The sequence below is a fragment of the Streptomyces atratus genome (assembly GCF_900119365.1).
Taxonomy (GTDB): Bacteria; Actinomycetota; Actinomycetes; order Streptomycetales; family Streptomycetaceae; genus Streptomyces; species Streptomyces atratus_B.
In genome coordinates, this window is record NZ_FPJO01000003.1 from 115,034 (window position 1) to 171,897 (window position 56,864).

At 70.3% G+C, this 56,864-nt stretch carries 51 protein-coding genes and 1 pseudogene (2 of these 52 running past the window's edge); 22 read left to right on the plus strand and 30 right to left on the minus strand.

The genetic code is table 11. The features are described 5' to 3' along the window. Positions 1-4,121, plus strand: partial view of a HEAT repeat domain-containing protein gene (locus tag BT364_RS07390; RefSeq protein ID WP_072484310.1) — the 3' portion only. Its footprint begins 469 nt before the window's first position; the window shows 4,121 of its 4,590 coding nt (coding positions 470-4,590); its start codon lies off the left edge, out of view; it ends in the stop codon at positions 4,119-4,121. A gap of 27 nt (positions 4,122-4,148) precedes the next feature. Here the strand turns inward: BT364_RS07390 and BT364_RS07395 are convergent, their stop codons facing one another. Together BT364_RS07395 and BT364_RS07400 are read right to left on the minus strand one after the other, a co-directional pair. Beyond that, positions 4,149-5,363, minus strand: a complete 1,215-nt coding sequence (locus BT364_RS07395) for an acyl-CoA dehydrogenase family protein (protein WP_072484311.1) — start codon at positions 5,361-5,363, stop codon at positions 4,149-4,151. Positions 5,364-5,369: 6 nt separating this feature from the next. Further along, the gene (locus BT364_RS07400) at positions 5,370-6,392 is read right to left on the minus strand and encodes a phosphotransferase family protein (RefSeq protein WP_072484576.1); all 1,023 of its coding nucleotides are present in this window, start codon (positions 6,390-6,392) and stop codon (positions 5,370-5,372) included. A 178-nt stretch (positions 6,393-6,570) separates the two neighbouring features. Here BT364_RS07400 and BT364_RS07405 point away from each other — a divergent pair, with 178 nt between their 5' ends. Further along, positions 6,571-7,860, plus strand: a complete 1,290-nt coding sequence (locus tag BT364_RS07405) for an enolase C-terminal domain-like protein (protein ID WP_072484312.1) — start codon at positions 6,571-6,573, stop codon at positions 7,858-7,860. A 67-nt stretch (positions 7,861-7,927) separates the two neighbouring features. After that, the gene (locus tag BT364_RS07410; RefSeq protein WP_072484313.1) at positions 7,928-8,872 is read left to right on the plus strand and encodes an NADP-dependent oxidoreductase; all 945 of its coding nucleotides are present in this window, start codon (positions 7,928-7,930) and stop codon (positions 8,870-8,872) included. 18 nt (positions 8,873-8,890) lie between these two features. On the opposite strand, the gene BT364_RS07415 is transcribed toward BT364_RS07410, so the two are convergent. From BT364_RS07415 to BT364_RS07440, 6 genes are all read right to left on the minus strand, one after another. Next, positions 8,891-9,202: a DUF202 domain-containing protein gene (locus BT364_RS07415; protein WP_072484314.1), complete on the minus strand. Its 312-nt coding sequence runs from the start codon at positions 9,200-9,202 to the stop codon at positions 8,891-8,893. Then, positions 9,199-9,594: a YidH family protein gene (locus BT364_RS07420; protein WP_072484315.1), complete on the minus strand. Its 396-nt coding sequence runs from the start codon at positions 9,592-9,594 to the stop codon at positions 9,199-9,201. The genes BT364_RS07415 and BT364_RS07420 overlap by 4 nt, the downstream gene beginning before the upstream one ends. Positions 9,595-9,629: 35 nt before the next feature. After that, entirely contained in the window at positions 9,630-10,151 is a 522-nt protein-coding gene (locus BT364_RS07425; protein WP_072484316.1) for an NUDIX hydrolase, read from the minus strand. Positions 10,152-10,186: 35 nt separating this feature from the next. Then, positions 10,187-10,960: a glucose 1-dehydrogenase gene (locus BT364_RS07430; protein ID WP_072484317.1), complete on the minus strand. Its 774-nt coding sequence runs from the start codon at positions 10,958-10,960 to the stop codon at positions 10,187-10,189. Between the two features lie 57 nt (positions 10,961-11,017). After that, complete coding sequence (locus BT364_RS07435) at positions 11,018-11,647, minus strand: TetR/AcrR family transcriptional regulator (protein WP_072484318.1); 630 nt, start codon at positions 11,645-11,647, stop codon at positions 11,018-11,020. 66 nt (positions 11,648-11,713) lie between these two features. After that, a complete protein-coding gene (locus BT364_RS07440; RefSeq protein WP_072484319.1) occupies positions 11,714-12,607 on the minus strand; it encodes a DMT family transporter in 894 nt (297 codons plus the stop codon). Positions 12,608-12,844: 237 nt separating this feature from the next. Here BT364_RS07440 and BT364_RS07445 point away from each other — a divergent pair, with 237 nt between their 5' ends. The 3 genes from BT364_RS07445 to BT364_RS07455 all read left to right on the plus strand — a co-directional run bounded on the left by BT364_RS07445 (position 12,845) and on the right by BT364_RS07455 (position 17,994). Beyond that, positions 12,845-14,500: an FAD-binding dehydrogenase gene (locus BT364_RS07445; RefSeq protein WP_072484320.1), complete on the plus strand. Its 1,656-nt coding sequence runs from the start codon at positions 12,845-12,847 to the stop codon at positions 14,498-14,500. A 327-nt stretch (positions 14,501-14,827) separates the two neighbouring features. Further along, on the plus strand, positions 14,828-15,784 hold the full coding sequence (locus tag BT364_RS07450) for a LysR substrate-binding domain-containing protein (RefSeq protein ID WP_072484321.1): 957 nt from the start codon (positions 14,828-14,830) through the stop codon (positions 15,782-15,784). A gap of 389 nt (positions 15,785-16,173) precedes the next feature. Beyond that, the gene (locus tag BT364_RS07455) at positions 16,174-17,994 is read left to right on the plus strand and encodes an acyl-CoA dehydrogenase family protein (protein ID WP_072484577.1); all 1,821 of its coding nucleotides are present in this window, start codon (positions 16,174-16,176) and stop codon (positions 17,992-17,994) included. A gap of 194 nt (positions 17,995-18,188) precedes the next feature. On the opposite strand, the gene BT364_RS07460 is transcribed toward BT364_RS07455, so the two are convergent. Genes BT364_RS07460 through BT364_RS07495 form a run of 8 tightly spaced genes read right to left on the minus strand, consistent with a single transcriptional unit; the run spans position 18,189 to position 25,204 of the window. Next, a complete protein-coding gene (locus BT364_RS07460) occupies positions 18,189-19,199 on the minus strand; it encodes an amidohydrolase family protein (RefSeq protein ID WP_072484322.1) in 1,011 nt (336 codons plus the stop codon). A gap of 2 nt (positions 19,200-19,201) precedes the next feature. Next, the gene (locus BT364_RS07465) at positions 19,202-19,723 is read right to left on the minus strand and encodes a 3-hydroxyanthranilate 3,4-dioxygenase (protein ID WP_072484323.1); all 522 of its coding nucleotides are present in this window, start codon (positions 19,721-19,723) and stop codon (positions 19,202-19,204) included. After that, positions 19,720-20,175: a RidA family protein gene (locus tag BT364_RS07470; RefSeq protein WP_072484324.1), complete on the minus strand. Its 456-nt coding sequence runs from the start codon at positions 20,173-20,175 to the stop codon at positions 19,720-19,722. Before BT364_RS07470 ends, BT364_RS07465 begins: the two co-directional genes overlap by 4 nt. Then, positions 20,175-20,939 carry a 2-keto-4-pentenoate hydratase gene (locus BT364_RS07475; RefSeq protein WP_072484325.1) on the minus strand — a complete coding sequence of 255 codons (765 nt, stop codon included), beginning with the start codon at positions 20,937-20,939 and terminating at the stop codon, positions 20,175-20,177. The genes BT364_RS07470 and BT364_RS07475 overlap by 1 nt, the downstream gene beginning before the upstream one ends. Continuing rightward, positions 20,936-21,967, minus strand: coding sequence for a 4-hydroxy-2-oxovalerate aldolase (gene dmpG / locus BT364_RS07480; protein ID WP_072484326.1), 1,032 nt, complete (start codon positions 21,965-21,967; stop codon positions 20,936-20,938). The genes BT364_RS07475 and dmpG overlap by 4 nt, the downstream gene beginning before the upstream one ends. Then, positions 21,964-22,920 carry an acetaldehyde dehydrogenase (acetylating) gene (locus BT364_RS07485; RefSeq protein ID WP_072484327.1) on the minus strand — a complete coding sequence of 319 codons (957 nt, stop codon included), beginning with the start codon at positions 22,918-22,920 and terminating at the stop codon, positions 21,964-21,966. The genes dmpG and BT364_RS07485 overlap by 4 nt, the downstream gene beginning before the upstream one ends. Next, entirely contained in the window at positions 22,917-23,732 is an 816-nt protein-coding gene (locus tag BT364_RS07490) for a 2-keto-4-pentenoate hydratase (protein ID WP_256259621.1), read from the minus strand. Before BT364_RS07490 ends, BT364_RS07485 begins: the two co-directional genes overlap by 4 nt. Beyond that, positions 23,729-25,204 carry a 2-hydroxymuconic semialdehyde dehydrogenase gene (locus BT364_RS07495; RefSeq protein ID WP_072484578.1) on the minus strand — a complete coding sequence of 492 codons (1,476 nt, stop codon included), beginning with the start codon at positions 25,202-25,204 and terminating at the stop codon, positions 23,729-23,731. Before BT364_RS07495 ends, BT364_RS07490 begins: the two co-directional genes overlap by 4 nt. Before the next feature lie 390 nt (positions 25,205-25,594). Between BT364_RS07495 and BT364_RS07500 the strand changes: the two genes are divergently transcribed. Together BT364_RS07500 and BT364_RS07505 are read left to right on the plus strand one after the other, a co-directional pair. Beyond that, on the plus strand, positions 25,595-26,860 hold the full coding sequence (locus tag BT364_RS07500) for an MFS transporter (RefSeq protein ID WP_371268417.1): 1,266 nt from the start codon (positions 25,595-25,597) through the stop codon (positions 26,858-26,860). After that, positions 26,857-28,086 carry a carboxylesterase family protein gene (locus tag BT364_RS07505; protein ID WP_072484330.1) on the plus strand — a complete coding sequence of 410 codons (1,230 nt, stop codon included), beginning with the start codon at positions 26,857-26,859 and terminating at the stop codon, positions 28,084-28,086. The genes BT364_RS07500 and BT364_RS07505 overlap by 4 nt, the downstream gene beginning before the upstream one ends. A gap of 22 nt (positions 28,087-28,108) precedes the next feature. Here BT364_RS07505 and BT364_RS07510 read toward each other — a convergent pair whose 3' ends face one another. Then, entirely contained in the window at positions 28,109-28,558 is a 450-nt protein-coding gene (locus BT364_RS07510) for an ASCH domain-containing protein (RefSeq protein WP_072484331.1), read from the minus strand. 82 nt (positions 28,559-28,640) lie between these two features. On the opposite strand from BT364_RS07510, the pseudogene BT364_RS42605 reads away from it, so the two are divergent. Then, a pseudogene (locus BT364_RS42605) lies at positions 28,641-28,934 on the plus strand (cytochrome b/b6 domain-containing protein); the annotation flags it as partial. Between the two features lie 21 nt (positions 28,935-28,955). On the opposite strand, the gene BT364_RS07520 reads toward BT364_RS42605, so the two are convergent. Together BT364_RS07520 and BT364_RS07525 are read right to left on the minus strand one after the other, a co-directional pair. Then, positions 28,956-30,353: a GntP family permease gene (locus tag BT364_RS07520; protein WP_072484332.1), complete on the minus strand. Its 1,398-nt coding sequence runs from the start codon at positions 30,351-30,353 to the stop codon at positions 28,956-28,958. A gap of 11 nt (positions 30,354-30,364) precedes the next feature. After that, positions 30,365-30,874, minus strand: a complete 510-nt coding sequence (locus tag BT364_RS07525; RefSeq protein ID WP_072484333.1) for a gluconokinase — start codon at positions 30,872-30,874, stop codon at positions 30,365-30,367. A gap of 144 nt (positions 30,875-31,018) precedes the next feature. On the opposite strand from BT364_RS07525, the gene BT364_RS07530 reads away from it, so the two are divergent. After that, positions 31,019-31,720 (plus strand): FadR/GntR family transcriptional regulator, encoded by a 702-nt coding sequence (locus BT364_RS07530; protein ID WP_072484579.1) that lies wholly within the window; start codon positions 31,019-31,021, stop codon positions 31,718-31,720. A gap of 68 nt (positions 31,721-31,788) precedes the next feature. Here the strand turns inward: BT364_RS07530 and phsA are convergent, their stop codons facing one another. Continuing rightward, positions 31,789-33,684, minus strand: a complete 1,896-nt coding sequence (gene phsA, locus BT364_RS07535) for an O-aminophenol oxidase PhsA (protein ID WP_072484580.1) — start codon at positions 33,682-33,684, stop codon at positions 31,789-31,791. A 280-nt stretch (positions 33,685-33,964) separates the two neighbouring features. Between phsA and BT364_RS07540 the strand changes: the two genes are divergently transcribed. Both BT364_RS07540 and BT364_RS07545 read left to right on the plus strand, forming a co-directional pair. Continuing rightward, on the plus strand, positions 33,965-35,050 hold the full coding sequence (locus BT364_RS07540) for an S-(hydroxymethyl)mycothiol dehydrogenase (protein WP_072484334.1): 1,086 nt from the start codon (positions 33,965-33,967) through the stop codon (positions 35,048-35,050). Next, positions 35,050-35,679 (plus strand): MBL fold metallo-hydrolase, encoded by a 630-nt coding sequence (locus BT364_RS07545; RefSeq protein ID WP_072484335.1) that lies wholly within the window; start codon positions 35,050-35,052, stop codon positions 35,677-35,679. The genes BT364_RS07540 and BT364_RS07545 overlap by 1 nt, the downstream gene beginning before the upstream one ends. 13 nt (positions 35,680-35,692) lie before the next feature. On the opposite strand, the gene BT364_RS07550 is transcribed toward BT364_RS07545, so the two are convergent. Next, on the minus strand, positions 35,693-36,628 hold the full coding sequence (locus BT364_RS07550) for a pseudouridine synthase (RefSeq protein WP_072484336.1): 936 nt from the start codon (positions 36,626-36,628) through the stop codon (positions 35,693-35,695). Between the two features lie 99 nt (positions 36,629-36,727). Beyond that, entirely contained in the window at positions 36,728-37,441 is a 714-nt protein-coding gene (locus BT364_RS07555) for a hypothetical protein (RefSeq protein WP_072484337.1), read from the minus strand. 435 nt (positions 37,442-37,876) lie between these two features. On the opposite strand from BT364_RS07555, the gene BT364_RS07560 reads away from it, so the two are divergent. Both BT364_RS07560 and BT364_RS07565 read left to right on the plus strand, forming a co-directional pair. Continuing rightward, positions 37,877-38,347: a MerR family transcriptional regulator gene (locus tag BT364_RS07560; RefSeq protein ID WP_072484581.1), complete on the plus strand. Its 471-nt coding sequence runs from the start codon at positions 37,877-37,879 to the stop codon at positions 38,345-38,347. A gap of 734 nt (positions 38,348-39,081) precedes the next feature. After that, positions 39,082-39,933, plus strand: coding sequence for an AfsR/SARP family transcriptional regulator (locus BT364_RS07565; protein WP_072484338.1), 852 nt, complete (start codon positions 39,082-39,084; stop codon positions 39,931-39,933). A 67-nt stretch (positions 39,934-40,000) separates the two neighbouring features. Here BT364_RS07565 and BT364_RS07570 read toward each other — a convergent pair whose 3' ends face one another. Then, complete coding sequence (locus BT364_RS07570) at positions 40,001-40,456, minus strand: nuclear transport factor 2 family protein (protein WP_072484339.1); 456 nt, start codon at positions 40,454-40,456, stop codon at positions 40,001-40,003. Positions 40,457-40,672: 216 nt separating this feature from the next. Here BT364_RS07570 and BT364_RS07575 point away from each other — a divergent pair, with 216 nt between their 5' ends. After that, positions 40,673-42,280, plus strand: coding sequence for a class I adenylate-forming enzyme family protein (locus tag BT364_RS07575; protein ID WP_072484340.1), 1,608 nt, complete (start codon positions 40,673-40,675; stop codon positions 42,278-42,280). Further along, a complete protein-coding gene (locus BT364_RS07580; RefSeq protein ID WP_072484341.1) occupies positions 42,277-43,053 on the plus strand; it encodes an enoyl-CoA hydratase/isomerase family protein in 777 nt (258 codons plus the stop codon). The genes BT364_RS07575 and BT364_RS07580 overlap by 4 nt, the downstream gene beginning before the upstream one ends. A gap of 154 nt (positions 43,054-43,207) precedes the next feature. Here the strand turns inward: BT364_RS07580 and BT364_RS07585 are convergent, their stop codons facing one another. The 3 genes from BT364_RS07585 to BT364_RS07595 are packed head-to-tail and all read right to left on the minus strand — an operon-like array spanning position 43,208 to position 45,977. Beyond that, positions 43,208-44,410 (minus strand): thiolase family protein, encoded by a 1,203-nt coding sequence (locus BT364_RS07585; RefSeq protein ID WP_072484342.1) that lies wholly within the window; start codon positions 44,408-44,410, stop codon positions 43,208-43,210. Between the two features lie 10 nt (positions 44,411-44,420). Beyond that, on the minus strand, positions 44,421-45,149 hold the full coding sequence (locus BT364_RS07590) for a class I SAM-dependent methyltransferase (RefSeq protein WP_072484343.1): 729 nt from the start codon (positions 45,147-45,149) through the stop codon (positions 44,421-44,423). A 27-nt stretch (positions 45,150-45,176) separates the two neighbouring features. Beyond that, the gene (locus BT364_RS07595; protein ID WP_072484344.1) at positions 45,177-45,977 is read right to left on the minus strand and encodes an SDR family NAD(P)-dependent oxidoreductase; all 801 of its coding nucleotides are present in this window, start codon (positions 45,975-45,977) and stop codon (positions 45,177-45,179) included. A gap of 188 nt (positions 45,978-46,165) precedes the next feature. Here BT364_RS07595 and BT364_RS07600 point away from each other — a divergent pair, with 188 nt between their 5' ends. The 6 genes from BT364_RS07600 (at position 46,166) to BT364_RS07625 (ending at position 53,164) form a co-directional block, all read left to right on the plus strand. Next, on the plus strand, positions 46,166-47,437 hold the full coding sequence (locus BT364_RS07600; RefSeq protein WP_072484345.1) for a beta-ketoacyl-[acyl-carrier-protein] synthase family protein: 1,272 nt from the start codon (positions 46,166-46,168) through the stop codon (positions 47,435-47,437). Continuing rightward, positions 47,434-48,657 (plus strand): ketosynthase chain-length factor, encoded by a 1,224-nt coding sequence (locus tag BT364_RS07605; RefSeq protein ID WP_072484346.1) that lies wholly within the window; start codon positions 47,434-47,436, stop codon positions 48,655-48,657. Before BT364_RS07600 ends, BT364_RS07605 begins: the two co-directional genes overlap by 4 nt. 47 nt (positions 48,658-48,704) lie before the next feature. Then, entirely contained in the window at positions 48,705-48,953 is a 249-nt protein-coding gene (locus BT364_RS07610) for an acyl carrier protein (RefSeq protein ID WP_072484347.1), read from the plus strand. A gap of 55 nt (positions 48,954-49,008) precedes the next feature. Next, positions 49,009-50,031 (plus strand): acyltransferase domain-containing protein, encoded by a 1,023-nt coding sequence (locus tag BT364_RS07615; protein WP_072484348.1) that lies wholly within the window; start codon positions 49,009-49,011, stop codon positions 50,029-50,031. Between the two features lie 59 nt (positions 50,032-50,090). Beyond that, a complete protein-coding gene (locus tag BT364_RS07620; protein ID WP_072484349.1) occupies positions 50,091-51,485 on the plus strand; it encodes an FAD-binding oxidoreductase in 1,395 nt (464 codons plus the stop codon). A 110-nt stretch (positions 51,486-51,595) separates the two neighbouring features. Beyond that, complete coding sequence (locus BT364_RS07625) at positions 51,596-53,164, plus strand: benzoate-CoA ligase family protein (RefSeq protein ID WP_072484350.1); 1,569 nt, start codon at positions 51,596-51,598, stop codon at positions 53,162-53,164. A 42-nt stretch (positions 53,165-53,206) separates the two neighbouring features. Here the strand turns inward: BT364_RS07625 and BT364_RS07630 are convergent, their stop codons facing one another. The 4 genes from BT364_RS07630 to BT364_RS07645 all read right to left on the minus strand — a co-directional run. Next, positions 53,207-53,599 (minus strand): nuclear transport factor 2 family protein, encoded by a 393-nt coding sequence (locus BT364_RS07630; protein ID WP_072484351.1) that lies wholly within the window; start codon positions 53,597-53,599, stop codon positions 53,207-53,209. A 26-nt stretch (positions 53,600-53,625) separates the two neighbouring features. Continuing rightward, positions 53,626-55,197 (minus strand): phenylalanine aminomutase (D-beta-phenylalanine forming), encoded by a 1,572-nt coding sequence (locus tag BT364_RS07635; RefSeq protein WP_072484352.1) that lies wholly within the window; start codon positions 55,195-55,197, stop codon positions 53,626-53,628. A 311-nt stretch (positions 55,198-55,508) separates the two neighbouring features. After that, on the minus strand, positions 55,509-55,649 hold the full coding sequence (locus tag BT364_RS42610) for a hypothetical protein (protein ID WP_256259626.1): 141 nt from the start codon (positions 55,647-55,649) through the stop codon (positions 55,509-55,511). 98 nt (positions 55,650-55,747) lie between these two features. Beyond that, on the minus strand, positions 55,748-56,864 hold the 3' portion of the coding sequence (locus BT364_RS07645) for a cytochrome P450 (protein ID WP_256259627.1). 89 nt of this gene lie beyond the right edge of the window; only the last 1,117 of its 1,206 coding nucleotides appear in the window; the start codon falls outside the window, past its right edge; its stop codon occupies positions 55,748-55,750.

The window sequence follows — 56,864 nt, forward strand, 5'->3', positions numbered from 1 at the left end:
GGCTGGCCCGGGAGGGGCTGCACGCCGGACTGCTGGCCCCGGCACTGGTCCGGGAGGACCTGATCGGTCTGCTGGGAGCCGGCAGCGCCCCGGTCGTCGCCGGTGCGCTGGGCGAGCTCGCCGAACCGTGGGCGGCGACCGATCCGCTGCCGCCCGGCCTTCTCGCTCCGTTCCTCTCGGCCGATCCGGTACGGGAACACGCCGGTCAACCGGATCGGGTACCGGTGCGGGAGTGGCCCGCGGTGGCCGATGCCGCCCTCCAGGCCGCCGCGCGCCACGGCCACCGGGACCTGCTGCGCCGGGCCGTCGAGAACCCCGGCCTTCCGCCGGGCCTTCGCCGACGCGCGATGGAGCTCCTCGGCGATCTGGCGGACCGCGCCGGCATCGGCGAGCTGACGGCCGTGGCCGCACGCGATCCGCTGCTGTTCGGCGGGCCGGCCGTGACCTGTCTGCGCGGACTCCACCGGCGAGGCCACTTCCCGGACGGGCCGGACGTCCCCGCCGTCATCGGACTCGCCCTGTCCGACCGTTCCATTCCGGCCCGCGACGTGGCCACGATCCTCTTCACCGCCCGGAAGGAGGCGCTCCGCGTACTGACGGACGCACCGGCCGACGATCCCGGCTGGCCGCGACGGCTCGCCCTGCTGGTCGCCCTGGCCGGGCAGGGCGCCGGTGACCTCCCGATCGGGGACGCCGTCGCCCGCGTACTGCCCTCCGCACCCGCACCCGGGCCGTTCCTCGACGCGATCCGTGAACTGCGCCACGAGGACGCCGAGGAGGCCGTGATCGCCCTGCTGCCCTCGGCACCGGGCGCAGCCCTGGACACGCTGGAGGCGATCGGCGGGGACCGGACGGTACTGGCCCTGCGCCAGGGGCTGGGCCTCACCACCGACGAGGGGGCGGCACCCCATCTGCGCGCCGTACGCGACCGCGCCCTCGAACTGCTGTGGCAGCTGAACCGCGATCCGGAGCAGCGCCGCGCCCTCCTCGTACGGCTCGATCCCGTCGGCCTGCCGCCGCGTATCGCGGCCGACCTCGGCGGCCCGGACGAGCGGGAACTGGCTCTGCTGCGCTCCCACCTGGACCCGGACGAGCCGGTGGCGGCGCTGTGCCGGCTGGCGGCCCACGGCAACGCCGCCACCCTCCCGGTCATCGCCGACCTGCTGCTGCGCGTCGTGGCCGAGCAGGCCGCGTCGAGGAGCCCGGAAGCGGTGCCCAGGACCGGGGAGCACGGAGAGCCGGCCGGTGAGCCCGCGGTGCCGCAGGAGGTCCTGGACGCGGTGAGCGCCCTGGGCCGCCGGCTCCACGCGCGGCGCGCGATCCGGCCGGTCTGTCTGCTCGGCACCGCGGACGCCCAGGAGGCCGGGCACGCACTGGTCGCGACTCTGGCGCTGGACCTGCTGGACCGCCCCGGGCTCTGCGACGACGAGCAGGTGGTCCTGCTCGAACTGCTGCTGCGCGCCCCGTGGAAGGGCACCCGTGCACGGGTGCACCGGCTGCTGCGCCACCGGGACCGGCACGTACGCAAGCACGTCATCGCCCTGCTCGCCCGCGACGCCACGGGCGAGGACGCCCAGGCGCTCTCGGCGACGCTGATCGCGCTGACGCGGGCCCAGGACATCCAGACCGTCCGGCAGGCGCTGCTCGCGCTGGGCCACGCCCGCGCCCACTGGGCGAGCGCCGCGATCGCCGCCTGCCTCGACCGTCCGAACATGAACATCAGGAAGACGGCGGCCGAGGCGCTGGTCCGCGCGGGCACACCGCAGGCGCTCCCGAAGCTCCTCTTCCGGCTCGGGCACCACGACAACCCCGGCCTGCGCGACACACTCGTCGCGGCCCTGCGCGCCGTCCTCGGCGACGCCTACGCGGCCACCCTCGTCGCCGCCGCCGAGCAGAGCCGGGACGACTGCGCCCGCCGCCTGCTGCTGGAGGGCCTGCACGGCGTCCTCGCCGCACGCTCGGTCCTGGCACTGGACGACCAGGAGTCACCGGTGGCCGGCCCGCTGCTCTCCCTGGTGGCGTCCGGCCGGGTCGGGCTGGCCTCCGGCACCGTGCAGGACCTGGCGATACCGATGGCCCGGCACGGGATCACCGCACCGGCCACCGGGGAGCCGTCGTCGGCGGCCGGTCGGGCGGACCGCGACATCGAGGCCCTGGTGGCCGGGGGCTGGGACCCCGAGGTCGCGCTGCGCGTCGCCGAGCGGGACGAGCCGCTCCGCCCCGACCGGACGGAGCAGCTGCGGCCGATGCTGGCCGACTGGCTCCGGCTGGCCGACTCCCGGCCGGCACTTCGGAACAAGGCACGCCGGAACAAGGTGGCGCGGTTCGCGCTGCGGCTCTGCGCCGAGCCCCGGGACGGTGCGGAGCTCACGGCACTCGCCCGGTCCGCCCCGCTCCTGCTGGACGCGCTCACCGAGGCCCGGGACGGGGACCGGCACGACCTGATCGCCGTGCTCGAAGCGGTCGCGCCGATGCTGACGGCCACCGCGAAACCGGCCGCCGTCGCCGCGGTACGGGCCCTGCGGCCCGCCCCGGCGGCCCCCAGCCGGTCCACGCTGACCCTGCTGCGCCGCCTCGGCGCGGTGCCGGTCCGCGCCGACCTCGACCGGGAGCTCGCGGGCGCGCGGCTCGGCGCCGACCCCTGGCGGGCCGGGACCGCCGTGCTCCGGGAGGCCTTCGCCGTACCGGAGACCGCCGACGGGCCCCTGCCCGCCGGGACCCGGGCCTGGCGGGCCGCGCTGGACGACGCGGTCCGCACACCGGGCGCACTGGAGGAGTTCCGCCGACGGGACGACGGCACTGTCCCCTCGCGGGACCGGCTGACCGCGCTGATCGAGGCCCACCCGAGCGCCGGCCCCGGGGTCCGGGCCGCGCTCATCGACTGGATGACGCTGCTCCAGCCCATCGACGCACCGCCCTGGACCATCGCCGAGACCGCCCACGCACCGGAGCCGCCACCGCGCCGGGTCCACGTCGACGACCTGGACCAGCCGCGCTCGGCGGCGCTGCGGGAGCGGCTGCTGGCCATGCTGAGGTCGGCCGAGGCGGACCGCAGACAGGCCGCCGCCCAGGCGCTGGCGCGATGGCCCGAGCCGGAGGCCCGGCTGCCGGTGCTGCGCGCGTACCTCCGCGGCCGGGTCGACCTGCCCGCCGGCGCCGGCCCGGCCCGCGAACTGGGCGCCGTCGGCGGGACGGAACTCAGGGGCGACGGCATCCTGCGCGACAGGGTGGCGCGCGCGGCCGCCGCACTCGACCCGTGGGAGAGGGAACGGCTGGTCCCGCTGCTGCTGGAGTGGTGGGAACACGCGCCGCCCGCCGTCGGCCGGACAGTGGGCGACGCACTGCGCGCCCACCCCGCCGACGCGCTGGCCGGGGCCCTGAGCGACCGGCTCGACGCCGGGGCCTGGGGCTTCCTGGACCTGCTCGCCGGCCGCCCGCTGCTGCGCACCCCCGCGCTGACCCGGACCCGCCGACGGCTGCGCGCCGAAGGACGCGACGAACTCGCGGACCGGCTCCTGCTCGTCGAGGGCCCCTTGCGCGGCCCGGACGCCGAGCGGCAGGACGCGGCGGCACTGGCGGCGCTCCGCGACCGGGACGCGGTCGCACCCGCCGGAACCCGGCGCCGCCCCACCCGGCAGGAACTGCTGGACCTGGCCGGCACCGGCACCGCGGAGCAGATCTGCCGGGCGCTCACGGAACTCGCCGGGGCACACACCGGCCCGGAGCCCGATCAGGACCAGCAACTCCTCGATCTACTGGGCGCGTTGCTCGCCCACCCCCGGTCCAGGGTCCGGCTCCGCGCCCACCGGGCCTCACGGGCGATGCTCGCCCCGCAGGCCCATCTGCGTCACACCGAACTCCTGCTGGACGACCCCCGGCCGGACGTGGTGCGCATGGCGATCGGCACGCTCTGCCGGGCGCGCTGGGAACCCGCGATCCCCGCGGTGACCGGGCTGCTCGCACACCCGCAGGCCGCGGTGCGCGAGACGGCGGCCGAGGGGCTCGCCGCAATGGGCGGGGCGGCGGTCCCGGCCCTGCGCAACGCCGCCGCCCACGCCCGCCCCGACCGGCGCACCCTGTACACGGACGTACTGGACCGGATCAGGGCCGGTGAAGGCTGAGAGCAACCCTCCGGGCCGGGTCGCCGCCTACACGTACCGCTTGATCTCCCGCCGGGCCAGCGACCGCTGATGCACCTCGTCCGGACCGTCCGCCAGCCGCAACGTCCGGGCCGCCGCCCACAGTTCGGCCAGCGGGAAGTCCTGGGAGACCCCGCCCGCTCCGTGCAACTGCACCGCCTGGTCGAGGATCCCGACCACCGCGCGCGGGGTGGCGATCTTGATGGCCTGGATCTCCGTGTGCGCGCCCCGGTTGCCCACCGTGTCCATCAGCCACGCCGTCTTCAACACCAGCAGCCGCAGCTGCTCCACCGTGACCCGCGCGTCCGCGATCCAGTTCTGCGCGACGCCCTGCTCGGCCAGCGGCTTGCCGAAGGCCGTACGGGAAACCGCCCGCCTGCACATCAGCTCGATGGCCCGCTCGGCCATGCCGATCAGCCGCATGCAGTGGTGGATCCGGCCCGGCCCCAGCCGCGCCTGGGCGATGGCGAAGCCGCCGCCCTCCTCGCCGATCAGATTCCCGGCCGGCACCCGCACATCGGTGAGGACGACCTCCGCGTGACCGCCGTGGTAGTGGTCCTCGTACCCGTACACCTGCATGGCGCGGCGCACTTCGAGGCCCGGGGTGTCGCGGGGGACCAGGATCATCGACTGCCGGCGGCGGATGTCGGGACCGTCCGGGTCGGTCTTGCCCATCACGATGAAGATCTCGCAGTCCGGGTTCATCGCCCCGGAGATGTACCACTTGCGGCCGTTGATGACGTAGTCGTCGCCGTCGCGCACGATCCGGGTCTCGATGTTCGTCGCGTCCGACGAGGCCACCTCGGGTTCCGTCATCGCGAACGCCGAGCGGATCTCACCGGCGAGCAGCGGCTCCAGCCACTGCTTCTTCTGCTCGTTTGTGGCGAACTGGAAGAGCACCTCCATGTTCCCGGTGTCCGGGGCCGCGCAGTTGAGCGCGATCGGCGCCAACTGCGGGGAACGGCCGGTGATCTCGGCGAGCGGGGCGTACTGGAGGTTGGTCAGCCCGGCCCCGTACTCGGCGTCCGGCAGGAAGAGGTTCCACAGGCCCTGCCTGCGCGCCTCGGCCTTCAGGTCCTCGACGATCCGCGGGGTGTCCCACGGGGAGGCCAGCAGTGCGCGCTGCTCGTCCGCGATCTTCTCGGCCGGGTACACGTGCTCGTCCATGAAGGCGAGCAGCCCGGTGCGCAGCTCTTCGGTGCGGGCGTCGAATGCGAAGTCCATGGGGGGTCAGCCTTCCTGGAGGGTGGTGAGGCCGTGCTCGATGAAGACGGGGACGAGGTCGCCGATGCGATCGAAGCCGGCGCCCACGGTCCGGCCCAGGGTGTAGCGGTAGTGGATGCCCTCAAGGATCACGGCGAGCTTGAACCAGGCGAACGCCGTGTACCAGGAGATGGCGGAGGGGTCCCGGCCGGAGCGGGCGGCATAGTGCTCGATCAGCTCGGCGGGGGAGGGGTGGCCCGCCGCGCCGCTGGTGGTGGAGACCGGTGATTCGGCCAGACCGGGATCGGAGCTGTACATCACCAGCAGGCCGAGGTCGGTCAGCGGGTCGCCGAGCGTCGACATCTCCCAGTCGAGGACGGCCTTGATCCGGTCGTCGGAGCCGATCAGGACGTTGTCCAGCCGGTAGTCGCCGTGCACGACGGTGGGCGCGGGCGAGACGGGCAGCGCACGCCCGAGCGCGGCGTGCAGTTCGTCGATGCCGGCCAGCTCGCGGTCGCGCGACGCGTCCAGCTGCTTGCCCCAGCGGCGCAGCTGCCGGCCGAGGAAGCCCTCGGGCCGTCCGAAGTCGCCGAGCCCGACGGACTCCGGGTCCACGGCGTGCAGCGCGACGAGGGTGTCGACGAGCCCGAGGACCGCCTCCCGGGTGCGCTCGGCGCCCAGCGGCGCGAGCTGCTCGGCGGTGCGGTACGGGGTGCCCTCGACGTACTCCATGACGTAGAAGGGCGACCCGATCACCGAGTCGTCCTCGCAGAGCAGCACCGGCCCGGGCACCGGGACGGCCGTCGGGTGCAGGGCGCTGATCACCCGGTGCTCGCGCTTCATGTCGTGCGCGGTGGCCAGCACATGGCCCAGCGGGGGCCTGCGGACGACCCAGCGGCCGGTGCCATCGGTGACGACGTACGTCAGATTCGACCGGCCGCCCTCGATCAGCCGGGCTTCGAGCGGTCCGCTCACCAGCCCCGGCCGCTCGCGGTCGAGGTGTCCGCGCAGCCGGTCGAGGTCGAGACCTGGCGGGTGGACTGAGCTCATCGTGCACACCTCCGGGGGTGAAAGACGGTCGGCGACCATCATGCCGACCAGTCGGTATGTCGTCCAGTACATGCCCGGGATCCATCGGCCGGGCCCGCGGCGCGATCCGGCGGCCGGACTCGTCCCCGACTTGGCCCGGAGTCTGGCGTTCAGTCGCATCCCTGAATAGGGTTCACGTATGAATACAGAGCTGCTGATCGACGAAGTCCGGCTGACCCCGATCCTGATAGCCGACCCGCCCCTGCTCAACACCCAGGGCGTCCACCAGCCCTACACCCCTCGGCTCATCGTGGAGGTCGTCACGCGCGGTGGGGTCACCGGGATCGGGGAGACGTACGGGGACGGCAAGTACCTCGAACTCGCCCGGCCGCTCGCCGCCGCACTCGCCGGACGCCCGGTCAGCGATCTGAACGGCCTGTTCGCTCTGGCCGATGAGGTGTGCGGTGATTCATGGGCGGCCGACGAACGGGTCGACGCGGGCGGACTGCGCGGCGTGCAGACCGCCGACAAGCTCCGGCTCTCCGTCGTCTCCGGCTTCGAGGTCGCCTGCCTGGACGCGCTGGGCAAGTCCCTCGGCCTGCCCGTGCACGCCCTGCTCGGCGGGAAGGTCCGCGACAGCGTCGAGTACAGCGCGTACCTCTTCTACCGCTGGGCCGCCCACCCCGAGGGCGGCGAGAAGGACGACTGGGGCGCCGCCCTCGACCCGGCCGGTGTCGTCGCCCAGGCCCGGCGCTTCGCCCGCGAACACGGCTTCTCCTCCTTCAAGCTGAAGGGCGGCGTCTTCGAACCCGACCGGGAGATCGCCGCGATCCGCGCCCTGGCCGAGGAGTTCCCCGGACAGCCGCTGCGGCTCGACCCCAACGGCGCCTGGTCCGTCGAGACCTCGCTGTACGTCGCCGAGCAGCTGAAGGACGTACTCGAATACCTGGAGGACCCGGCGAGCGGCACGGACCTGATGGCCGCGGTCGCCGCCGGCACCGACGTACCGCTCGCCACCAACATGTGTGTGACCACCCTCGCAGAGGTGCCGGAGGCCTTCGCCCGGGGCGCCGTGCAGGTGGTCCTCTCCGACCACCACTACTGGGGCGGGCTGCACCGTACCCGTGAACTGGCCGGGATCTGCCGCACCTTCGGCGTCGGACTCTCCATGCACTCCAACACCCACCTCGGCATCAGCCTCGCCGCGATGACCCATGTCGCGGCCACCGTCCCCAACCTCGACTACGCCTGCGACAGCCACTACGCCTGGCAGAGCGAGGACGTCATCACCGCCCGCCATGTCTTCCGAGGCGGCCGGCTCACCGTGTCCGACGCACCCGGCCTCGGTGTCGAGCTCGACCGCGAGCGCCTGGCCGCCCTGCACCGGCGCTGGCTCGACGACGACGGCACGATGCGCGAGCGCGACGACGCGGCCGCGATGCGCAAGGCCGAACCGCAGTGGGAGACACCGACGATCCCGCGCTGGTGACGGGCCCGCCGCCCGGGGTGCGGCGGCCTGACTTGCGGGGGCCCGGACCCGCACCGATGGTCGGTGCATGAAGGCGATCAGCTACAGCGGGTACGGCGGGGCCGACGTCCTGGAGTACGGCGAGCGGCCCGACCCCAAGGTCGGCCCGGACACCGTTCTGGTGAAGGTGCGGGCCGCGGCCGTCAACCCGGTCGACTGGAAGGCCCGCGAGGGCCACTTCGACGCCGCTCTGCAGGCCGTCTTCCCGGTGATCCCGGGCTGGGACGTCTCCGGCGTCGTCGTGCAGCCCGGCGCGGCCGTCGACGAGTTCGCGGTCGGCGACGAGGTCATCGGCTATGTGCGGGAGGACTTCCTCTGCCGCGGCACCTTCGCCGAATACGTCGCCGCACCCGTGCGCACCCTCGCCCGCAAGCCGCTGAGCCTGAGCTTCGAGGAGGCGGCGGGACTCCCGCTGGCCGGTCTCACCGCCTACCAGGTCCTGCACCGCACGCTGAGGATCCGCGAGGGCGACACGGTCCTCGTCCACGCGGCGGCCGGCGGGGTCGGCTCGTTCGCCGTCCAGCTCGCCCGGCACGCCGGCGCCCGCGTCATCGGCACCACGAGCGAACGCAACCACGACCACGTCCGGCAGCTCGGCGGGGAACCGGTGGCCTACGGGGACGGCCTCGCCGACCGGCTGCGGGCCCTGGCCCCGGACGGCATCGACGCCGCGTTCGACACCGTCGGCGGCGAGGCGCTCCGGGTCTCCGCCGAAGTGCTGAAGCCCGAGGGCCGCCTGGCCTCCGTCGCGGACGCAGAGGTCCTCGCGTACGGCGGCCGCTACGCCTACGTACGCCCGGACGCCGAGGACCTCACCCGGCTGGCCGAACTGGCCGAGCAGGGCATCGTCACGGTCCATGTGGAACAGGTCTTCCCCCTGGAGCGGGCGGCGGACGCCTACCGGCTGAACGAGCAGGGACGCACCCGCGGAAAGATCGTCGTCACCGTCCCCTGGGAGGTCCCGGACCTCTGACGGCCCCGTACCCGGCCCTCAGAACAGCATGGCCGCGGCGAACACCGCGAGCGCCACCGTGCACGCCGCCGCGGTCAGCGCACCGCGTGCCGACAGCGGTCGCGGCCGGGCGGTCCCCATCCCGAGCACCCGCAGATGCGCCACCCACAGAAACCCCAGCCAGGCCAGCGCGCTCAGTGACACCGCCACGATCGCGGCCGGGCCCGCCCCGCCGTGCAGCGCCTGCTTGACCGCCAGCAGCGCCACCACCGTGCACGACAGCGTCGTACGCCGCCAGGCCAGCCGGGTCCGCTCGGGCTGAAGTCCGGGGTCGCGCCCCGCGGTGGTCACCGGCCCTCCCAGCCGAAGAGGACCACCACCACCATCGTCACCGCGACGACGCCGACGGCCAGTGCGAGCAGCGTCGGGAACCGCGAGACCGGAAGGTCCTCCCCGCGTCGCATCGCCCGCTCGCAACGCACCCAGTGGTTGACCGCCCGCAGCGCGCACAGCACACCGGCCGCCAGCAGTGCGAGCGCCAGACCGGCGCGTACCGCCCACGCCAGCTCCGGCAGGAACTGGTCGACCGCGAATCCGCCGCCGATCAGCGCCAGAGCCGTCCGGATCCAGGCGAGGAAGGTGCGCTCGTTGGCGAGCGAGAACCGGTAGTCGGGGGTGTCGCCCTCTTCGCGGATGCGCTGCGGTGCGAACCACAGCCGCAGGCCCTGTACGAATTCGTTCACTCGTGAACCTTATCTGCCGGTGTCCGCCGTCCGGCTCAGGAGGCCGTACCGGCCGGCCGGAAGGCGCGCAGCCGGTGATACGCCTCCAGGCCGTCCGGCACCCAGTCCCAGTCGTCGATCCGCTGAGCCAGCTCCTCATCGGTGAGGAAGGTGTGCCAGGCGACCTCCTCCACCTGCGGGTTCACCGGCAGCTCGCACCGTACCCGGTAGACGTACGACCACCAGGAGTGCCCGGCGGTCTCGTAGAGGAACTTGAAGAGCGGTTCGGGCCGGGGGAGCCCGGACACCCCCAGTTCCTCCTCGGCCTCCCGCAGCGCCGCCTCGTCGTACGACTCACCGGCGCCGACCACCCCGCCGACGAACATGTCGTAGTGGGACGGGAAGACCAGCTTGCCCGGGGTCCGGCGGTGGACGAAGAGCCGGCCCTCCGCGTCCCGGACCTCGATGAAGGCGCAGCGATGGCGAAGGCCCCGCGCGGTGGCCTCACCGCGCGGGGCCTGCCCCACGACCACGTCGTTCTCGTCGACGATGTCCAGGATCTCGTCAGAAGGAGTCATGCTCCTCATCCAACATCAGGCCATCGCGGGACGGGTTACTGCCCCATGACGTACTTGACCGTCGGACCCGTGGTCCAGCCGCCGTCCACGGCCAGCTCGGCACCGGTGATGTACGAGGCGGCGTCCGAGAGCAGGAAGGTGACCGCCTCCGCGATCTCCGTGGCCTCGCCGACCCGGCCCATCGGGGTGTTCGGGTAGTTGCCCTCGCCCTGCTGGATGCCGACGGACGCGGTCATCGGCGTGTAGACCATGCCCGGGTGCACCGAGTTCACCCGGATCCTCGCCGTGCCGAGCTCCACCGCGCCGACCTTCGTCAGACCGCGCACGCCCCACTTCGAGGCGCCGTAGCTGGAGGTCAGGGCGAGGCCCATCAGACCGGCGGCCGAGGAGATGTTGACGATCGAACCGCCACCGTTCTCCTTCATCACCGGGATCACCGTCTTCATGCCGATGAAGACGGCCGTCAGGTTGATGTCGATGACCTTGCGGAAGTGCTCGACGCTCTCGCTCTCCAGCGGCTGGCCGGTGGACACCCCGGCGTTGTTGACCAGCCCGTCGATCCGTCCGAACTCGGCCACGGCGAACTCCGCCACGCGCTGCCAGTCCTTCTCGGAGGTCACGTCGTGGTGCACGAAGCGGGCCCTGGCCCCCAGCTCCGCGGCGGTGGCGGCGCCCTCCTCGTCGAGCACATCGGTGATCACCACATGGGCGCCACTCGCCACCGCGAGGCGGGCGGCCTCGGCGCCCAGGCCCCGGGCGCCGCCGGTGATGACGACGGTCTTGTCGGTGAGGTTGCTCTTGTCGGTCATGTCGCTTCCTTCATGTGGTGCAGGTGGCAAGTGGTGCGGTGGTGAGTGGTCCGGTGGTCACGCGCTGCCCGGCACGGGGGCGTGCAGGAACGCGGTGGTGGTCTCCACGAGATCGGCGAGGAAGAGCTCGTCGCCGGTCAGCGGTTCGGTGCCGTCGAGGCGCCGACGGGCGCGGTCGGCCAGCGCCGCGCCGATCAGGGTGAGCGCCAGATCCAGGCGCTCCAGGCGCACGGGGCCGGGGAGCCCGCCCAGGCGGTCCCCGACGCGGCCGATCAGCCGCCCGTAGCTGGTGCCGTCCAGGGCGGGGTGCAGCCGGCCGGTCCGCAGCCCGGTCTCATGGGTGAGCCGGGACGAGATGAGCAGACAGCGCCGGCCGCGGTCGTCGGCGAGCAGGCTCGCCTCGGCCGCCACCAGCGCGGTGAGCAGCTCCCGTACGCCGCCGTCCTCGCCCAGCTCGTCGAGCAGGGGGGCCAGCACCTGTTCGGTACGGGCCTGGCGGCCCGCCATCACCGCGTCCAGCAGGCCGGCCCGGGAGCCGAAGTGGTACTGGACCGCGGAGGGGTTGCTCTGTCCGGCCAGCCGGACGATGTCCCGCAGCTGGGCGCCGTCGGGGCCCTGCGCGGCGAAGACCTCCTCGGCCGCGCGGATCAGCTTCTCCCTGGTCTCCTGCCCGGATGTTCGCGCCATACCAGCATTCTAATGCTGGCCATTATTAAAAGCCAGTGCGGGGCGCCCCGCGGCCGGGCGCCCCGCTCAGTTCGGCTGGAGGCTCTTCTCCCGGCGCCCGCCCACCGGCCCCTCCGGCATCGCCGGATGCAGCCCGAGCAGCACGATCCCGACGACGATCGCCACGAGACCGGCCGCCTGCCAGGCCAGCGCGCCGGTGTCGGTGCGCAACCGGTCGCCGAGGAAACCGATGCCGCAGGCGATCCCGGCCAGTGGCTGCGCGGCGGTCAGCGGGGGCAGCGAGACCCGGAGCGGGCCCGTCTCGAACGCGCTCTGCACCAGCAGCAGCCCCGTCACCCCCAGCGCCACCACCGCGTACGGCTGCCACCCGGTCACCAGCGCCGCCCACCCGCCGTCGGACAGCCGCTGGCCGCTGACCCGGGTGAGGGCGTCCTGCAGTCCGTACAGCAGCCCGGCCGCCACCGCGAGCAGAGCGGGGGCGACCCCCGACTCGGAGCGCTTGGCGACGGCGGTGAGCAGCAGTGCGGTGCCCACGACCACGCCGATCACCAGCCAGTGCCGCAGCGGACTGGTCACCGCCTCGCCGCCCTGTGGCCGGCCCGCCAGCAAAAAGGCGGCGACCCCGCCGGCCAGCAGCCAGAGACCGGCCCAGCCCTGATGGCCGAGCCGCTGGCCGGTGCGATGACGCGACAGGGCCATCGCGAAGAGCAGATTGGTCGCGAGGAGGGGTTCGACGACGGAGACCTCGCCCTTGCCCAGGGCCAGGGCGCCCAGCACCATGCCGCAGACCATCAGCCCGATCCCGGCCAGCCAGCTCGGCACCCGCATCAGGTCCAGCAGCAGCCGGGGCGAGAGGTAGTCGCTCCGCGGGGCGTGCGAAGCGGCGGCCTGCTGCAGTACGAAGCCGAAGCCCAGACAGCAGGCGGCACTCACGGCGAGCACGAGGACCAGCACCGACACGCTTCTACCTCAAGTCAGGCCAGAAGTGGGTGATTCGTATCGACGATAGCGCCTGTGTCCCGAGGGTGCGGCCGGAGCGCGGCCGACCGGGCGGTTGACGCCGCAGCGGCCGGTGCAGAAGATCTGACGCACGAGTAACTTCCGTCTCGGGAGACGGCTGCGGAGTCCGCTCCGCAGCCGGCTCCGGTCCCTACCGCGGCCGTGACCGGATCGACCGCCCCGACAAGGATGGAACCCATGGCGTACGACGCTGATGTGATCGTTATCGGGGCAGGGCTCGCCGGTCTGGTGGCCGCCGCCGAGCTGGTCGACGCGGGCCGCTCGGTGATCCTGCTCGACCAGGAGCCCGAGCAGTCGATCGGCGGCCAGGCGCACTGGTCCTTCGGCGGCCTCTTCCTCGTCGACTCGCCCGAGCAGCGCCGGATGCGGGTCAAGGACAGCCATGAGCTGGCCCTCCAGGACTGGTTCGGCACGGCGGGCTTCGACCGGGAGGAGGACCACTGGCCGCGGAAGTGGGCCGAGGCGTACGTCGACTTCGCGGCCGGTGAGAAGCGCTCCTGGCTGCACGCCCAGGGGCTGCGGATCTTCCCCGTCGTCGGCTGGGCCGAGCGCGGCGGCTACGACGCGAACGGCCACGGCAACTCCGTACCCCGCTTCCACATCACCTGGGGCACCGGCCCCGGCATCGTCGCCCCCTTCGAGCGCCGGGTCCGCGCGGGCGTCGCCAAGGGGCTCGTACAGTTCCGGTTCCGGCACCGGGTCACCGGCCTCGGCCGCACCGCGGGCGCCGTCGACACGGTGACCGGCGAGGTGCTGGAGCCGAGCGCCGCCGCCCGGGGCACCGCGAGCAGCCGCCGGGCGACCGGCACGTTCGAGCTGAGGGCCCAGGCGGTGATCGTCACCTCCGGCGGCATCGGCGGCAACCACGACCTGGTGCGCAAGCAGTGGCCCGAGCGGCTCGGCACCCCGCCCGCGAAGATGCTCTCCGGTGTCCCCGCACACGTCGACGGGCTCATGCTCGGCATCGCCGAGGAGGCGGGCGCCCACCACATCAACCGCGACCGGATGTGGCACTACACCGAGGGCATCGAGAACTGGAACCCGATCTGGGCCAGGCACGGCATCCGGATCCTGCCCGGACCGTCCTCGCTCTGGCTGGACGCCCGAGGCAAGCGGCTGCCGGTCCCGCTCTTCCCGGGCTTCGACACCCTCGGAACCCTCGAACACATCATGAGGTCCGGCCACGACCACACGTGGTTCGTGCTCGACCGGAAGATCATCGGCAAGGAGTTCGCGCTCTCCGGCTCCGAGCAGAACCCGGATCTGACCGGGAAGTCGATCCGCGACGTGATCGGCCGGGCCCGTGCCGACATACCGGCCCCGGTGAAGGCTTTCATGGACAACGGAGCGGACTTCGTCGTCGAGAAGGACCTCGCCGCGCTCGTCCGGGGCATGAACGCGCTCACCGCGGAACCGCTGATCGACGAGGCCGAACTGCGCCGCGAGATCACCGCACGCGACCGCGAGATCGCCAACCCCTTCACCAAGGACCTCCAGATCACCGCGATCCGCGGGGCCCGCGCCTACCTCGGCGACAAGCTGATCCGGACGGCCGCGCCGCACCGCATCCTCGACCCCAAGGCCGGCCCGCTGATCGCCGTACGGCTGAACATCCTGACCCGCAAGTCGCTCGGCGGACTGGAGACGGACCTGTCCTCCCGGGTGCTGACCGCCGACGGCACCCCCCTGGCCGGGGTGTACGCGGCGGGGGAGGCGGCCGGTTTCGGCGGCGGAGGGGTGCACGGCTACCGCTCGCTGGAAGGGACCTTCCTCGGCGGCTGCATATTCTCCGGCCGCGCGGCCGGCCGGGCGGCGGCACGGGCGGTCGGCTAGGAGCGCCCTGAAGATCTTGAAAATACGCCAGACCTGCACCTCTTCGTGCCGATTGGCATCTGCCGCCAATCCGGGGTGAACCGGGTGGCCGGAGCAAGATCTTCAGCGGTCCACCGGGGTTTGTTCCGGCGGGTCATGGCCGGGGGTGCGGCGTCCGGCACGGTACCTCGTCGCGTCGCCGTGTGCGGGAGTGCCCGCGGAGCCGGGGTCCTTTCGTCCGGATCACGCCGGGCCCCGCACCCGGCCCAGCCGATGGACGGACGGGCGGTGGTCTCCCGGGCCAGGCCCCTCCGGGCGGTGGGGTCCGGCGCCGATAGAGTCGGTGGGGTGAAGATCCCGCGTCTCCTCGACGGCCGGCTGAAGCTCCGCCACCTGGTTCTCGTCGACGCGCTCTCCCGGCAGGGAAGCGTCGTCGGTGCCGCCGCGGAGCTGCATGTGACCCAGCCCGCCGCCACCCGCAGTCTTCACGAGCTGGAGGACATCCTCGGCGTCCCGCTCTACGAACGCGGGCCCCGGGGCGTCACCGCCACCGTGTTCGGAGAGGCCTTCACCGAGCACGCCCGGTCCGTGCTCGCCCAGCTCGCGCAGGCGGGCCGCCATGTGGTGGAGCTGGCCGACGCCGACCGCGGCACGGTCATCGTCGGCACGCATCTGGCCGGTTCCAATGTGCTCCTGCCGCGGGCCATCGCCGAGATCAAGAAGGAGCGCCCCTATCTGACAGTGATCGTCCGGGAGGCGTCGCCGGAGGCTCTGCTCCTGGAGCTGGAGGCCGGCCGGATCGACTTCGTCGTCGGTCGGCTCACGGTCCCCTCCGACGAGCGGACGGAGCGCCGCAAGCTTTACGACGAGTCGGTCGAACTCGTGGTCAGGGCCTCGCACCCGCTCGCCGGGCAGAGCGCGGTGGAGCTCGCGGACCTGCCGGGCTATCCCTGGATCCTGCCGGGCGCGGAGACCGCGTTGCGACGGGAGATCGAGGAGTTCTTCGCACGGCACGGCATGCCGCTGCCGATGAACCGGGTCGAGACGACCTCGTTCCTGACTGTACGTCAGCTTCTGCTGGAGACCGATGTCGTCGCGGCGCTGCCCGGTCTGATCATCCGGGACGACACCCGTATCGTCCGGCTGGCGGTGCCGCTGGACCCGATCGGGCACAGTGTCGGGCTGACCCTGTCGGCCGCCCGCGCGCTGGGGCCGTCCGCACAGGCGCTGATCCGAAGCCTGGAGGACATCGCCGCAGGTATGGCCCCGCGGGACGCGGACGGCGACGACTCCTTGCAGCGCTGATGGTGCGGCTGTTCCTCCGCAGGGCCTCAAGGGCCTGGGCCCCTCCCGGGTTGCCGCAATGCCCTGGTATCTCCCTGTGGGCTCTCGGCTCCGTTCGGGCAGGGGAACGCGTCCGAGGACATCCCGGGGCCCTGGATTCACGGCCAGACCGCGTCGGCCATCCGATCGAAGGGCACCCGACAGGCTTTGAGCGGGGGTTCTCCGCTCGGCCCGCGAGGGATCGGCCGACCTGGGCGGGCAGCCTCCGCTGCGACTTTTCCCTGCATTCCCTGACCTGCGCGGGACGGCCCGCGCACCGGAACGCGTGGATACCGTCATTTGGATGATCTCAATCGTGTTGATCATCACGCCGTGCTTACCGAACGTATGAGCTAGCGTTCCGAAGCGTGATCAACAACGCCTCACTCCCCTCCGACCAGGCAGCTTCGACCGTTGCGGCGCTGACGCGGGCGCTCTTCGGTGAACGGCTGGAAGAGTTCCACGAGCCCTGGCGCAAGCTGTTCAGTACCGAGCCGTTCCGCTTCAGGGAAGGGCTGTCTCCTGATGAACGTGCCGCACTGTCCTACGAACGTTTACACCTGATCAACGACGCGCTCGACGAACCCGAAGACTTCGTGGCCGATGTGGAGCGGCTCGCGGCACTCCACGAATGGGTCGGCCCGGTGGACGCGGGACTGGGAACAGTGGCGAGCATCCACTACAACCTCTTCCTCGGCAGTCTCCTCGACCACGCATCGGGTCCGGACCGTGATCTGGGGGAGTTGGCCGATCTGCGGCGTACGGGAACGTTCCTGTGCACTGAGGCCGGGCACGGCAACAGCGCCTCGCAACTGGAGACCACCGCCACGTACGACCGGGCCGCGAGGGAGTTCGTGCTGCACACGCCCAGTGCGGCCGCACGCAAGTTCATGCCGAACACCAGCTCCATCGGCGGCCCCAAATCCGCTGTCGTTGCCGCCCGCCTCATCACGGACGGCAAGGACCGGGGCGTCTTCCTGTTTCTCACCCCGCTCAGCGACGATGCCGGGCTCCCCATGCCAGGAGTCGGGATACGCAGGCTGCCGCAGACCGCCACCGCCCCCGTCGACCACTGCGTCACATCCTTCGACCATGTCCGGCTGCCCTATGGAGCACTCCTGCAGTCCGACCACGGGCGCCTCACACCGGAAGGCGACTTCACCAGTCCCATCGGCAGCCCCCGCAAGCGCTTCCTGCACTCCATCGGCCGCGTCACCGCCGGCAAGCACTGCATGAGCGCCTACAGCCTCGGTGTCATGCGTCACGCGCTCTCCGTAGCCGTACGGCACGCCCACACGAGGCAGACTTCCGGCGTGTCGGCCCGCGGCGACGTCCCGCTGTTCGCTCACCGCAGCCACCACGCCCCGCTCATCGACGCCATCGCGACTTCCTACGCCGCGACCCTCCTGCACCGCGCCGCAGTACGGCAGTGGGCGCGGGCAACGGAGTCGGAGCGGGAGGACGGCGAGCGGTTCGCGGCCATAGCCAAGGGCTGGATCACCTGGCGGGCCCGCGCCGTCATGACCGAGTGCCGCGAACGCTGCGGTGCGCAGGGGCTCTTCCTGGCCAACGGAATCGCGGGCCAGTTGGCAGCCAACGAAGGAACCATCACGGCGGAGGGCGACAACCTCGTCATCTGGGTCAAGGCCGCGGGCGAGATGCTTCTCGGGCACTTCACTCCGAAGGAACCCCAGGAGGCGCCGCTCGAGGACCGCGACCTCGGCGATCCGGTCTTCCTCCAGGACCTGTTGGCGGACATCGAACGCATCTGGCACCAACGAGCACGTACCCGCCTGCGCAGCCGAACGGCCGGTGACCCCCTCAATCGATGGAACGCCACCGTCACACCGGCACTGGAACTGGTCGACGCCTACGCACACTGTCAGGCTGCCCAAGCCCTTCTGGACGCGGCCACCCGGGCCGCCGACCCGGAAGCGCGGCGTCAGCTGGGTTTGCTGCACCGGCTGTTCACCCTGCGCCGGGTCGCGGCTCACAGCGGAGACCTGCTCGCGGAGGGGTATCTGACCGGCGACCAGGTGAGGCAGCTCCCCGACGCGGCCGAGAGCGTCGTCGCGGACCTCGCACCCCACGCCGTGACGCTCACGAACGGGTTCGCTCTGGCGGACGAGGTCTTCCTCGACCACCCCATCAATCGTGCTGAAGGCTTCGAAGGCAGCCTGCTGCCCGGGTGAGAGCCTCCAGGCCTGTTCATCGGGACGATGGCGCGCCCGGAAGCAGCTGACACCGTCGGAAGGAACGGGCCGCACCCGAAGGCCGGGTGCGGCCCGTTCCACGCCATGGACGTGAGGACTGCGGATCGGAGGAGGACCGCGGACGGCATCCTTGACCGAAGCGTCGGTCGTACGAACAGAATTCCCGGCTCGGACTAGGGTGCGTCCGCCTCCGTCAGCCCCAGGAAACGTTCCGCGTTGCCGTGCGTGATCAGCTCCCGGCTGCGGTCGTCCAGGAACGAGCTCTTGCGGACCACCTCGCCGACCGGCCGTTCCCCCAGCGGGTACGGATAGTCACTGCCCACCATCACCCGGTCCGCACCGACCGTGTCGACCAGCAGCCGCAGGGCACGGTCGTCGAACACCACCGAATCGACGTAGAAACGGCCCAGATAATGCGAGGGCGGGCGCTCGGAGGTGCCGATGACATCGTGCCGGCCGTGCCAGGCGTTCTCCATGCGGCCGAGCCAGAACGCGAACGAGCCGCCGCCGTGCGCGAAACAGATCTTCAGCCGGTCGTCGATCCGGTCGAAGACCCCGCCCAGGATCAGAGCGAGGATCGACAGATGCGTCTCGGCGGGCATGGCCGTGAGCCACTGCGCCATCCACCGGTCCAGCCGCGGCGAACTCGCCATGTCCCAGGGGTGCACGAACACCGGCACATCGAGCGAGGCGCAGTGCTGGAGGAAGGTGACGACCCCTTCGCTGTCCAGGTCGCGATCCCCGACATGGTTGCCGATCTCCACGCCCCGGTGCCCGTTGGCGATGCTCCGTTCCAGCTCGCGGCAGGCCGCGTCGGGATCCTGCAACGGCACCTGGCAGAACGGGATCAGCCGGTCCGGTGCCGGAGCGGTGATCTCCAGCGCGAGATCGTTGAAGATCCGCGAGACCTTGGCGGCCTCGGCCCCGCTGCGCCCGTAGGTGAAGAACGCCGGGGTGGGGGAGACCACTTGACGGTGCACCCCGTCCGCGTCCATGTCCCGCAGCCGGGTCTCGGCGTCCCAGGCATCGGCCTGGATCCGCCGGAACTCCCTGGAGCCCATCATGATCACGGCGTCGGACTCGGATTCGATCCGCAGCCAGGGAGCGTCCGGACCGGCCTCGGCCGTCAGATCCGGCCAGCCACGCGGAACGTAATGCGTGTGTATGTCGATCGTGCGGTCCACGCTCAGCCCTTCCCGGGATGCAGAGCACCGCACTCGGGGCACGTACGCGCCTTCTCGTCGCCGTAGAACTCGGCGAAGACCGGTGGCAGATCCGCGACGATGTCCCGTACCTGGAGTTCGACCTCATGGATCTTTGTGGCGCACTCGGGGCAGTACCACTGGAACTGCTCCAGGGTGCCCTCCTCCCGCACCCGCTCGATGACCAGCCCGATCGAACCGGCGTCCGGCCGCTGCGGGGAGTGCGGCACATTGCCGGGCAGCAGCCAGACCTCGCCCTGCCGGATGTGTACGGTCCGTGGTCCGTCCTCGGTCATGAGGTTGACGTGCATATCGCCCTTGACCTGGTAGAACCACTCCTCGTACGGGTCGAGGTGGAAATCGGTCCGCTGGTTGGGCCCGCCGACGACCTGGACGATGAAGTCCTGGCCCAGGGACATGGTGCGGTTGTTCACCGGCGGCTTGAGCAGGTGCTCGTGCTCGGTGATCCAGCCCTGGAAATCGATGACCGGGGGAATGGCGGTCATGAGGACACCTCCGTGCTGTGCGCTCTGTGTGACTGGCGGGGCCGCGGCAGATGGGCGACCGCCTGGATCTCGATCAGCAGATGGGGATGCGGCAACTGGTGCACCGCGACGGTCGTCCGGGTGGGTCCCCGCTCGTCGAAGAACTCGCCGTAGACCTCGTTGTATCCGCCGAAGTCGTTCATGGACACCAGATAGGCGGTGATCTGGGCGATGTCGGAGAGCTCCGCGCCCACCTCGGCCAGGATGTCCCGGATGTTCTCGATCACCGCCCGGGTCTGGGCCCGGATGTCCAGTTCGGTGGTGCCGAACTCATCGGCCTCGACACCCACGAACGTGTTGTCCGGCCGGCGCGAACTGGTACCGGAGACGAACACCAGGTCCCCGACGACCTTCACATGAGGGAAACGCCCGCGCGGAGTGGCCTTGCCCTCGATCACCCGTGAACCGCTCATCAGAACCCCTTCACCGTGACGGACCCGATGCCCGCCACATCGCACTCGGTGACCCCCGCCACCAGCGGCACGGCCGCCGTGGCGGCGCCCGCGAGCACCACCTGACCCGCCTTCAGCGAAATGCCGCGGCGGCGGCACATGTCCAGCAGGGCGTGCAGCGCGTGCACCGGGTCGCCGAGAATCGCGGCGGTCGATCCCACCGTCTCCGTCGCCGCGGTACGCAGCCGCACCGCGCGGTTGGCGACGTCCGCCACGGCCCGCCACGGCCCGATCGCGTAGCCGGCCGCGGAGGTGTTGTCCGCGACGACATCGGTGTACGTGAACCGGAAGTCCCGGTATCGCGAGTCGATGATCTCGACGGCCGGGGCCACGGCGTCCACGCACGACTCGATTTCCGTCGGCGGATCCTCCGGATCCACGTCCCGGCAGAGCCGGAAGGCGACCTCGGGCTCGACCTTCGGGTGGATGAAGCGCGACAGATCGACCTCGTCGCCGTCCGCGATCCGCATGGCGTCCGTGAGCCGGCCCACGATCACGTCGGAGACACCCATCTGAGCCATCTTGGCCTTGCTGGTGAACCCCAGCTTCACCCCCACGATCCGCTCGCCGCGGCCCACCCGCAGCTCCAGCAGCGCCGCCTGTACCGCATACGCGTCATCGATGTCGAACTCATGGCTGTCGGCGAGGCTCGGAGTGTCCCTGCGGGACGTCTGTGCCGTGTCCAGCCGCTGCGCCAGTACGCCGGTCAGCTCTGCCGAGATCATTTGCCGCTCCCTTCCGTGCAGGCCGCGCGCCGCGCGGCCAGGTCCAGTGCGATGTCCACGATCAGGTCCTCCTGGCCGCCCACCATCTGCCGCCGGCCGACCTCCAGGAGGATCTCCCGGGTGTCGACCCCGTAGCGCCGCCCCGCACGTTCGGCGTGCAGCAGGAAGCTGGAGTAGACACCGGCGTAGCCGAGCGTCAGGGTCTCCCGGTCCACCTGGACCGGCCGGTTGCGCAGCGGGCGGATGATGTCGTCGGCGGCGTCCTGGAGCGCGAACAGATCGCAGCCGTGCTCCCAGCCCAGCAGGTCCGCGACGGCGACGAACGGCTCCGCCGGGCAGTTCCCGGCCCCGGCGCCCTGCCCGGCCAGTGCCACGTCGACGCGGTACGCGCCGTGCTCCACGGCGGTCACGCTGTTGGCGACCGACAGCGAGAGGTTCTCGTGGGCGTGGATGCCGATCTCGGTCGCCTCGTCGAGCACCTCGCGGTACGCGTCGACCCGGGCGGCGACCTCACGCATCGTCAGACGGCCGCCGGAGTCGGTGACATAGACGCAGTGCGCCCCGTACGACTCCATCAGCGCGGCCTGACGGGCCAGGCCCTCGGGGGAGTTGAGATGGCTCATCATCAGGAACCCGGACACGTCCATCCCGTTCTCCCGGGCCCAGGAGATGTGCTGCGCGCCGACGTCGGCCTCGGTGCAGTGCGTCGCGACGCGCACGCTGCGCACCCCGAGCGCATGGGCCCGGCGAAGATGGTCGATGGTGCCGATTCCGGGCAGCAGCAGGGTGGTCAGCTTCGCGTGTTGGAGGACGTCCGCCGCGGCTTCGATCCACTCCTCGTCGCTGTGCGCGCCGAACCCGTAGTTCGCGCTCGAACCGCCGAGACCGTCGCCGTGCGCGACCTCGATGGCCGCGACCCCGGACCGGTCGAGCGCGGCGACGATCCGGCGCACCTGGTCGACGGTGTACATGTGCCCCATCGCGTGCATGCCGTCGCGCAGGGTCACGTCCTGGACGTACAGCTTCATGAGGTCACCCATCCTCGGAGTGCGGCGATCTTCTCCGCGGTGCGGACCGCGGCGGAGGTCATGATGTCGAGATTGCCCGCGTAGTCGGGCAGGTAGTGGCCGGCGCCGAGCACCTCCAGGAACACCGAGACCCTGACCCCGGTGACCCGTCGGCCCAGGGCCGGGACGACGGTGTCCTCGACCGGGTCGAACTGAACGTCCTGCTTGAGCCGGTAGCCGGGCACGTACTCCCGTACCGACTGCGCCATCTGCTCGACGGAGGCCACGATCCGGTCCCGGTCGGCGTCGGACAGCCCGCCCTCGACGAGGCAGAAGACCGTGTCGCGCATGGCGAGCGGGGGCTCGGCCGGGTTGAGCACGATGATGGCCTTGCCGACCTCGGCGCCGCCGACCAGGCGGATCGCCTCACCGGTGGTCTCGGTGAACTCGTCGATATTGGCCCGGGTTCCGGGACCGGCCGACTTCGAGGCGATGGAGGCGACGATCTCCCCGTACACGACCGGCGCGATCCGGGAGATCGCGGCGACGACCGGAATGGTCGCCTGGCCGCCGCAGGTGACCATGTTGACGTCCCCGGCGGCGAGATGCTCGTCCAGATTGACCGACGGCACCACGAACGGCCCGAGAGCCGCCGGAGTGAGGTCGATCATCAGCTTCCCGTGCTCCGCGGCGATCAGGGCGTTGCGCACATGGGCCTTGGCCGAGGTGGCGTCGAAGATCACCTTCACCTCGGCGAACTCGGGCAGTTCGACGAGTCCTTCGACACCGCGATGCGTGGTGGCGACCCCCAGCCGGGCGGCGCGGGCCAGCCCGTCGGAGTCCGGGTCGATGCCCACCATCGCACCCATGCGCAGCGTCTTCGAGAGCCGCAGCACCTTGATCATGAGGTCGGTTCCGATGTTGCCGGACCCGATGACGGCCACCGGAACGGTGCCGGATGCGGTGGAACTCACTTGGTCTCCTCCTCGATGACTGCCTCGACCTCACCGAGCCCGTCCAGTGCCAGCCGGTACCGGCCGGGACCGCCGATCGGCACCATCGGGCCCAGTGCCCCGGACATGACGACGTCTCCGGCGCGCAACGGCTGTTCCCGGGCGGCCAGTTCGCGTGCCAGCCAGGCCACGGCGACGACCGGTGAGCCGAGGCAGGCGTGTCCCGCGCCGAAGGAGACCGGTTCGCCGTCCCGCTGGAGCACCATGCCGACCCGGGACAGGTCGAGCCCGCTCAGCGGATGCGGAGTGGTGCCGAGCACGAACGCGCCGCTGGAGGCGTTGTCGGCGACCGTGTCGGTGATGGCCAGATCCCAGCCGGTGATCCGGGAATCGACGATCTCGATGGCGGGCAGCACGAACTCGGTGGCCCGCAGCACATCGGCGACGCCGGCCCCGGGCCGGTCGATGTCCCGGCCGAGCACGAAGGCGATCTCGCCCTCCGCGCGCGGCTGGAGGAAGCGGTTCAGCGGCAGCGGTTCGGTGTGGGCGTACATCATGTCGTCGAAGAGCACCCCGAAGTCGGGGCGGAACACGCCGAACTGCTGCTGTACGGCGGGTGCGGTGAGGCCGATCTTGGCGCCCACCCTCCGGGCTCCGGCGGCGCTCCGGCCGACCGAGATCCGGCGTTGCACCTCGTAGGCGGCGTCGATGTCCTCGCGGCCCAGGAACTCCCGGACGGGGGCGCACGGGATGCGCGAGTCGGCGGCGGCGGTGAGGCGTGCCGCGGCCGCCTCGATCCCTGCGGGCAGGTCGGGGGTGTCGTGATCGGTCACAGCTGTACGCACACATTCGTCGGCTCGGTGTAGAAGTGCAGGGAGGACTCGCCGCCCTCGCGGCCGATGCCGGAGAGCCCGACACCGCCGAAGGGGGAGCGCAGATCGCGCAGGAACCAGGTGTTGACCCAGGCCATGCCGACGTTCATGGACTGCGCCACCCGGTGGCCGCGGCGCAGGTCGTTGGTCCACACGGAAGCCGCGAGACCGTACTCGGTGTCATTGGCCAGGGCGATGGCCTCCGCCTCGGTGTCGAAGGGGATCAGGGCGGCCACCGGGCCGAAGATCTCCTCGCGCACGGGCCGGTCGGCGTTGGTCAGGCCCGTCCACAGCGTCGGCTCGATCCATGAGCCGCCCGCGAGTCCGGGACCGAGCTGCGGCACGCCGCCGCCGGTGAGCACCTTCGCCCCGGCCTGTTCGGCCAGTTCGAAGTAGCTCAGCACCTTGTTCCGGTGGGTCGGGGAGATCAGCGGTCCGGTGGTGGTCCGCTCGTCCAGCGGGTCGCCCAGCCGCAGGCCCCGGGCCCGCTCGGCGAGCCCCTCGGCGATATCGGCGAAGACCGAGCGCTGTACGTAGACCCGCTCGGTGCACAGGCAGACCTGACCGGTGTTGGTGAAGACCGACTTGGTCAGCCCGGTCAGCGCCTCGTCGATGTCGACGTCGTCGAAGACGACGGCGGCGTTCTTGCCGCCGAGTTCGAAGGACACCGGACGGACACGGGGCGCGACGGTCTTCATGACGTGCGAGCCGGTGGCCGACGAGCCGGTGAAGGTCACCCCGTCGATCCCCGGGTGCGAGGTCACGTACTCACCGGCGGAGTCGCCGCCGAAGCCGTGGACGACGTTGTACACGCCGGCGGGCAGCCCGACCTCGGCGAGTACGTCGGCCAGCAGCGTGGCGGTGGCCGGGGTCTCTTCGCTGGGCTTGACGACCAGGGTGTTGCCGCAGGCCAGGGCCGGTGCGACCTTCCAGGTCAGCAGCAGGAGGGGCAGATTCCAGGGGACGACGACCGCGACGACGCCGAGCGGCTTGCGCACCGCGTAGTTGAGCGCCTGCCGGCCGCCCGCGAGGTCGGTGAGGAAGGACTCCTGGCCGGCGGCGGCCACCACGTCGGCGAAGGTGCGGAAGTTCGTCAGCGCGCGTGCGACATCGAGCTCCCGAGCCTGGGTGACCGGCTTGCCGGTGTCGGCGACCTCCGCCGCGACGAACTCCTCGAAGCGCTCCTCGATCCGGTCCGCGGCCCGGCGCAGCAGCGCGGCCCGCTCCCGTACCGGCGTCGTCGCCCATCCGTCGTGCAGGGCGCGCCTGGCCGCGTTCACCGCGCGGTCCACCAGGTCCCTGTCGGCCTCGTGCACCCTGGCGAACACCCGGCCGGTCGCCGGATCGGTCTTGTCGAAGCTGCGGTTCTCGTCGGGCTCCACGAACTGCCCGGCCACGAAGTTGCGGATCCACCGCCCAGTCTCTGCCGTCATGCGTCCCACTGTGATCGGCGTAGCCATGCCGGACAAATGCGGTTCTCGTGTCGAGCCATAACTGAAATGGCATACCTGTTTGTTGGTGTCGGATGCGCGCGCGGGGTCGCTGAACGGTCATCCGTATGCTCGCGAGGGTGTTCGGCTATACCCGAACAGGTATGGCAGTTCCCGGATTCGGTATTTGTGTGTCATTTCTCAGACCATCAGGATCCACGGTTAACGACGGGTGAAGCCCGGCCGTCGTAGCGGCTGTCCGGGGCGAACCGCCCACAGCCCGCCATCCAAGTGATAGGTCACCCCGTGAACACTTCACCTCACGAAGAACCCTCGGGCGGCGCCCGAGCCACTGCCGGCAGAACCGCCCTCGCCACGCTCGCGGGCACCACGCTGGAGTGGTACGACTTCTTCCTCTACGGAACAGCCGCGGCCCTCATTTTCAACGAGCAGTTCTTCCCCTCGCTCAGCCCCGCCGCCGGCACCCTGGCCGCCTTCAGCACCTTCGCCGTCGGCTTCATCGCCCGCCCCCTCGGCGGTCTGGTCTTCGGCCACTACGGAGACCGCATCGGCCGCAAGGCGACGCTGGTGGTCTCCCTCGTCCTGATGGGGATCGGCTCCACCCTCATCGGCGCCATCCCGAGCTACGAATCCATCGGCTTCTGGGCCCCGGTCCTCCTGGTCACGCTGCGCCTCGTCCAGGGCATCGGGCTCGGCGGCGAAGGGGCCGGAGCGACCCTCATGTCGATGGAACACGCGCCACCGGGCAAGAAGAACCTCTACGCGGGCTTCCCGCAGATGGGCACACCGGGCGGCCTGGTCCTGGCCAATGTGATCTTCCTGGTCACCAACGCGGTCATGGGCGACCACGCGTTCACCTCGTGGGGCTGGCGCATCCCGTTCCTGCTCAGCTTCGTCCTGGTGGCCGTGGGGCTGGTGATCCGGCTGCGGGTGACCGAGTCACCGTCCTTCGACCGTGTCCGGGCCCAGGACCAGGTGGTCCGGTTCCCGCTGGCCGAATCCATGAAGGTCGGCTTCCCCCGGCTCGCGCTGACCCTGCTCGCCGTCGTCGCGAACTCGGCCGTCGCCTATGTGTTCATGGTCTTCACGCTGTCCTACGGCTCCCAGCACCTCGACTACGACAAACAGTTCCTCATCGTGAGCGTCACCGTCGCGGCGGCCCTGTGGTTCGTGACCATCCCGGTGTGGACGAAGATCGCCGACCGGCACGGCCGCCGGACCATGTTCATCGCCGGATCCGCCGCCGTCCTCGTCTGGTGCGTCGCCTTCTTCCCGCTCCTCGACACCGGCAACTCCGCCCTCGCCGTGGTGGCGCTGCTCGGCATGGGCCTCATCATCCCGGTCACCCACTGCGTGCAGGGCAGCATCATCGTCGACACCTTCCCCGCCAACGTCCGGTACTCCGGCTCCTCGTTGATCCTGCAGGGCGGCGCCATCCTGGGCGGCGGACTCGCTCCCATGATCTCCACCGCACTGCTCAACTCGGGCGGCTCGTCGACCGGGGTGACGTGGTACCTCGTCGGGATCTGCGCCGTCAGCCTGGCCGGCGCGGTCGCCCTGTTCCGGCTGGTACCCGAAGAGGCGCCGGAACCGGTGCGGGCCGCCCCGGTGGAGCCGCTGTCCGGGCGCGGCGCATGACCCGCCCCGCCGTGGTCCGGTCCGGCCCGGTCCGCTACGCCATGGCCGAGCGCTTCGCGCGGCCCCGCCCGGTGCGTGACGACGACCGCCCGCCCACCGGCGAGATCTGCCCGCAACTGCCGTCCAGGCTCGACGCGGTGATGGGACCGCCGCTCGACCGGCACCCGCAGGGCGAGGACTGTCTGAACCTGACCGTCACCACACCCGCCCGCGACAGCGCGGCGCGGCCGGTGATGGTCTGGTTCCACGGCGGCGGGTTCAGCAGCGGCGCGGGCCTCATGGACTGGTACGACGGTGGGGCACTCGCCACCGAGGGCGATGTCGTCGTGGTGGCCGTCAACTACCGCGTCGGCGCACTCGGATACCTCTGCCTCGACGGGGTGTCCGAGGGCAATCTCGGCCTGTACGACCAGCTCGAAGCGCTCCGCTGGGTGCGGACGCACATCGCCGCGTACGGCGGCGACCCCGCCGATGTCACGGTCTTCGGGCAGTCCGCCGGGGCGCTCTCCATCCGGCTGCTGATGGAGCTGCCCGAGGCTCGGGGGCTGTTCCGCCGCGCGATCCTGCAGAGTGCGCCGCTGGCGATCGCCACCCGGTCGCGGGCCGATGCCGAAGCCCTCGGCCGGATCTTCAGTGAGCGGCTCGCGGTACACGCCCCCGGCGCCGGCCCGCGTACCGCCGCCCAGGCGGCCGTACTCGCGGCGCAACGGGACACCGGGCTCGCCCACCGGGAACGTTCCGCCTCCACCCTGGAGCCGCCGTTCGGCCCCGTCGACACGGCCGGCGCCGCCCCCGGACCGCACGTCCGCGGCCTGGACATCATGTACGGCTGGAACGCGGACGACATGTCGGCCTTCCCCGGAGAGACGGGCGGCAACGGTGACCCGGCGGAGCCGACCCGGCGGATGTACACCGAACCGCTGACCGCTCTCGGGCAACAGCTCGTCCGGGCCGGAGCCCGGGTGCACGCCTACCGGCTGGACTGGCGCCCGGCCGGATCGGAGTACGGCGCCACCCACTGCGTGGAACTGCCGCTGCTCCTCGGCTCCCGGGCCGCCTGGCGGGACTCCCCGATGCTGGGGGACACCACCTGGGAGGAGGTGGACGAGCTGGGCAGGGCGGTGCGCGCCATCTGGATCGCCTTCGTCCGCACCGGCCGTCCCGGTGGAGTCGCGCCCCTGCTGACCTGCTGCGAGATCCTCGCCCGACGGCCGTGGGCTCGGTAGCCGGCCCTGCCGCCCGTCCGGTCTACCGGCTGTCCGTGCCCATGGAGGGGTCCAGCAGCTCGACGACCCGGAACCGCTCGGCGACGACCATGGTGTCGTCGTCGACGGTGAACCCCGGGTCGCCGAGCGCCTCCCGCATCTCCTCGCTGTGCCAGAACCTCTCGTGCCCCGCGCGCCACTCGGCGACCGACGCGTCGCCCTCGCCCTCGTCGATCACATGCTGGAGGCCGACGTCGCCGAGGCGCAGCACCCGCACCTCCGTCACTTCCAGCACCGCGGTCTCCCGGCCGTCCGAGTCGATCAGCGCGGACCGCTCACCCACCGGAGGCAGCTCCTCCTTCTCCGCCTCGTACTCCGCGAGCAGCCCGGTCGTCGACACCTTCGTGCCGGCGAGCACCGCTCCCACCAGCCGGTCGCGCAGCGGTCCGGGGAAGGCGAGCAGAAAGGGCTTGAGGGGTTCACGGTTCGACATGGCGCCAAGTCTGACATGCCCGCCGGGGCGCGGCGCCGGTACCGTGACCCTGGCGGGTGCCGCCAACTGAGCTTCGGCCGGGCCGAGTTGTCAGCCGGTATTGTTCAACGCCGGGCAGAAGCCGTACGCGGCATGGATCGCGGGCGCGACGCTGGTGATGACGGGCACCGGGGTGCTGATGTGGTTCACCGGCCTCGCCCCGCTGGTGTGGCGTACGAGCGCGACCTTCGTCCACGACTGGCCGGCGCTCGCGGTCGGCATCGTGCTGGCCGGGCACATGGCAATGGCGCTCGCCGACCCGGAGGCACGCCGTGGCATGCGCACCGGGTCGGTCGAGCGCCATCGGGCACGGTCACAGCATGCGCTGTGGGGGGAGGACCGTGCGGGCGGCCGCGCGCTAGAGGACCAGCGACAGCAGCAGGATGAAGGCCAGCGAGACCACGGAGATGATGGTCTCCATCACCGACCAGGTCTTCACCGTCTGGCCGACGCTCATGCCGAAGTACTCCTTCACCAGCCAGAACCCGGCGTCATTGACATGGCTGAAGAAGAGCGAGCCCGCTCCGACGGCGAGGACCAGCAGCGCGGCGTGGGACGTCGACATGTCGGCGGCCAGCGGGGCGACCAGACCGGCCGCCGAGATGGTGGCCACGGTCGCCGAGCCGGTCGCGAGCCGGATCGCCACGGCGATCAGCCACCCCAGCAGCAGTGCCGGTATCGACCAGTCCTCGGAGAAGTCCAGGATCATCTGGCCCACGCCGGCGTCGATCAGGGTCTGCTTGAAACCGCCGCCCGCGCCCACGATCAGCAGCACACCGGCGATCGGGGCAAGGGACTTCTCGACGGTGGTGGAGAGCCGGCCCTTGGAGAAACCGGCCGCCCGGCCCAGCGTGAACATGCCGACTATGACGGCCGCGAGGAGTGCGATCAGCGGCGAGCCGATCACATCGGTGACCTTCTGCAGGCCCTGCTCCGGGTCGTCCACGACGATGTCGACCAGGGCCTTGACCAGCATCAGCACGACCGGCAGCAGAATGGTCGCGAGGGTGGCGCCGAAGCCGGGACGACGGTCGAGATCCTCCGAGGGACGCTGCGGAATCATCTTCTCCGGGGCCTCGATGTCCACCCAGCGCGCCGCGTAGCGGGAGAAGACCGGCCCCGCGATGATCACGGTCGGGATCGCGACCAGTACACCCAGCGCCAGCGTGACGCCGAGGTTGGCGCCGAGGGCGTCGATCGCCACCAGCGGGCCGGGGTGCGGCGGGATCAGGCCGTGCATCACGGAGAGACCGGCCAGCGCCGGGATGCCGATCCGCATCAGGGAGAAGTTGCCGCGCTTGGCGACGAGCAGCACCACCGGGATCAGCAGCACGATGCCGACCTCGAAGAAGAGCGGCAGGCCGATGATCGAGGCGATCAGGACCATCGCCCACGGCATGGAACGCCGGCTCGCCTTTGCGAGGATGGTGTCGACGATCTGGTCCGCGCCACCGGAGTCGGCCAGCAGCTTGCCGAGGATCGCGCCGAGCGCGATGAGCACACCGACACCCGCGACGGTCGAGCCGAGCCCGGCGGTGAAGCTGGCGATCGTCTTGGCCGGAGCGGCGCCGGCGAACGAGCCGAGCGCCAGTGAGCCGATGGTCAGCGCGAGGAACGCGTGCATCTTGAACTTGGTGATGAGCAGAACGATGACGGCGATGCCCGCCAGGACTGCGATACCCAACTGCGCGTTGCCTGCCGAAGTGATCGGTTCGACGGCGTCCGCTGCCAACATCTCGACGCTGAGACTGGTCACGGTGGTGATCCTTAGTTTTCGAGCCGGCGCAGCGCGGCGACGGCTCGCTGGGTGATTTCTTCGGGGGTGCCGGACACGTCGACCGAGACTCCGGCCTCGTCCTCCCGCAGCGGCTGCAGGGTGGCGAACTGCGAGTCGAGCAGCGCGGTGGGCATGAAGTGCCCCTTGCGCTCCGCCATGCGGTGCTCGATCAGGGCCCGGTCGCCGGTCAGATGGAGGAAGACCGCACCGGGTGCCTCGGCGCGCAGCCGGTCGCGGTAGGACCGCTTGAGCGCCGAGCTGCTCACCACTCCTCCGAGCCCCGCCCGGCCGTGCGCCCACCGGCCGATCGCATCGAGCCAGGGCCACCGGTCGGAGTCGTCCAGCGGGGTGCCGGCCGACATCTTGGCGATGTTCGCCGCGGGATGGAAGTCGTCGCCCTCTGCGTACGGAACGCCGAGTTCGGCGGCGAGCAGGGGGCCGATCGTGGTCTTGCCGGTCCCTGCTACGCCCATCACCACGACGACGTGGGGGGTGCTCATTGGTGCTGCCTCGCAGTCCTCTTCGATGTCTTCCTCGACATCGGTCCGTCGCGCTACTGAAACCTATACGTACGACTTATTCAAGATTCTGTGACGTAAACGTCGTACTTTTTGTTCCTGAGGGGTGCCCCGTAGGCTGTGCTCATGACCACACAGGGCCCTGGGCTGCATACACATGTGCTGGACACCCTGGGTCTGGAGATCGCCGCCGGGGAGCATCCGCCGGGACAGGTCCTGCGCACCGATGAGCTGGCCCAGCGCTTCGACGTCTCGCGCACCGTCGTACGCGAGGTGATCCGCGTCCTGGAGTCCATGCACCTGGTCGAGTCCCGGCGCCGGGTCGGCGTCACCGTGCGGCCGACCGAGGCGTGGAACGTGTACGACCCGCAGGTCATCCGGTGGCGGCTGGCCGGCGCCGACCGCCCGCGCCAGCTGCGCTCCCTGACCGTGCTGAGGTCGGCGATCGAACCCGTCGCGGCCGGTCTCGCCGCCCGCAACGCCACTCCGGAGCAGTGCGCGGCCCTCACCGAGTGCGCGCTCGGCATGGTCGCCACCTCGCGCGGCCAGCAGCTGGAGGGCTATCTGGAGCACGACATCGCGTTCCACCGGATCGTGCTCAACGCCTCCGGCAACGAGATGTTCGCGCGGCTCGGCGACGTCGTCGCCGAGGTCCTGGCGGGCCGCACCCACCACCAGGTGATGTTCGAGGACCCGGACCCGGCCGCGGTCACCCTCCACGTCCGGCTCGCCGAGGCGGTCCGCGAGGGCGACGCCGCGGCGGCGGAGCGGCTCACGAAGGAGATCGCGGTGGGCGCCCTGCACGAACTGGACGTCCTCGCGCCCTGAGGCCGCGGACACGAGGCGGCCCCCGCGGAACGATCCCGCGGGGGCCGCCGGTCCGGCCGTCCGGCCGGTCAGCCGCTGTGACCGTGGTGGCCGCCGTGCCCGGCGCCGTGGTCGAACTTCACCGCCTCGGGCGGCATCACGACGAACGGCCGCATCATGCCCATGTCCTCGTGCTCCAGCAGATGGCAGTGGTACATGAACCGCCCGTACGCCCCGTCGAACCTCCCGAGCACCTTCACCAACTGCCCCGCGGGCACCCGGAAGACGTCCTTCCAGCCCTGCTCGTTCGGTGCCGTCGGGATCGTGGTGCCGTGGTCGAACGCCACGGGGGATCGGGTTCCGCCGACCGCCGGATCGAAGCCGTCGAGCTTGTACGCCTCCCGGCCCATCACCTGGAAGTCCGCCAGATGGATGTGCATCGGATGCGTCGGACCGCCCAGGTTGAGGAACGACCACTGCTCGTAGCTGCCTTCGCCCACCGTGAAGCCGAGGCCGTCGTTGAAGGTCCGCGAGATCCTGCGGTACGTACGCACCGTGCCGTCCTCGCCCCGGACCTGGATGACACCGTCCGAAGGCACCTGCACCTCGGCGGCGTCCTCGACTTCCGCCATCTCCCAGATCTCCGGGTGACCGCCGCCGCCGACCGTGCCCGGCACCGTCAGCACCACGAGCCGGTGCCCGTGCTCCAGTCGGCCGTGCTCGTACCGCCGGAACGAACCGGACAGCACCTCGGGCAGCTCGAAACCGTCCCGCTGCCCCGTCTCCCGTACCCGGAACTCCATCACCTGCGGGAACGGCACGTTCGCCGACAGGTCCGGCACCCCCGGCGCCAGCCTGCCGCGGTTGACCAGCCGGACCCGGCGCCCGGCCAGTGCCGAGAAGTCGATCAGCAGGTCCATCCGCTCGGCCGGGGCGATCGTCAGCTGCGGCAGCACCTCGTCGAAGTCGACCGGCACCGGGCGCGGCAACAGCCCGCCGTCACTGCCGATCTGCCGGATCACGCCCGGCACCGGGTTGTTGTCCTCGTCGACCAGCACCAGATCGTAGATCCGGGCGTTGGAGGCGTTGACGAGCCGGAAGCGGTACCAGGCGTCGTCCACGTCCAGATGCGGCCAGATGCGGCCGTTGACCGTGGTGTACGGGCCGAAGAACGGCAGCGACACCGGCTTCCCGGTCTCCGGATCGGCCTCGGTGATCACCGTCGTCTTGTGCAGCAGCCGCCCGTTGAGCCGGCCGTCCGCGTCGGTGTCCAGGTTGCGGTCGGCGAGGATCAGTGGCAACTCCCGGTCGCCGGACGGCAGATTGAGCGCGTCCTCCTCGTCGTCCCTGATCAGATAGGTGCCGACGAGCCCGGCGTACACGTTCCACCGGGTGATGTTCATCGCGTGGTCGTGGTACCACCACTGCGTGGCCTGGTGGTCGTTCGGGTACTCCGACAGCTGCGCGTCGCCGAAGCCGACCGCGTTGTCCGCCCAGCCGTCGTTGCCGCCACCGGTCTGCGCGCCGTGCAGATGCGTCACCGTCCAGGCGGGCAGCGCGGCGACGTCCGCGTTCGGCTCGACGCCGTCGCGTCCGGGGCGGTTGTGCGGTGCCGGCTCGTCCTGCTTGACCGGGCCGACCTCCACCGCCGTGACCGGGTATTCGCTGCCCTTGGGGATGCGGTTGGTCCAGGCGATCCTGATCCGCTCCCCGCGCCGCACCTCGATGGTCGGCCCCGGCACCGTGCCGTTGTACCCCCACATCAGCGTCGGCGGCAGCTGCGCGTGCAGTCGCACCCAGGTGGGTGACAGGGCGATCTCGGTCTCGCGGAGCACATCACCGCTCTGCGGGCGGAGCACCGGCGGGACGGGCAACGCGTCGGTGAACGGGACGAGTCCGCCGACCGGCGCCCCGAGCGCGGCCGCTTCGGGACCCGGTCCCGGCTCGTCGGTCCGCTGACTGATCTTCTCCGTGGTCTCGGCGATCTCGGTCAAGGCACTTCCCCCATGATCCGTAATTCCACTGCTGTTGGACCACGCGACCCCTGCCCCCGCAGGTACTGATTCGGCGGCCCCTGTGCATCGAAGGACGGCCTGGAAACCGCCGGAGTTCAGCAGGGTGCATCATCTGACCGAAAGCGGTACATCCCACCGGGGGACGGCGGCCGCTTCGCGCCAACGCGGCGCGCCGCCGTGACACCCTCACGGGGCGTACGGTTGTTCGTGTTCGATCTTCACAAAGAGACGGAAACAGGGAGACCACGGTATGTCGCAGCAGGTGCAAGGGGTCATCGCACCGGGGAAGAACGAGCCGGTACGGATCGAGACGATCGTGATCCCGGACCCGGGCCCCGGCGAGGCCGTGGTGAAGATCCAGGCGTGCGGCGTCTGCCACACCGACCTCCACTACAAGCAGGGCGGGATCAACGACGAGTTCCCCTTCCTGCTCGGCCACGAGGCCTCGGGCGTGGTGGAGTCCGTCGGCGAGGGCGTCACGGACGTCGAGCCCGGCGACTTCGTCATCCTCAACTGGCGTGCCGTGTGCGGGCAGTGCCGCGCGTGTCTGCGCGGCCGCCCCTGGTACTGCTTCGACACCCACAACGCGAAGCAGAAGATGACCCTGCTCGACGGCACGGAGCTGTCGCCGGCCCTCGGCATCGGCGCCTTCGCCGAGAAGACCCTGGTCGCCGCCGGTCAGTGCACCAAGGTCGACCCGGAGGTCTCCCCGGCCGTCGCCGGGCTGCTCGGCTGCGGCGTGATGGCGGGCATCGGCGCCGCCATCAACACCGGACAGGTCGGCCGCGGCGACTCGGTCGCCGTGATCGGCTGCGGCGGTGTCGGTGACGCGGCGATCGCCGGTGCCCGGCTGGCCGGCGCGGCGAAGATCATCGCCGTGGACATCGACGACCGCAAGCTGGAGACGGCGAAGACGATGGGCGCCACGCACACCGTCAACTCCCGCTCCACCGACCCGGTCGAGGCGATCCGCTCCCTCACCGGCGGCAACGGCGCGGACGTCGTCATCGAGGCGGTCGGCCGCCCCGAGACGTACAAGCAGGCCTTCTACGCCCGCGACCTCGCCGGGACCGTCGTCCTGGTCGGCGTCCCCACCCCGGAGATGCAGCTGGAACTGCCGCTCATCGACGTCTTCGGGCGCGGCGGCTCGCTCAAGTCCTCCTGGTACGGCGACTGCCTGCCCTCGCGCGACTTCCCGATGCTCGTCGACCTGCACCAGCAGGGGCGGATCGACCTCGGCGCGTTCGTCACCGAGACCATCGGACTGGGCGACGTCGAGCAGGCCTTCGCCCGGATGCACGACGGCGACGTGCTGCGCTCGGTGGTGGTCCTCTGATGGCCGCCCGTATCGACCATCTCGTCACCTCCGGCACCTTCGCCCTCGACGGCGGGGAGTGGGACGTCGACAACAACGTCTGGATCGTCGGCGACGACACCGAGGCGATCGTCATCGACGCCGCCCATGACGCCGCCGCCATCGAGGCCGCGCTGAACGGCCGTACGCTGCGCGCCATCGTCTGCACGCACGCGCACAACGACCACATCGACGCGGCCCCCGCCCTGGCCGACGCGACCGGCGCGCCGATCCTGCTGCACCCCGACGACCTGCCGCTGTGGAAGCAGACGCACCCGGACCGCCTCCCGGACGGCGAACTGGCCGACGGCCAGGAGCTGGAGATCGCCGGGACGACGCTCAAGGTCCTGCACACCCCCGGCCACGCCCCGGGCGCCGTCTGCCTGTACGCCCCCGGGCAGGCCACCGTCTTCACCGGGGACACGCTCTTCCAGGGCGGGCCCGGCGCCACCGGACGGTCCTTCTCCCACTTCCCGACCATTGTCGCGTCGATCAGGGACCGGCTGCTCGCGCTCCCGCCGGAGACCACCGTCCGTACCGGCCACGGCGACTCCACCACCATCGGCGTGGAGGCCCCGCACCTGGACGAGTGGATCGCCCGCGGTCACTGAGAACCGCGGACGCTCACCGGTCCGGCCACGCGGAGAGCCGCAGCCCGCTCTCGAAGCGGCGCGGCTCACCCGTGACCGGATCGGCGAACTCCAGCGCCCGGGCGAGGAGTTGGAGCGGGCGCGTGAAGTCGTCCGGCGCTCCTTCCGCCTCGACCACCGGATAGACCGGATCGTGGACGAGCGGCAGCCCCAGGGCGTTCATATGGACCCGCAGCTGATGGGTCCGCCCGGTGGCGGGCAGCAGCCGGTAGCGGCCGAGCCCCTCCCGGTGCTCCAGCAGCTCGATCCGGCTCTCGCTGTTCGGCTCGCCCGGCTCCTCACGGGCGGCGATCACCCCGCGTTCCTTCACGATCCGGCTGCGCACGGTACGCGGGAAGGCCGGCGCGGGATCGTACGGCGCCACCGCCTCGTACTCCTTGCGCACCAGGCGGTCCCGGAACATCGTCTGGTACGCGCCCCGCTCCCCGGGCCGTACGACGAACAGGACGAGGCCCGCCGTCAGCCGGTCCAGCCGGTGCGCCGGCTGCAACTGAGGCAGCTCCAGCTCACGGCGCAGCCGGGCCACCGCGGTCTCGGTGATGTGCCGGCCGCGCGGCGTCGTCGCCAGGAAGTGCGGCTTGTCGGCGACGACGAGATGCTCGTCGCGGTGGACCACACCGACCGGGAACGGCACCGGGTCCTCCGGCGCGAAATCCCGGTGGAACCAGATGTACCGGCCCGCTTCGTACGGCTCGTCGGCGGACACCGGGCCCCGCACGGAGACGAACCGGCCCTCGGCGAACATGGCGTCCACCCGCCGCGCGCCGATCGCCCCCGCGAACCGCGCCAGCAGATGATCACGCACCGTCGGCCACGCCGCGTCCGGATCCTCGGGGAGCCGCAGCCGGACCGGGTCGATCCCGTCCCGCTGCGGCAGCGGCGCCGACGGGGGCTTCGCACGCCCCCTCACCGGGGAACGCCGACCACTGCGGCGGTACTCATCGTGCCGGCTCCTCGCTCTGTCGCCCGGGGTGTCCGCAAAGTATCGCCGGTCGCAGGCCGGGCGCCGTCAGGAGCCCGGCAGCGTCACCTTCTCCGGACCGCAGCCGACGCGCTCGGCCTCGGCGGCGACATAGCCGGGCAGCAGCTCGCGGGCGAGGCCTGCGGCCGAGTGCTCCGTGTGGTCCAGCTGCTCCACCACGAAGACCACCGGACCGGTCTGGCAGCTCGCCCGGTAGACGGCCCTGGTTCCGTCGATGGAGCCGGAGCCCTTGGAACCCTTGACGGGCAGACCGGTCCTGAGCGTGCCCGAGGAGAAGACCTCGGACAGCGCCGCGTCCGTCACCGTCGTCAGCCGCACGGCGGGGTTGTAGGAGCCGCCGGCCTCGCAGACCCGGGCGGGCCCGCCGTCGCCACCGACGCGCGCGCGGGCCAGATCCTTGCGGTGCGCCTCGGGAAGGGTGAAGCCCTTGACGCCGCAGAAGGCGGCGGCATCCGTCTGCTTCCGCTCCATCGGGGCGGGCAGGGTGCGCGGCGTCCGGTACGTGCCGGAGCAGCCGAAGTCGCGGATGACCCCGTTGGTGACCTCCACCAGCGCACGGGTCAGCGCCGCGCGGTCCTCCCGCTCGTAGTCCGACCCGAGGTCGAGTCCGGTCGGCCCCATGGCGATGTCCACCACGGTGGGGCCGGTGAACTCGTCCCGCCCGGTGCAGCTCTGCGGCAGCGCCAGCCAGGCGCGCGACGACGAGGCCAGCCCCGGCAGCCCGTCGCCGAGCAGAGCCATGTCGGCCGCGAGGAACTCCGCGGGCCAGTCGCGCCCGTCCGTGCCGTTCAGAGGAGCACCCAGTGCCCGGGAACCCCGACCGTCGCCCACTCCGAGGCGTCGAACCCGGGGCGCGCGAACGACTCGTCCCGGGTGGCGGCCGTGTGTGTGCGGATCACAGGGACTCCTCGCTCGGGGCGCAACGCAAAGTGCCGATCAGGATATTTCCTGATCGGCACTTGCTCTGTGGCCAACCGACACAATTGCCCTGGCCTGGGCTTTAATACCGCTAGCTGGGGCAGCGTTCCCAGGCACTTCAAGACCGTTTCCCAGCTCACCGTGATCGGCGGGGTGAGCTGTGGACTCTGAACGTCCGTGTCACTCTCGTCTGCGGCTACCCTGGTGCGGTTCGCGCGTGTGCAGGTTGGCGGGGCGGTAGAGGGGATCCGGGGCGGTATGGCGCAAGAGCGGCACATGCAGATCGGCGAGGTCGCGGAGCGGACCGGATTGTCGTTGCGCACGATCCGGCACTACGAAGAGGTCGGCCTCATCGTCCCCTCCGCCCGCAGCAAGGGCGGCTTCCGTCTCTATACAGAGGCCGACGTCAGTCGACTCATGGTGATTCGGCGCATGAAGCCGCTGGATTTCTCCCTCGAGGAGATGCGTGATCTGCTGGAGATCACTGACCGGCTCGGCGCCCAGGATGATCCGCCCGCGCCTCTGGAGCGCGAGCGACTTCGTGAGCGACTTGACGCGTACCGCAAGGTGGCCGACGCGCGGTGCGAGACCCTGCGCGCGCGACTGGCGATGGCCGAGGACTTTGCCGCCACGCTGCGTGACCGGATGAATGCGGATGTCCGAGCTCGGGCGGCAAGTGAGCAGACTGCTTCCGGAGGGCCCTCTGCGCATTTTCCGGCTCACGATTGATGAATCCGGTCCTGCCGGCTCGACGTGGCAGAAGGTGTGCGATTCGCGGTCGCAGCCCACGACCCACGCCATGTGGACGCGTGCGACTGGCTGTTGCATCTGTAATCGGACAAGCTGCGTCATGTTCCTGAACTGACCCGCCATCACGCCTCCCCTCGGCGGCAGGTGCGGGATGCTGCATGAGCGGCATGGCTCTGACCTGGCCCGACGTTGCTTGTCGGGAGCGGAGTCAAGGCAGACCTTTCCCTGATCGACGGCGGCCGCAGGACGCGCACGAGGTTCGGCGGTAGGCGCCGCCGGGGCGCGGCGCACGTCCGCGGCACACGCCGTCGCGCGCCCGGCGCGGGGAGGGCTCACACCGGCGCTGGACTCTACCCTTACGAGAGGGAAGGGATAGGTGGCGCGGCGGGTGTCACACTCTCGAGTGCAGGCGCGGAGAGGCTCCTGGGGGCGTCGAAGGGGAAGTGGAATGCAGGGTCGCGGCGTGGCCGGTTTCGCTTCCTGAGCCCTTGACCCAGAAATTACCGTACGGATACGTTCGGGCATATGCAGAGGTTGCGCCTTTGTGTCGCGCTGCGGCGATGGCGCCTCAGCGGCCGGTAATGCGAGCAGGTTTCATGCGTCGTGCACGGCCGCGTGAGACACACACGTGTCAACTGACCAAGGACTTATATGCGAAATCGTCTCGCTTCCTGCTGTGCGGTAAATTCCAAGAGCAACGGGGGGAAAGAGCTGTGGACGTCGAAGTTCTCGGGCATGTGGCGCTGAAGGTCGGCGATGAGCGCCGGACACCGAGTGCCCCCAAGGCCAGGCAGGTCCTTGCCTTGTTACTGGTCAACGCAAACAGAATGGTCAGCACGGATGTACTGATCGAAGAGCTGTGGGCCGAGCAGCCTCCTCGGAGCGCGCTCAGTGCGTTGCAGACGTACGTGTTCCAGTTGCGGCAGCTGTTGATGAAGATCCGTCCAGGTGAATCCCCGAAGAATATCCTGGTCACCACGCCGAACGGCTATGAATTCCGTGTCCCATCGGAGAACGTGGACCTGCAGCGCTATGAACGGCATCGCCTGGTCGGCCAGCAAGCCTTTCAAGCAGGCGACAGCGCGGCTGCTGTCGAGCAGTTTCGTGCCGCGCTCCATATTTTTGCAGCGCCGCCCCTGGCAAATGTTCGGCGTGGGATACACCTTGAGGCCGAGATTGTCAGGCTGGAAGAGAGCCGTATCGGGGTCCAGGAAACCAGAATCGAAGCGGAACTCGAACTGGGACGCCATCATGAGGTGCTGAGCGAACTGAGCGGGCTGGCGTCGCAGCGTCCGCAGCACGAAGGATTTCACCGTCAGCTGATGCTCGCACTCTACCGTTGTGGCAGACGTCCGCAGGCGCTGAAGGTGTTCAACCAGCTGCGGCAGTCGCTCGTGACCGAGCTTGGACTGGACCCCTCACGAGAGCTGCAAATGCTGCAGCAGGCGATTCTGTCCGCAGACCCTCGGCTGGACACCGCTGAGCGGGTTCCGTTCCTGCGCACGACCACCGATCCGGTTCTTTTGCAGGTCCCGTGGCCGACGGCCGGCCCCTGGAAGGTGTGAGGCGCAGTGGCGGCTGGGTGCCTGGTCGCCGCATCGTGCCGGCCGAGGGTTCTGGGACCTTGTCGTCTCAGCCCTTAGGGAGATCGTCCCGGAACACCTGACGGTGCCGGATGAACCATCGGTCCTCGTGCCGGGCCAGCACGTCCTCGCAGGTGCACACGAACTCCAGCTCCGACCGGCCTCCCACCACCGTCTTGGTGATCAGGGCATAGGTCTTGGCCAGGAGCGTCAACCCCGTTGCTTGCTGGAGCTCCATGGTGGTGACGCAGTGGCGGCGCAGGATGCCCTTCTCCTGCAGCTGGCGCGCTGCGGCCTCCGCGTTTTGGGCGATCTCGGCCCGCCCGCGCTGGGGCTCGGGGCGGGCGTTGGTGGCGAAGACCGCGTCATGCGTGAAGTCGTCGGTCCAATCGGCCACCCGGCCTTCGTCCATGGCCCGCATGTGGCGCCCGTAGAACTGCTGAATCTCTGCGAACAACGCCGCGGACACCGCGGTCTCCTCCGGCTTGTGCGGGGCCTGGGTCAAGGCACTCTCCTCCGCTCGGGTCTGGTCAACTCTTGCCGTAGTCACGGTGAGGGCTGCTTCTCCAAGCCGGGTAAAGAGACAAGCTCGGCCAGGGCAAGGCGGTGGACGAGAGCAGCCCGTGATGCTGCCTTGCTTGCCCCTCAAGTTGCCGGTGGTGCCCTGTCCAGTGGAGACCGGTGGCAAGGGCCACCGCCTGATGCGACGGAGGCCAGCAACATGGAACCGGCCCCTCAGGCCGCAACACAGTCTGTGACCGACGCTCGGTGTCCCGAAGCGGGACCGGGCTGGAAAACCATTGGCGAACTCATCGAAGATGCCGCGTTGCTGCACGGCGACAAGGAATTCCTCCGATGCGGCGACAAGACGCTCAGTTTCTCCGAGACCGACACCCGCACCGACCGGTTGGCGCAGGCGCTGATCGCCCAAGGTGTCAAACCGGGTGACCGCGTAGCGATCATGATGGACAATGTCGCGGACTGGCCGTTGAGCTGGTTCGCGGCCATCAAGGCCGGTGCCATTACGGTACCGGTCAACACCCGCTTCGGCTCCACGGACCTCGCGCACGTTTTGAAAGACTCCCAGGCCGTGCTGGTACTGGCCTCTCCAGGCTGCGTGCGCTTGGCCCGTGACGTGAGCGGCGGCATCGGGCACTCCTGTGCGGTCCGGACGCTACGCGAACTGGAGGCCGGTTTCGGCGACCGGCCGGTGGACGGTCCCGGTCTGTCGGCCCACGCGGGCGACACCGTCAACTTCCAGTACACTTCCGGCACCACGGGCTTTCCGAAAGCCTGCATGCTCAGCCACGACTACTGGCTGCGCACGGCGTGGATGATCGCTGTCCACTCCGGCCTGTGCCCGGACGACGTCGTGCTGACGGCCCAGGCGTTCTCCTACATGGATCCCCAGTGGAAAGCCGTGATGTGCCTGATGGGCGGCGTTCCGCTGGTGGTGCTCCCGCGGTTCTCCGCCTCCGGCTTCTGGCACTCCGTCCGCCAGCACCGGGCCACGCTGACCTACGTGCTGGGCAGCATGCCCATGCTCTTGTACAAGCAGCCGTCCCACTCGGGAGACCGCGATCATGCGATGCGGCTGGTCTTGTGCTCGGGCATCCCGCGCGACCTGCACCGTGCGTTCGAGGACCGCTGGGGCGCAGCCTGGCGCGAGGTGTACGGCTCCACCGAGAGCGGGTTGGACTTGATCATGCCGCCTGGTGAGGAGGCCACCGTGGGCAGCGGGGCGATGGGGTATCCGCCGGCCGGCAAGGAGGTCATTGTCGCCGACGGACAGCAGGGCTCTGTCCAGCCCGGGCAGATCGGCGAGATTCTGGTGCGGGGAAGGCCCATGATGAAGGGTTACTGGAACAACCCGGATAGTACCGAGCAGGCGTTCCGCGGCGGCTGGTACCACACCGGCGACCTCGGACGTGCCGGGGCGGCCGGGAGCGTGGTTCACGCCGGACGGCTGAAGGACATGATCCGGCGCGGTGGGGAGAACATCGCAGCGGCCGAGGTCGAGAGCGTCCTCGAAGGTCATCCGGCACTCCTGGCCGCTGCCGTCGTCGGGATCCCCGACGAGCTCTTCGGTGAGCTGCCCAAAGCCTTCCTGCAGCTGCGTCCCGGCTACCGCCCCACCACGGCAACGGCTCGCAGTGTCCTCGCGCACACCCGCCGCCACCTCGCGAAATTCAAGGTTCCTGCCTACGTCGAATTCGTCGGCTCCTTCCCTATGACTTCCTCCGCCCGTATCCAGAAGCGCCAGCTGCTTCGTCCCGGGGACGACCAGCGCACCGGTGCGTTCGACGCTGCGATGGACGCGTGGGTATGAGCGACGTACCGCCGTTGCTGAGCTCCGCCGACCTGACCATCACGGTCGACAGCGGCGTTGCTGTGATCGCCATGAGCCGTCCGGCGAAACTCAACGCCCTGACTCGCGACATGCGCCGGGACCTGGCCGAGCTGCTGCGCCACTACGGCGACGGCAGCCAGGCTCGCGGAGTGGTGATCACCGGCCGAGGGAAAGCCTTCTCTGCCGGAATGGACCTGCGCGAAGCCGCCGCCTCAGAGCTCGATCTGCTGGCGGAGATGAAGCTGTTCAACGACATCACCCGTGCCGCTCTCATCACCGAAGTCCCGGTCGTTGCCGCCCTCAACGGCATCGCCGTCGGCGGCGCCGGCGAGATGGCGCTGAGCTTCGACGCCCGCATCGCCACCGCCCAGGCCGCGATCTCATGGCCGGAGACCGGTGTCGGGCTCACCGTGTCCAATGCCGCGAGCCTGTTCCTACCCCGCCTCGCAGGCGCGTCCAGGGCCCTGCACCTGATCATGAACAGCGCCGGGCTCAGCGCCTCCCAGGCACTGGACCTCGGTCTCCTCGACGGCATCGTCGAGCCGGAGGATCTCATCCCCGCCGCCATCCGGCTGATCCACCGGTGGACGCAGCCGGGTTCGTCCACGGCCGCACATCTGCGGCTGATGCGGCCCTCGCTGCGTGCCGTGGAAGCGGCCATGGCGCGCGAGGCCGCGGCCGTACGGCAGGTCCAGGAAAGCGGCATCGCCCAGGCCGGCATCGCCATGGTGCTGGCTGGCCACGGGAGGTGATCGCCGCTCGGGGGACGGCCGGGGACCGTACCCCGAAGGGGGCCGCCGAGGCACAGACCGAGCGGGCTGTGGTGAAGGCCGAAAGACTCCTTCACCACAGCCCGCTCGGGGTGTGTCCCCTTGCATTCCCAGCACTGGGCACCAGGAGGCCGGGTCAGTCGGTCACTTCGATGATCAGTGCTGCTGCGGTGTCGCCTGCGGCGCACCCGGTGAACAGCCCCAGCCCGCCGCCTCGTGCCCTCAGCACGTGTGCGAGTTCCGTGACCGTCCGCAGCCCGGTCGGGCCTTGGGGGTGTCCGAAGAGAAGGCTGCAGCCGGACGCGTTCATGGCCTCCAGTGCCACCCCGGTTTCCCGGGCGAAGTACAGGTCGTTCACCGCGAAGGGGTTGTGGGTGCTGATGCCATCCATCGCGTCGATCTTCAGCCCGGCGGCGTGCAGCGCCGCCTGTGCGGCCGGAACGAGAGCCTTGGGCATGCGGGCCGGCTCCACTCGCGCGAAGCCGGATGCGACCAGGCGCACGATCGGGCCGCGGTCGGCGAACTCACGGGCGCGCGGTGTCGTTGTCACCAGGGCCCCCGCTGTGCCGTCCGCAGGATGAGTTTGCGTGGCGGCGGTGTGGACGCCGCCGGGGAGGACCGTCGGAAGTCGACCGGCGCTGTCGGCCGTGACCGGCCGCACGCCTTCGTCGGCCAGGAGTCCTACGGTGCCGAGTTCGTCCCGTTCGATCTCGATGCCGACCATGAAGTCGCGCTGGAAGGCGCGGTCGTCGCTAAGCGCGGCGGTGTATTGCTCGGAGCGCAGGACGGCGAGGACATCCAGGTCGTCGCGGGTGAAGCCGCACTCGGCCGCGACGGCTTCGGCTGTGGCGAGCATGCTCTGTCCGGTAACGGGATCCCGGGAGAAGCTGTCGCGTACCCAGTTCTCGCGTACTGGTCTCTGCTCGGAACCGGAAGGTGAGGGCCAGGACAGGTCCGGGCCGTTGCTGGTGCGGTCGGTGGTGACGATCAGTTGCGGTCCGATTCCTGTGCCCACCGCCGCGGCGGCCTGGTGCAGGGCCGCGACGGAGGTGGCGCAGGCTTGGTTGAGCATCGGTCCAAAGACCTGGGGCATGTCCAGTCGGGCCGCGAGTGTGGTGGCTCCGTAGAAGATGGCGGGCTGCGGCACGGTCCAGCCCAGTACCAGGCCCTCGATGGCGTTGCGGTCGATGCCGCGCTCCGACAGTGCCCGGCTGGTGGCGGCCACGGCCAGGTCGAGGCTGGAGATGTGGGCCAGGGCACCTCCCCACCGCGCGAAGGGCGAGGTCCACAGCGCCGTCAGGGGGATGGCCGCATCATGGTAGGTGGCCCCGGCCGTCATGCGCTTCTCCTCACTCATCAGGGTCCACGGATACGCCGGGGTGGTGGGGCGTGGTGGTCTGCGATGCGCGGGCTGCGAAGAGTGCGACGCTGCCGCGTACCTCGATCCAGTGGCTGGCGAAGTGTTCGTCCAGGGCCTGGTGCAGTCCATGCACGCTGTCGTGCTGGTTGTGGAAAGAACCCTGGCGCTGGTAGAGGATGTTGAAGCGGCGAGAGAGGGCGGTGTGTTCCACACCCTGGGACAGGACAGTGCTGCCGAAGAGGACGCCGCCGGGCGCGAGGGCCTCGCGCAGGTGCTTGAAGACGATCTTCTTGCCGCCCGGTGGCTCGGGCAGGCAGTGCATCACGTAGTTGTAGGCGATGGATGTGAAGCCGCTGCCGACGAGATCGGGCAGGGGTTCCAGGATGTCCGCCTGCACGCAGCGCGGGGTGTAGCGGCGCAGGCGGTGCGCGGCGAACTTGAGCGGGTCGGGGTTGAGGTCGAGCAGGGTCAGCTCGGGTTTGCCTGCGGGGAAGCGGCAGTGGTCCAGGTAGTAGCCCGAGCCGGGGCCGATCTCCAGGTGACGGGAGGTGACCCAGTCGTTGTAGTGGTCGAGCAGCCGTGACTTCGGGCAGCGCCACAGCAGCCGGTTTGACGCGTGGACGACCACGGCGTCGTACAGGCGCAGCCGCCGGTGTTCGTAGTAGGTCTGGCCCTCGAAGCCGAAGGCGGAGGACTCGGGGGATGCATCGATGGTCATGCGTGTGTCCCTCTTCCCGTCGTAGCGTCAGTAACTGCCCAGCCCGCCACAGACGTTGAGTGCCTGGGCGGTCACCGACGCGGCTACCGGGCTGACCAGGTAGCGCACCATGCCGGCCACCTCTTCGGGGGTGGAGTAGCGGCCGAGAGGGATCTTCGCCTCGAAGTCGGCGAGGACCTGCTCCTCGGAGACGTTGTTGAGCTTGGCGTAACTGGCGCGGATGTCCTGGGCCATGGGCGTTTCCACGTAGCCGGGGCATACCGCGTTCACGGTGGGGCCGCCGTGGGCGGCGAACTCCTTGGCGAGTGCCTTGGTGAAGCCGATGACACCGGCCTTGGCCGCCGAATACGGGGCCCCGTACGGGACGCCCTGCTTGCCGCCGGTGGAAGCGATGTTGATGATCCGCCCGGCCGGCTGCTTGATCGCATCGCTGCTCCGGATGACCTCGCGGGTCACCCAGAAGACGCTGTTGAGGTTGGTGTTGATGACGTCCAGCCACAACTCGTCGGGGATCGCGGCAGTCACGCCGCCACCGCTGCGGCCGGCGTTGTTGACCAGCACCTTCGGTTCGCCGTGCTCCTTGGCGCACCGTTCCACCATGTCGTGGACCGCGTCGCGGTCCCGTACGTCGCAGGTGTAGCCGGCCACGTCGAAGTGGTCGTCCTCCATCGTCAGCGACCTGACGACCGTATCCAGCTTCCCGGGGTCGCGGCCGGTGATGACGACCTTCAGCCCGTCCTGCAGCAGGGCCTGTGCGATCGACAGACCAATGCCGCTCGTGCCGCCCGTGACCAGGGCGACGCTTGTGGATTCGGTGTGTGCGGGCATGGCGAGACTTTCTCCCTTCGTCGGGGTGGCCGGAACGGGCCGGCCCGACGACGAGGCTCCATGCAGGCGGTGCAGGGCCGGTCCACGCCCGGGCAAGGCACTCTCTGCCGCCCAAGCAAGGCGCTCTGGAGCAGAGAATGAGTGGCTGTTAACTGCCGCTGGAGCAGCACCCCGCAAGGTCTCGAGGTGTGAGCCGACACGTAGTCATAACTGGCCTGAGCGTCCTCGCACCCGGTTCGACGGATACCGAGGGCTTCTGGAAGATGATCACAGCGGGACGCAGCGCGATCCGCAGGATCACGGCATTCGACCCCACGCCCTTCCGTTCCCAGGTGGCGGGAGAGGTCGATCTCGATCCGCTGGCCTGCGGGTTCACCCGCCGCGAGGTCCGGCGTCTGGACCGGGCCGGCCTGCTGGCCGTGGCCTGCGCCAGACGGGCGGTGGCGGAAGCCGGGATCACCTCCGGCACGGGTATCGACCCCGGCCGTATCGGTGTGAGCGTGGGCAACGCGGTGGGATCCGCCACGAGCATCGAGAACGAGTACGTCGTGCTGTCCGACGAGGGACGCCAGTGGCTGGTCGACCAGAACTACCAGTCCCCCCACCTCTTCGACTACTTCGTACCTGGTTCCCTCGCCCGCGAGACCGCCTGGGCGGCCGGTGCCGAAGGACCGGTGTCGGTCATCTCGGCCGGCTGTACTTCAGGCATCGACGCCCTGGGCCATGCCTGCCAGCTCATCCAGGAGGGCAGCGCCGACGTGATGGTCGCCGGCGCCACCGATGCTCCCATCACCCCGATCGCCGTGGCCTGCTTCGACGCGATCAAGGCCACCACCCGCCGTAACGACGATCCGGAACACGCCCCGCGCCCCTTCGACCGCACCCGGGACGGATTCGCCATCGCCGAGGGCGCGGCCATGCTGGTCCTGGAGGACAGCGAACACGCCTGGCGACGCGGAGCCGACATCTACGGCACCATCACCGGATACGCCGCGCATTCGAACGCGTACCATATGACGGGCCTGTCCCGGGACGGCAATGAGATGGCCCGCGCCATCACGACCGCCCTGGACGAGGCCCGCACCGACCCCACGGCCGTCGGGTACATCAATGCCCACGGCTCGGGCACCAAGCAGAACGACCTTCATGAAACCGAGGCGTTCAAGAAGGCCCTGGGCGAGCACGCCTACAACGTCCCGGTCAGCTCCATCAAGTCGATGATCGGGCACTCTCTCGGCGCGATCGGGGCGATCGAGGTCGCCACCTGCGCGCTGGCCATCCGCAACGGAGTGGTGCCCCCCACCGCGAACCTCCATGAGCCCGACCCGGACTGCGACCTGGACTATGTCCCCCTTGAGGCACGTGACGTGGACCTTGACGTCGTCCTCACCGTGGGCAGCGGGTTCGGCGGGTTCCAGAGCGCCATGGTCCTGGAGAAGTGGCGAGGAGGCCGCGCATGAGCACCGACGTCGTGATCACCGGGATGGGTGTGACCGCGCCCACCGGCCTGAGCGTCAAGGAGTACTGGAACGCCACCCTGGCCGGCACCCAGGGCATCGCCCCGCTGCAGGAGTTCGACCCCTCGCCGTACACCGCGCGCCTCGCCGGGCAGATCACCGGCTTCGAGGCCAAGGAGCACCTGCCCGGGCGGCTGCTGCCGCAGACCGACCGCGTGACCCGGCTCGCCCTGGTCGCCGCCGACCGTGCACTGGAGGATGCCCAGGTCGACATCGCCGAACTCGGCACCTACGAGTGCGGTGTCGTCACCTCGAACGCGACCGGCGGCTTCGAGTTCTCCCACCGCGAGATGCAGCGGCTGTGGACGCAAGGTCCCGACCGCGTCAGCGTCTACCAGTGCTTCGCATGGTTCTACGCCGTCAACACCGGCCAGATCTCCATCCGGCACAAGATGCGCGGCCCGGGCGGCGTGGTCGTCGCCGAACAGGCAGGCGGCCTCGATGCCATCGGGCACGCCCGCCGCACGATCACCCGCGGCCGCAGCCGCCTGATGGTCACCGGCGGTGTCGAGTCCTCCTTCGACCCATGGGGCTGGGTGTCACACCTGGCCTCCGGCACCGTCAGCACGGCCACCGACCCCGCCACCGCCTACCTGCCGTTCGACCAGCAGGCATGCGGCTATGTGCCGGGAGAAGGCGGCGCCCTCTTCGTCATGGAGGACGCCGAATCGGCGCGAGGACGCACCGACCGACGTCCCTACGGAAAGATCACCGGCTACGCGGCAACGTTCGACCCCGCCCCCGAAACGCAACGGCCTTCCGGTCTGCGGCGCGCCCTTGACCTGGCCCTGGCGGATGCGGGGCTGCAGCCCGACGCCATCGACCTCGTCGTCGCCGACGCGGCAGGCGTCGCCGACCTCGATGCCCAGGAAGCCGATGCCCTGCGCTCCGTCTTCGGCCCGTACGGCGTCCCCGTCTGCGCGCCCAAGACCATGGTCGGCCGACTGATGGCCGGCGGAGGACCACTTGACGTGGTGTGCGCCCTGCTCGCGCTGCGCGACAACGTCATCCCACCGGCCGTCAACGTCACCGACGTCGTCGACGACTACCAGATCGACCTCGTCCGCGACAACCCACGCACGTGCCCCCTGTCGAGGGCCCTCGTCCTCGCGCGCGGCGCCGGCGGCTTCAACTCGGCCGTCATCGTCGAGCACACCCCCTGAAACCACCACTCCCCGTGTTCCCACCCATTGAGAAGGGACCGTTCCGCATGCTCAACATCGACCAGCTCCTGCAGATCCTCAGCGAGTGCTCCGGCGACGAGCAGGCCCTCGCCCAGGGCGACGACATCCTCGACCGCGAGTTCGAGCTCCTCGGCTACGACTCCCTGGTCCTGCTGGAGACCTCCGCCCAGCTCAAGCACCGCTACAACATCGACATCCCGGAGGACGTCATCCGGGACCTGAAGACACCACGCGCCGTCCTCGAGTACGTCAACGTCCCCGCCAGCAGGAACTGAGGCACCCGTCCGCCCTCCTCCCGCCCCCTTTTTTTTGCACCGCAGGAGCCAGCTGATGGATGCCCCCACCCCATGCCCCTGTCCGCCGCGCCCCAGAGTCGTTCTCACCTTCCCCGGCCAAGGGGCACAGCACTCCCGCATGGCCGCCGGCCTCTACGGCGTCTCCAAGTCCTTCACCTCCACGATGGACCACGCCTTCGACGCCTTCGGACCGGCCGGACGCACCCTGCGCGAAGGATGGCTCGCGGCCACGCCGCCCACGGCCTTCGACGACATCTCCTACGCCCAGCCCCTGCTGTACGCGGTCAACTGCGCGATGGGCACCATGCTCATCGAGTCCGGTCTGCGCCCCGATGTCCTACTGGGCCACAGCGTGGGGGAACTGGCCGCCGCCACCCTGGCCGGCGTGTTCTCCTTCGACTGCGGCCTGCGCTACCTATCCGAATACATCGGCGTCTACCAGCACGCCCCGCGCGGCGGCATGCTGGCCGTGGCCGCCAGCCCCAGGGAGGTCGAAGCCCACCTGGTGCCAGGCGTGGTCATCGGCGCCGTCAACGCACCGCGCCAGGTACTGCTCTCCGCCCCAAAAGAGGCCCTGGCCGACGTGGAAGCCGCCCTCCGCGGTGCCGGGATCACCTGTTCCCGCGCCCGCGCCCTGCAGCCCTTCCACCACCCGGTGATGCGCGACGTCGTCACAGCCCACGCGGGCTCCCTCACCCGTCCGCCCCTCCACCCGCCGCACACCACCCTCTACTCCGCCTACACCGGGCAGGAACTTGCCGACGAGCTCGCCACCGACTGGCAGTTCTGGACCGGTCAGCCCGCCGAGCCGGTCCTGTTCGGCCCCACCCTCGAGCATCTGCTGAGCAGTGGCCCTCACCTCCTGATCGAAGCAGGCCCCGGACAGAGCCTGACCGCCCTGGCACGGCGCACGCCCGCGGTCGCCCGCGGCGAGGCGACAGCCCTCGCCCTGCTGCCGGCCCGCGCGGGCGAGCCGGACGCCGATATCGAAGCCGTACGGGCCGCCCTGACACAGCTCGCCCTCTACGGATGCGACCCGCTGACGCCGGACTTCTGACGCGCCCCAGCCGCCACCCCCGTCAAGCGCCCGCCGTGGCGCCGCAGAAAGGGACAAGCATGCAGTTCCCACAGCTCGACCCTGCCACCCTGGCCGCGTTCAGCGCGGCGTTCAGGGGGGAGTTGATCTGGCCGAGCGACGCCGACTACGACGAGGCGCGCCGCATCTGGAACGGCACGATCGACCGGCGCCCCGCGCTGATCGCCCGCTGCACCAGCACCCCGGATGTGGTCGCCGCGGTGAGCTTCGCCCGCAAGAGCGGCCTGCTGGTCGCGGTCCGCGGCGGAGGACACAGCATGGCCGGGCACTCGGTATGCGACGGCGGGATCGTCATCGACCTCTCCTTGATGAACAGCGTCAAGGTCAGCCGCCGCCTGCGGCGCGCGCGAGCCCAGGGCGGCTGCCTGCTGGGGGCGTTCGACACCGCCACCCAGGCCCACATGCTCGCCACCCCCGCCGGCGTGGTCTCCCACACCGGATTGGGGGGACTCGTCCTCGGCGGCGGGTTCGGATGGCTGAGCCGCAAGTACGGCCTGTCCATCGACAACCTCACCTCCGTGGAGATCGTCACCGCGGACGGCGCAGTCCTCACCGCGAGCGATACCGAGAACCCCGACCTGTTCTGGGCCGTCCGGGGCGGCGGCGGCAACTTCGGCGTAGTGACCGCATTCGAGTTCGGCCTCCACCGGGTCGGACCCGTCCGCTTCGCCAGCACCTACTACTCGCTGGACGAGGGGCCCCAGGTCATCCGGGCCTGGCGCGACCACATGGCCGCCGCCCCCGACGAACTGACCTGGGCCCTGTACCTGCGCCTGGCACCACCGTTGCCCGAACTGCCTGCCGACATGCACGGCAAGCCGGTGATCTGCGCCATGAGCTGCTGGATCGGGGATCCGCACGAGGGTGAGCGGCAGCTCGAGTCCATCCTCCACGTCGGCAAGCCCCACGGCCTGACCAAGGCGACCTTGCCCTACCGGGCCCTGCAGGCATACTCCTTCCCCGGCGCCGTCGTCCCCGACCGCATCTACACCAAGAGCGGCTACCTGAACGAACTGAGCGACGACGCCATCGACACGGTCCTGGAACACGCCGCCGACATCGCCTCCCCGTTCACCCAGCTCGAACTGCTCTACCTGGGCGGGGCCGTGGCGCGCGTCCCCGACGACGCCACCGCCTACCCCAACCGCCAGTCGCCGTTCGTGACCAACCTGGCCGCCGCCTGGACGGACCCCACCGAGGACGCCCGCCACACCGCCTGGGCTCGCGAGGGCTACCAGGCCCTGGCCAGCCACCTTTCCGGCGGCTACGTCAACTTCCTGAACCCGGGCGAGGCGGACCGCACGCGGGACTCCTACGGGGCCGCCAAGTTCGAACGGCTGCAGACCGTCAAGACCAAGTACGACCCGACCAACCTGTTCCGCCTCAACCAGAACATCCCCCCGAGCAACCCCTGACCCCACCACGCCCCCACCCAGCCCTGCCCCGGCTCCCGGCCAACGCCGCGACCGGGGCAGGGCCACACCCGGGGCCGATCAGCTCCACACCCCCTCGAACAGGAGCCGACATGACCACCGACCGCTTCAACCTCTCCACCCTCATCGACCACCACCTCGACACCGGCCTGAGCAACAAGGCTGCCCTCTACGGCCCCCACGGCCCCGTCAGCTACGGGGAGCTGTACCGGAGCATGTGCGCAATGGGCCGAGCCCTGCGCGCGCTCGGCATCCAGCCTGAACAGCGCGTCCTGCTCGTCCTGGACGACACCCCGGCATTCTTCACCGCCTTCCTCGGCGCCAGCCGCATCGGCGCCATCCCGGTCCCGATCAACTATCAAACCAGCCCAGAACAGCTCCGTTTCTACGCTCAGGACAGTTACGCCCGGGCTGCTGTGATCGAAACGGACCGGTACGAGGAGCTCGCGCCCACTCTGCAGGAGGCCGGCGTGATGGTGATCAGCACCGAGCCCGCCGGGCCGGACGAAGGCACGCTCCACATGCGCGACCTGATCCGCGCACACGAAGGCGACCTGGGCGCGGCACCCACGCACACCGAGGATCCCGCGTTCTGGCTGTACAGCTCCGGGTCCACCGGACGGCCCAAAGGAGTGGTCCACCTGCAGCGGGACATCGCACCCGCCTGTCGGCACTACGCGGGCGATGTCCTGGGTGTCACGCAGGACGACGTGCACTTGTCCACCACCAAGCTCTTCCACGCCTACGGCCTGGGCAACAGCCTGTTGTTTCCGCTGTGGTTCGGCGGGACCTCGGTCCTGCTGCCCGGGTTTCCCGCACCGCACCTCGTGCTGGAGACCATCGAACGGGCGCGTCCCACGCTGCTGTTCTCCGTCCCGGCCCTGTACAACGCCATGCCCCGCTCGCCTGGCGCCGGCTCTCGGGACATGTCGTCCATCCGGCTGTGCATCTCGGCCGCCGAGAACCTGCCCGCTCACGTCTGGGAACGATGGCACGAGGTGTACGGGCTGACGATCCTGGACGGCGTGGGGTCCACCGAAATGCTGCACATCTACTGCAGCAACACCGAACGGTCCCTGCGCCCCGGCTCCTCCGGGCAGGCCGTGCCCGGCTACCAGATCAAGCTCGTCGACCCCGACGGCGGCGATATGGAAGGCGCAGGCAGCGGAGAGATGCTCGTGCGGGGCGGCAGCACGCTGGCCCAGTACTGGCATCGCGCCGACCAGACCCGCTCGGTGCTGCAGGGAAGCTGGTACCGCACCGGCGACCGATATCGCCGCGACGAGGACGGCTTCTACTGGTACGAGGGACGTGCCGACGACATGATGAAGGTCTCCGGGCTATGGGTTGCTCCTGCCGCGATCGAGACCGCCCTTCAGCAGCACCCGGATGTAGCCCAGGCAGCGGTCGTCGGCGTGGACACCGACCGCCTCACCCGGATCAAGGCGTTCATCGTGCTGCGCGACGGCTGCCAGGGCAACGACACATTGGCCCGGCATCTGCGGCAGTGGTGCAAGGACCGTCTGTCCAGTCATCAGTTCCCACACCTGGTCGAGTTCGCCGCGGACCTGCCCAAGACGTCTACGGGCAAGGTCCAGCGGTTCGCCCTGCGCGCACAGGAGACAGTAGAAGCGAATGCTCCGGCCGCCCACGCCGTGTGACCAGCGCGGGGTGGCCGGAGCCGATGACGTTCCGGCAGGGGCTCAGGCGCCTGCCGGGGCGGCGTTCGGGCTCAGGTGCAGGCCGGCGAGCTGCAACCGCCCGTCCTGGCGGACGACGACAAGGGTGAAGCGGAACGCACCGCTGGCGTCGGCATCACCGTTCACGCTCCGCTGGGTCTGGGCCGCCACCACGACGGCCGTCTCCCCGTAGCAGCGGATGCGCAGGTCGCTCACCGCGAACGACAGGTTGCGCACGGTACCCGTGCTGTAGCGGGCCAGCCACTCCTCGCGGCTGCGCACGAAGCCCCGGGGCCCGACGCCGACGAAGTCCTTCGCAAGCAGATCGTCCAGCGCCCTGTGGTCTCCCCGCTCTTCGGCCGTACTCCATTCCTGGACGAAGTCCGCAACCGCCTGTTCGGCCAGCGTGGTAGTCATGTCGTGTCTCCCTTCCGGCTACGGCTTCAGCAGGCCGCCACGGCAGTGTCGACGGACTCGCCCGCGATCAGGTCGGCCGCCAGCTTCTCGACGTAGTCGGTGATGGTCTCGTCCCGGTCGAGGAACGGCACGATCTTGCGGGTGCGCTCGTACAGCGGGCGGGTGAAGGAGGACAGTTTGTCAGCGCCGCGGATGTCGACGGCCTGGCAGGCGCACAGCAGCTCGAAGGCCACCACGTAGGAGGCGTTGGTGAGCACCTCCCGGGCGCGGCGGGCGGCGACGAATCCGAAGGACACGATGTCCTGGAAGTCCGCTGTGCTCGTAAGGGACTGCACCGACATCGGGATGGTCAGGGTGCGGGTCTCTGCGGTGATCGACGCGGTCATGAACTGGCCGCCCATCAGGCCCAGGCGCAGTCCCGGGTCTTCCCGGCACAGGAAGGCGGGCAGCCCGTTGCTGTTGCTCTTGTCCAGGAAGCGGTCCACTCGCCGGTTGGCGAGATTGGTCACCGTGGCCAGGGCCATGTTCAGGTGGTCCATGGCCATGGCCACGTACTGGCCGTGGAAGTGCCCGTTGTGGAACACCTCCGCCTCCTCCGGCAGGACGATCGGGTTGTCGTTGGAGGAGTTCAGCTCGTCCTGCACGGTCGCCCCGATCCGCTCCAGCACGTCGAGCACGGGCCCCAGGATCTGCGGCGTGCACCTGATGGAGTAGGCATCTTCGATCGCCAGCGAACCGGCCTTGGCGACCGTACCCATCTCTGCGGCCAGGGTCTGCTCGGTGTCGAGTTCGTTGACCGCCAGGTGCGAGTCGGCCAGCCCCTCCCACAGACGCGACGCCACCTGACGCTGCCCGCGGTGCGGCTTGACCCCGTGCACACGAGGGTCGAAAGGTTTCGTCATGCCTGCCAGGCCCTCGACCGACAACGCAGAGACCTGCAGGTAGCGGTCCACGAGCCGACGGGCGGCCTGGAAAACCACGGTGCCCAGGCCGACCATGCCCGACGTGCCGTTGATCAGGGCCAGGCCGTCCTTGTAGCTCAGCTCCATCGGCTCGATGCCGGCCTCGGACAGGGCCTGCCGACCGGGCATGATCTGTCCGTTGTAGCGGGCCTTCCACTGCCCCGCGCACACCAGGGCGATCGCGGCCAGCGGGCCGAGGTCACCGCTGGTGCCCAGGGAGCCCTTCTCCGGGACGCATGGCACGATCCCGGAGTTGAGCACGGTCACCAGCTTGTCCAGATTCGCTGGGGTGATCGCGGAGTTCCCGCGCGCCAGCGACACGATGCGGGACAGCATGATGGTCCGGACGGTCGTGTCGTCCAGATATGTCCCCACGTTGGTGGCGACTGCGTTGATCAGGTTCTCCTGGAGCTGCCGGGCCTGGGACACCGGGACGAGGTGGTCGACGAAGCCCCCCATGCTGGTGTTGACCCCGTAGATGACACGTTCGTCCTGCACGAACTTCTCCAGCACGTCGCGCGAGGCGCGGACTCGGGAGCGGACGGGTGCGGACAGCTCCACGGGCGTGCGCTGTCGCGCCGCGTCCTCAAGTTGGTCGAGCGTGACGTTCATGTCGAGCTCTATGACGAAGGTCATGAAGTTCCCTTTGCGGCCGGAGGATCGGTGGCGTCGACGGGCTGCACAGACCGCCTGCCCATGCCAGCGGACAGGCGCGGCACGCCGACGGCATCCGGTTCGCGACCGGGCAGGCCGACTGAGTGCCGCACCGGATTCACTGAACCGCCCGTCGCTCCACGCCCAAGCAAGGCAGCCTCACGGCCCGCCCAAGGTCACCCCTGAACCCCTCGGTGCTCCACGCGAAGCGGCCGCAGCCGAGGGACGGTTCCTCCATGACCGGTGGGGCAGGTGGGGGTGTGATGCCGAAGGGGCGACCGTTTCCCCCCGGCTCACGCGGGCGCGATCAACTCGCCAGTGCTGGTGTCGGACACCGTGATGGCCTCCACCGGGCAGCATTCTGCGGCGTCCCGTGCCGTGTCATCGGCGACGATGACGTCCTCGCACGGCTCGGCATGGCCGTTCTGCGTCATCCGGAAATGGGCGGAGGAACCAGCACACGCGCCCGATCCGATGCACAATGCCGCATCCACCGCCAGCCGCCAACGGCCGGCAGCCGCAGACGCCCTGGTCACCACTTCACCATCAGGGTCTTCGGCCCACCGACCTGCGTGCCCGTCTTCCACACGATCTCCGCTTCGTCGACGGCCAGTCGGAGGTGCGGCAGACGACACAGCAGAACACCCAGCGCCACCTGGAGCTCCAGCCTGGCCAACTGCGCACCCAGGCAGTGGTGCACACCGTGCCCGAAGGCGACGTGCGGGTTGGGCGACCTGTCGACGTCGAGGCGGCCGGGATCGGTGAAAACGTCCGGATCCCAGTTGGCCGCCACAGTGGGGGCGAACACGGTCTCGCCGGGCTGAATCCTCACCCCGCACAGTTCCACCGGCTCGGTGGCGACCCTGGCCCGGAAACTGCCCGGGCCCAGTGGGATGAACCGCAGCAGCTCCTCCACCGCCGACGCCATCACCGACGGATCCGCGCGCAAGCGGTCCATGTCATGCGGGCGTTGGAGCAGCAGGTAGGTGCAGTTGGCGATCTGGCTCGCCGTGGTCTCATGGCCGGCGATGAGCAGATCACGGGCGAGAAGGACCAGCTCATCGTCCCGGAGCCGCCCCTCTTCCCGGTCCCACATCTGCACCAGAGCCCCGAGCAGGTCATCGGTCGGCTCGCGGCGCCGCCGGCTCACCAGGGCGGCGAAGTAGTCGGCCATGGCCTGCACGGCCGACGCCGATTCGGCGGACGCGCAGGCCGTGGTGGACAGCAGAGCATCGGACCAGCCCCGCAGCTGATCACGGTCGCCCCCGGGTACACCCAGCAGGTCGCAGATCACCGTGACGGGCAGTGGCAGCGCGTACGACGCGACCAGATCGGCCGGCGCACCCGAGGCGTCCATCGCCTCCAGCAACTCCCCGGCGATCCTCTGCGTGGCGGGCCGCAGCTCTTCCACCCTGCGCTTGGTGAAGACACCCGCGACCGTTTTGCGCAAGCGCGTGTGGTCCGGGGGATCCAGCGACATCAGCACGCCTTCACCCGCCGGGTCACGCTGGATCCGCGGCGCCTCGGCGTGCTGCGTGGCGGCACGGCTGAACCGCGGATCGCCCAGCACGGTCTTGATGTCCTGATAACGCGTGACCAGCCATGCCTCACCCCCGTACGGAAGGCGGACGCGGCTGATGGGCTCTTTC

What these genes read in the sequence shown, in the direction of transcription:
- BT364_RS07395 (WP_072484311.1), bottom strand. Translation starts at nt 5,363, where the DNA reads ATGGACTTCGCATTCGACGCCCGCACCGAAGAGCTGCGCACCGGGCTG.
- BT364_RS07400 (WP_072484576.1), bottom strand. Translation starts at nt 6,392, where the DNA reads ATGAGCTCAGTCCACCCGCCAGGTCTCGACCTCGACCGGCTGCGCGGA.
- BT364_RS07405 (WP_072484312.1), top strand. Translation starts at nt 6,571, where the DNA reads ATGAATACAGAGCTGCTGATCGACGAAGTCCGGCTGACCCCGATCCTG.
- BT364_RS07410 (WP_072484313.1), top strand. Translation starts at nt 7,928, where the DNA reads ATGAAGGCGATCAGCTACAGCGGGTACGGCGGGGCCGACGTCCTGGAG.
- BT364_RS07425 (WP_072484316.1), bottom strand. Translation starts at nt 10,151, where the DNA reads ATGACTCCTTCTGACGAGATCCTGGACATCGTCGACGAGAACGACGTG.
- BT364_RS07430 (WP_072484317.1), bottom strand. Translation starts at nt 10,960, where the DNA reads ATGACCGACAAGAGCAACCTCACCGACAAGACCGTCGTCATCACCGGC.
- BT364_RS07435 (WP_072484318.1), bottom strand. Translation starts at nt 11,647, where the DNA reads ATGGCGCGAACATCCGGGCAGGAGACCAGGGAGAAGCTGATCCGCGCG.
- BT364_RS07445 (WP_072484320.1), top strand. Translation starts at nt 12,845, where the DNA reads ATGGCGTACGACGCTGATGTGATCGTTATCGGGGCAGGGCTCGCCGGT.
- BT364_RS07465 (WP_072484323.1), bottom strand. Translation starts at nt 19,723, where the DNA reads ATGACCGCCATTCCCCCGGTCATCGATTTCCAGGGCTGGATCACCGAG.
- BT364_RS07470 (WP_072484324.1), bottom strand. Translation starts at nt 20,175, where the DNA reads ATGAGCGGTTCACGGGTGATCGAGGGCAAGGCCACTCCGCGCGGGCGT.
- BT364_RS07475 (WP_072484325.1), bottom strand. Translation starts at nt 20,939, where the DNA reads ATGATCTCGGCAGAGCTGACCGGCGTACTGGCGCAGCGGCTGGACACG.
- dmpG (WP_072484326.1), bottom strand. Translation starts at nt 21,967, where the DNA reads ATGAAGCTGTACGTCCAGGACGTGACCCTGCGCGACGGCATGCACGCG.
- BT364_RS07495 (WP_072484578.1), bottom strand. Translation starts at nt 25,204, where the DNA reads ATGACGGCAGAGACTGGGCGGTGGATCCGCAACTTCGTGGCCGGGCAG.
- BT364_RS07505 (WP_072484330.1), top strand. Translation starts at nt 26,857, where the DNA reads ATGACCCGCCCCGCCGTGGTCCGGTCCGGCCCGGTCCGCTACGCCATG.
- BT364_RS07510 (WP_072484331.1), bottom strand. Translation starts at nt 28,558, where the DNA reads ATGTCGAACCGTGAACCCCTCAAGCCCTTTCTGCTCGCCTTCCCCGGA.
- BT364_RS07525 (WP_072484333.1), bottom strand. Translation starts at nt 30,874, where the DNA reads ATGAGCACCCCCCACGTCGTCGTGGTGATGGGCGTAGCAGGGACCGGC.
- BT364_RS07530 (WP_072484579.1), top strand. Translation starts at nt 31,019, where the DNA reads ATGACCACACAGGGCCCTGGGCTGCATACACATGTGCTGGACACCCTG.
- BT364_RS07540 (WP_072484334.1), top strand. Translation starts at nt 33,965, where the DNA reads ATGTCGCAGCAGGTGCAAGGGGTCATCGCACCGGGGAAGAACGAGCCG.
- BT364_RS07545 (WP_072484335.1), top strand. Translation starts at nt 35,050, where the DNA reads ATGGCCGCCCGTATCGACCATCTCGTCACCTCCGGCACCTTCGCCCTC.
- BT364_RS07555 (WP_072484337.1), bottom strand. Translation starts at nt 37,441, where the DNA reads ATGGCTCTGCTCGGCGACGGGCTGCCGGGGCTGGCCTCGTCGTCGCGC.
- BT364_RS07560 (WP_072484581.1), top strand. Translation starts at nt 37,877, where the DNA reads ATGGCGCAAGAGCGGCACATGCAGATCGGCGAGGTCGCGGAGCGGACC.
- BT364_RS07575 (WP_072484340.1), top strand. Translation starts at nt 40,673, where the DNA reads ATGGAACCGGCCCCTCAGGCCGCAACACAGTCTGTGACCGACGCTCGG.
- BT364_RS07580 (WP_072484341.1), top strand. Translation starts at nt 42,277, where the DNA reads ATGAGCGACGTACCGCCGTTGCTGAGCTCCGCCGACCTGACCATCACG.
- BT364_RS07585 (WP_072484342.1), bottom strand. Translation starts at nt 44,410, where the DNA reads ATGACGGCCGGGGCCACCTACCATGATGCGGCCATCCCCCTGACGGCG.
- BT364_RS07590 (WP_072484343.1), bottom strand. Translation starts at nt 45,149, where the DNA reads ATGACCATCGATGCATCCCCCGAGTCCTCCGCCTTCGGCTTCGAGGGC.
- BT364_RS07595 (WP_072484344.1), bottom strand. Translation starts at nt 45,977, where the DNA reads ATGCCCGCACACACCGAATCCACAAGCGTCGCCCTGGTCACGGGCGGC.
- BT364_RS07605 (WP_072484346.1), top strand. Translation starts at nt 47,434, where the DNA reads ATGAGCACCGACGTCGTGATCACCGGGATGGGTGTGACCGCGCCCACC.
- BT364_RS07610 (WP_072484347.1), top strand. Translation starts at nt 48,705, where the DNA reads ATGCTCAACATCGACCAGCTCCTGCAGATCCTCAGCGAGTGCTCCGGC.
- BT364_RS07615 (WP_072484348.1), top strand. Translation starts at nt 49,009, where the DNA reads ATGGATGCCCCCACCCCATGCCCCTGTCCGCCGCGCCCCAGAGTCGTT.
- BT364_RS07620 (WP_072484349.1), top strand. Translation starts at nt 50,091, where the DNA reads ATGCAGTTCCCACAGCTCGACCCTGCCACCCTGGCCGCGTTCAGCGCG.
- BT364_RS07625 (WP_072484350.1), top strand. Translation starts at nt 51,596, where the DNA reads ATGACCACCGACCGCTTCAACCTCTCCACCCTCATCGACCACCACCTC.
- BT364_RS07630 (WP_072484351.1), bottom strand. Translation starts at nt 53,599, where the DNA reads ATGACTACCACGCTGGCCGAACAGGCGGTTGCGGACTTCGTCCAGGAA.
- BT364_RS07635 (WP_072484352.1), bottom strand. Translation starts at nt 55,197, where the DNA reads ATGACCTTCGTCATAGAGCTCGACATGAACGTCACGCTCGACCAACTT.
- BT364_RS42610 (WP_256259626.1), bottom strand. Translation starts at nt 55,649, where the DNA reads ATGACGCAGAACGGCCATGCCGAGCCGTGCGAGGACGTCATCGTCGCC.